The sequence below is a fragment of the Vibrio sp. YMD68 genome, assembly GCF_029958905.1.
Lineage (GTDB): Bacteria > Pseudomonadota > Gammaproteobacteria > Enterobacterales > Vibrionaceae > Vibrio.
This window is the reverse complement of record NZ_CP124614.1, coordinates 1553985-1611655: the sequence shown is the minus strand read 5'-3', so window position 1 is coordinate 1611655 and position 57671 is coordinate 1553985. Positions and strand designations below refer to the sequence as shown.

At 41.9% G+C, this 57671-nt stretch carries 51 protein-coding genes, 1 tRNA gene and 1 pseudogene (1 of these 53 only partly in view); 12 read left to right on the top strand and 41 right to left on the bottom strand.

All coding sequences use genetic code 11. The features are described from left to right. The 11 genes from QF117_RS13440 to QF117_RS13390 all read right to left on the bottom strand — a co-directional run. On the bottom strand, positions 1-310 hold the beginning of the coding sequence (locus tag QF117_RS13440; RefSeq protein WP_282389391.1) for a hypothetical protein. 428 nt of this gene lie to the left of the window's left edge; the window shows 310 of its 738 coding nt (coding positions 1-310); its start codon is at positions 308-310; its stop codon lies off the left edge, out of view. After that, positions 310-3306 (bottom strand): HsdR family type I site-specific deoxyribonuclease, encoded by a 2997-nt coding sequence (locus QF117_RS13435; RefSeq protein WP_282389390.1) that lies wholly within the window; start codon positions 3304-3306, stop codon positions 310-312. Before QF117_RS13435 ends, QF117_RS13440 begins: the two co-directional genes overlap by 1 nt. A 2-nt stretch (positions 3307-3308) precedes the next feature. Beyond that, positions 3309-4454 carry a restriction endonuclease subunit S gene (locus tag QF117_RS13430; RefSeq protein WP_282389389.1) on the bottom strand — a complete coding sequence of 382 codons (1146 nt, stop codon included), beginning with the start codon at positions 4452-4454 and terminating at the stop codon, positions 3309-3311. After that, entirely contained in the window at positions 4455-5918 is a 1464-nt protein-coding gene (locus tag QF117_RS13425; protein WP_282389388.1) for a class I SAM-dependent DNA methyltransferase, read from the bottom strand. Then, positions 5915-7228 carry a hypothetical protein gene (locus tag QF117_RS13420; RefSeq protein ID WP_282389387.1) on the bottom strand — a complete coding sequence of 438 codons (1314 nt, stop codon included), beginning with the start codon at positions 7226-7228 and terminating at the stop codon, positions 5915-5917. The genes QF117_RS13425 and QF117_RS13420 overlap by 4 nt, the downstream gene beginning before the upstream one ends. After that, positions 7229-8707: a class I SAM-dependent DNA methyltransferase gene (locus QF117_RS13415; RefSeq protein ID WP_282389386.1), complete on the bottom strand. Its 1479-nt coding sequence runs from the start codon at positions 8705-8707 to the stop codon at positions 7229-7231. Next, on the bottom strand, positions 8700-8873 hold the full coding sequence (locus QF117_RS13410; RefSeq protein ID WP_282389385.1) for a helix-turn-helix domain-containing protein: 174 nt from the start codon (positions 8871-8873) through the stop codon (positions 8700-8702). Before QF117_RS13410 ends, QF117_RS13415 begins: the two co-directional genes overlap by 8 nt. A 136-nt stretch (positions 8874-9009) precedes the next feature. Further along, entirely contained in the window at positions 9010-9909 is a 900-nt protein-coding gene (locus QF117_RS13405; protein ID WP_282389384.1) for a Wadjet anti-phage system protein JetD domain-containing protein, read from the bottom strand. Next, a complete protein-coding gene (locus QF117_RS13400) occupies positions 9906-12698 on the bottom strand; it encodes a hypothetical protein (RefSeq protein WP_282389383.1) in 2793 nt (930 codons plus the stop codon). The genes QF117_RS13405 and QF117_RS13400 overlap by 4 nt, the downstream gene beginning before the upstream one ends. Then, on the bottom strand, positions 12692-13261 hold the full coding sequence (locus QF117_RS13395; RefSeq protein ID WP_282389382.1) for a hypothetical protein: 570 nt from the start codon (positions 13259-13261) through the stop codon (positions 12692-12694). Before QF117_RS13395 ends, QF117_RS13400 begins: the two co-directional genes overlap by 7 nt. Beyond that, the gene (locus QF117_RS13390; protein ID WP_282389381.1) at positions 13251-14528 is read right to left on the bottom strand and encodes a hypothetical protein; all 1278 of its coding nucleotides are present in this window, start codon (positions 14526-14528) and stop codon (positions 13251-13253) included. The genes QF117_RS13395 and QF117_RS13390 overlap by 11 nt, the downstream gene beginning before the upstream one ends. Before the next feature lie 147 nt (positions 14529-14675). Between QF117_RS13390 and QF117_RS13385 the strand changes: the two genes are divergently transcribed. After that, positions 14676-15536 (top strand): WYL domain-containing protein, encoded by an 861-nt coding sequence (locus QF117_RS13385; protein WP_282389380.1) that lies wholly within the window; start codon positions 14676-14678, stop codon positions 15534-15536. A 27-nt stretch (positions 15537-15563) separates the two neighbouring features. Here QF117_RS13385 and QF117_RS13380 read toward each other — a convergent pair. The 7 genes and pseudogenes from QF117_RS13380 to QF117_RS13350 all read right to left on the bottom strand — a co-directional run bounded on the left by QF117_RS13380 (position 15564) and on the right by QF117_RS13350 (position 21815). Beyond that, positions 15564-16690: pseudogene (locus tag QF117_RS13380) on the bottom strand (HNH endonuclease). Between the two features lie 3 nt (positions 16691-16693). Then, complete coding sequence (locus QF117_RS13375; RefSeq protein WP_282389379.1) at positions 16694-17308, bottom strand: methyltransferase domain-containing protein; 615 nt, start codon at positions 17306-17308, stop codon at positions 16694-16696. 193 nt (positions 17309-17501) lie between these two features. Beyond that, a complete protein-coding gene (gene mobH, locus QF117_RS13370) occupies positions 17502-19115 on the bottom strand; it encodes a MobH family relaxase (protein ID WP_282389378.1) in 1614 nt (537 codons plus the stop codon). A gap of 46 nt (positions 19116-19161) precedes the next feature. Further along, on the bottom strand, positions 19162-19659 hold the full coding sequence (gene mobI / locus QF117_RS13365; RefSeq protein ID WP_282389377.1) for a conjugative transfer protein MobI(A/C): 498 nt from the start codon (positions 19657-19659) through the stop codon (positions 19162-19164). A gap of 146 nt (positions 19660-19805) precedes the next feature. Continuing rightward, entirely contained in the window at positions 19806-19997 is a 192-nt protein-coding gene (locus QF117_RS13360) for an AlpA family phage regulatory protein (protein ID WP_282389376.1), read from the bottom strand. A 60-nt stretch (positions 19998-20057) separates the two neighbouring features. Then, a complete protein-coding gene (locus QF117_RS13355) occupies positions 20058-20411 on the bottom strand; it encodes a hypothetical protein (RefSeq protein WP_282389375.1) in 354 nt (117 codons plus the stop codon). A 171-nt stretch (positions 20412-20582) separates the two neighbouring features. Further along, positions 20583-21815, bottom strand: a complete 1233-nt coding sequence (locus tag QF117_RS13350) for a tyrosine-type recombinase/integrase (RefSeq protein WP_282389374.1) — start codon at positions 21813-21815, stop codon at positions 20583-20585. 1332 nt (positions 21816-23147) lie between these two features. On the opposite strand from QF117_RS13350, the gene QF117_RS13345 reads away from it, so the two are divergent. From QF117_RS13345 to QF117_RS13335, 3 genes are read left to right on the top strand one after another with little or no spacing between them, the layout of a single operon-like run. Further along, positions 23148-24353 carry a hypothetical protein gene (locus QF117_RS13345; RefSeq protein ID WP_282389373.1) on the top strand — a complete coding sequence of 402 codons (1206 nt, stop codon included), beginning with the start codon at positions 23148-23150 and terminating at the stop codon, positions 24351-24353. Then, complete coding sequence (locus tag QF117_RS13340) at positions 24350-24709, top strand: hypothetical protein (RefSeq protein WP_282389372.1); 360 nt, start codon at positions 24350-24352, stop codon at positions 24707-24709. The genes QF117_RS13345 and QF117_RS13340 overlap by 4 nt, the downstream gene beginning before the upstream one ends. An 11-nt stretch (positions 24710-24720) precedes the next feature. Then, entirely contained in the window at positions 24721-25347 is a 627-nt protein-coding gene (locus tag QF117_RS13335) for a hypothetical protein (protein ID WP_282389371.1), read from the top strand. An 84-nt stretch (positions 25348-25431) separates the two neighbouring features. Here the strand turns inward: QF117_RS13335 and QF117_RS13330 are convergent, their stop codons facing one another. The 3 genes from QF117_RS13330 to QF117_RS13320 form a co-directional block, all read right to left on the bottom strand. Continuing rightward, on the bottom strand, positions 25432-26058 hold the full coding sequence (locus QF117_RS13330) for a hypothetical protein (RefSeq protein WP_282389370.1): 627 nt from the start codon (positions 26056-26058) through the stop codon (positions 25432-25434). A 228-nt stretch (positions 26059-26286) separates the two neighbouring features. Continuing rightward, positions 26287-27543, bottom strand: coding sequence for an integrase domain-containing protein (locus QF117_RS13325; protein ID WP_282389369.1), 1257 nt, complete (start codon positions 27541-27543; stop codon positions 26287-26289). Positions 27544-27715: 172 nt separating this feature from the next. Continuing rightward, positions 27716-27792, bottom strand: a tRNA-Val gene (locus QF117_RS13320). Positions 27793-28291: 499 nt separating this feature from the next. Here QF117_RS13320 and QF117_RS13315 point away from each other — a divergent pair. Next, a complete protein-coding gene (locus QF117_RS13315) occupies positions 28292-29353 on the top strand; it encodes a GGDEF domain-containing protein (protein ID WP_282389368.1) in 1062 nt (353 codons plus the stop codon). Here QF117_RS13315 and QF117_RS13310 read toward each other — a convergent pair. Continuing rightward, complete coding sequence (locus QF117_RS13310) at positions 29350-30000, bottom strand: DUF2726 domain-containing protein (RefSeq protein ID WP_282389367.1); 651 nt, start codon at positions 29998-30000, stop codon at positions 29350-29352. The two genes, QF117_RS13315 and QF117_RS13310, sit on opposite strands and share 4 nt — an antisense overlap. Positions 30001-30214: 214 nt before the next feature. Between QF117_RS13310 and QF117_RS13305 the strand changes: the two genes are divergently transcribed. Further along, complete coding sequence (locus QF117_RS13305) at positions 30215-30400, top strand: hypothetical protein (RefSeq protein ID WP_282389366.1); 186 nt, start codon at positions 30215-30217, stop codon at positions 30398-30400. Between the two features lie 232 nt (positions 30401-30632). Here QF117_RS13305 and QF117_RS13300 read toward each other — a convergent pair whose 3' ends face one another. The 3 genes from QF117_RS13300 to QF117_RS13290 all read right to left on the bottom strand — a co-directional run bounded on the left by QF117_RS13300 (position 30633) and on the right by QF117_RS13290 (position 34326). Further along, positions 30633-31607 carry a chemotaxis protein gene (locus QF117_RS13300; RefSeq protein WP_282389365.1) on the bottom strand — a complete coding sequence of 325 codons (975 nt, stop codon included), beginning with the start codon at positions 31605-31607 and terminating at the stop codon, positions 30633-30635. Positions 31608-32023: 416 nt separating this feature from the next. Beyond that, the gene (locus QF117_RS13295; protein WP_282389364.1) at positions 32024-32710 is read right to left on the bottom strand and encodes a response regulator; all 687 of its coding nucleotides are present in this window, start codon (positions 32708-32710) and stop codon (positions 32024-32026) included. Then, a complete protein-coding gene (locus tag QF117_RS13290; RefSeq protein ID WP_282389363.1) occupies positions 32707-34326 on the bottom strand; it encodes a sensor histidine kinase in 1620 nt (539 codons plus the stop codon). Before QF117_RS13290 ends, QF117_RS13295 begins: the two co-directional genes overlap by 4 nt. Before the next feature lie 398 nt (positions 34327-34724). On the opposite strand from QF117_RS13290, the gene QF117_RS13285 reads away from it, so the two are divergent. Continuing rightward, positions 34725-34949, top strand: coding sequence for a hypothetical protein (locus tag QF117_RS13285; RefSeq protein WP_282389362.1), 225 nt, complete (start codon positions 34725-34727; stop codon positions 34947-34949). Between the two features lie 91 nt (positions 34950-35040). On the opposite strand, the gene QF117_RS13280 is transcribed toward QF117_RS13285, so the two are convergent. From QF117_RS13280 to QF117_RS13255, 6 genes are read right to left on the bottom strand one after another with little or no spacing between them, the layout of a single operon-like run. Next, a complete protein-coding gene (locus tag QF117_RS13280) occupies positions 35041-36249 on the bottom strand; it encodes a hypothetical protein (protein WP_282389361.1) in 1209 nt (402 codons plus the stop codon). A gap of 53 nt (positions 36250-36302) precedes the next feature. Continuing rightward, on the bottom strand, positions 36303-36947 hold the full coding sequence (locus QF117_RS13275; protein WP_282389360.1) for an energy transducer TonB: 645 nt from the start codon (positions 36945-36947) through the stop codon (positions 36303-36305). A 53-nt stretch (positions 36948-37000) separates the two neighbouring features. Next, positions 37001-37405 carry a biopolymer transporter ExbD gene (locus tag QF117_RS13270; RefSeq protein ID WP_282389359.1) on the bottom strand — a complete coding sequence of 135 codons (405 nt, stop codon included), beginning with the start codon at positions 37403-37405 and terminating at the stop codon, positions 37001-37003. Between the two features lie 10 nt (positions 37406-37415). Continuing rightward, a complete protein-coding gene (locus QF117_RS13265) occupies positions 37416-37952 on the bottom strand; it encodes a MotA/TolQ/ExbB proton channel family protein (RefSeq protein ID WP_282389358.1) in 537 nt (178 codons plus the stop codon). Beyond that, positions 37949-39346 carry a MotA/TolQ/ExbB proton channel family protein gene (locus tag QF117_RS13260; RefSeq protein ID WP_282389357.1) on the bottom strand — a complete coding sequence of 466 codons (1398 nt, stop codon included), beginning with the start codon at positions 39344-39346 and terminating at the stop codon, positions 37949-37951. The genes QF117_RS13265 and QF117_RS13260 overlap by 4 nt, the downstream gene beginning before the upstream one ends. Then, complete coding sequence (locus QF117_RS13255; RefSeq protein WP_282389356.1) at positions 39343-40212, bottom strand: DUF3450 domain-containing protein; 870 nt, start codon at positions 40210-40212, stop codon at positions 39343-39345. The genes QF117_RS13260 and QF117_RS13255 overlap by 4 nt, the downstream gene beginning before the upstream one ends. Before the next feature lie 613 nt (positions 40213-40825). Here QF117_RS13255 and raiA point away from each other — a divergent pair. The 3 genes from raiA (at position 40826) to QF117_RS13240 (ending at position 42297) form a co-directional block, all read left to right on the top strand. Continuing rightward, positions 40826-41182 (top strand): ribosome-associated translation inhibitor RaiA, encoded by a 357-nt coding sequence (raiA, locus tag QF117_RS13250; RefSeq protein ID WP_017034206.1) that lies wholly within the window; start codon positions 40826-40828, stop codon positions 41180-41182. 159 nt (positions 41183-41341) lie between these two features. Further along, entirely contained in the window at positions 41342-41761 is a 420-nt protein-coding gene (locus tag QF117_RS13245; protein ID WP_282389355.1) for a DUF1801 domain-containing protein, read from the top strand. Positions 41762-41787: 26 nt separating this feature from the next. Beyond that, positions 41788-42297: a DUF2867 domain-containing protein gene (locus tag QF117_RS13240; RefSeq protein WP_282389354.1), complete on the top strand. Its 510-nt coding sequence runs from the start codon at positions 41788-41790 to the stop codon at positions 42295-42297. Between the two features lie 180 nt (positions 42298-42477). Here QF117_RS13240 and cobA read toward each other — a convergent pair whose 3' ends face one another. The 4 genes from cobA to nirB form a co-directional block, all read right to left on the bottom strand. Further along, a complete protein-coding gene (gene cobA, locus QF117_RS13235; RefSeq protein ID WP_282389480.1) occupies positions 42478-43230 on the bottom strand; it encodes a uroporphyrinogen-III C-methyltransferase in 753 nt (250 codons plus the stop codon). Between the two features lie 369 nt (positions 43231-43599). Next, positions 43600-44463, bottom strand: coding sequence for a formate/nitrite transporter family protein (locus QF117_RS13230; protein ID WP_282389353.1), 864 nt, complete (start codon positions 44461-44463; stop codon positions 43600-43602). Positions 44464-44600: 137 nt separating this feature from the next. Further along, positions 44601-44939, bottom strand: coding sequence for a nitrite reductase small subunit NirD (gene nirD, locus QF117_RS13225; protein WP_282389352.1), 339 nt, complete (start codon positions 44937-44939; stop codon positions 44601-44603). A 39-nt stretch (positions 44940-44978) separates the two neighbouring features. Then, a complete protein-coding gene (gene nirB, locus QF117_RS13220) occupies positions 44979-47543 on the bottom strand; it encodes a nitrite reductase large subunit NirB (RefSeq protein WP_282389351.1) in 2565 nt (854 codons plus the stop codon). A gap of 429 nt (positions 47544-47972) precedes the next feature. On the opposite strand from nirB, the gene QF117_RS13215 reads away from it, so the two are divergent. Next, positions 47973-48497, top strand: a complete 525-nt coding sequence (locus QF117_RS13215) for a lipocalin family protein (RefSeq protein ID WP_282389350.1) — start codon at positions 47973-47975, stop codon at positions 48495-48497. Between the two features lie 125 nt (positions 48498-48622). On the opposite strand, the gene QF117_RS13210 is transcribed toward QF117_RS13215, so the two are convergent. The 5 genes from QF117_RS13210 to hppD all read right to left on the bottom strand — a co-directional run bounded on the left by QF117_RS13210 (position 48623) and on the right by hppD (position 54066). Then, positions 48623-49576, bottom strand: a complete 954-nt coding sequence (locus QF117_RS13210) for an L-lactate dehydrogenase (protein ID WP_282389349.1) — start codon at positions 49574-49576, stop codon at positions 48623-48625. A gap of 290 nt (positions 49577-49866) precedes the next feature. After that, positions 49867-50517, bottom strand: a complete 651-nt coding sequence (maiA, locus tag QF117_RS13205; protein WP_282389348.1) for a maleylacetoacetate isomerase — start codon at positions 50515-50517, stop codon at positions 49867-49869. Between the two features lie 169 nt (positions 50518-50686). Then, positions 50687-51706: a fumarylacetoacetate hydrolase family protein gene (locus QF117_RS13200; protein ID WP_282389347.1), complete on the bottom strand. Its 1020-nt coding sequence runs from the start codon at positions 51704-51706 to the stop codon at positions 50687-50689. A 132-nt stretch (positions 51707-51838) separates the two neighbouring features. Next, the gene (locus QF117_RS13195; RefSeq protein WP_282389346.1) at positions 51839-52972 is read right to left on the bottom strand and encodes a homogentisate 1,2-dioxygenase; all 1134 of its coding nucleotides are present in this window, start codon (positions 52970-52972) and stop codon (positions 51839-51841) included. An 8-nt stretch (positions 52973-52980) separates the two neighbouring features. Beyond that, on the bottom strand, positions 52981-54066 hold the full coding sequence (gene hppD, locus QF117_RS13190) for a 4-hydroxyphenylpyruvate dioxygenase (protein WP_282389345.1): 1086 nt from the start codon (positions 54064-54066) through the stop codon (positions 52981-52983). Between the two features lie 503 nt (positions 54067-54569). Between hppD and QF117_RS13185 the strand changes: the two genes are divergently transcribed. Then, positions 54570-55676 carry a M20/M25/M40 family metallo-hydrolase gene (locus tag QF117_RS13185; protein WP_282389344.1) on the top strand — a complete coding sequence of 369 codons (1107 nt, stop codon included), beginning with the start codon at positions 54570-54572 and terminating at the stop codon, positions 55674-55676. Between the two features lie 68 nt (positions 55677-55744). Here QF117_RS13185 and QF117_RS13180 read toward each other — a convergent pair whose 3' ends face one another. Continuing rightward, positions 55745-57508, bottom strand: a complete 1764-nt coding sequence (locus QF117_RS13180; protein WP_282389343.1) for a bifunctional diguanylate cyclase/phosphodiesterase — start codon at positions 57506-57508, stop codon at positions 55745-55747. Positions 57509-57671: the final 163 nt, after the last annotated feature.

Below are 57671 nucleotides of genomic sequence, written 5' to 3'. Positions count from 1 at the left end.
ATATTAGTAGCTTTGCCAGCGACTTGTCATAGTAGAAACAATCTAAGTTTAGTGCTCTTTTATCTTTACGTTCTGTATTTAAATAATGAGCAAAGCGCTCAGAATAACTTTCATTTTGACCAGACGAAAAACACACTACCTTAAATTCTTCGTATAACGAGCCCTTTAGTTTCTCGTCAAAGATAGACTTTAATATCGTTGATTTACCAGAGCCATTCCCGCCTATAAACGTAGCAATTTTGTCAAACTTTAGCTGCTGTGGTTGGCGATAAAGAACATTAGGTGGTAGAGGGAGTGAGACAGTTGCCATCAATAATATTCCTTAATGTACCCATAGGCCCTGTCAAACAGGATTTGGTCAGTGTGTAACTTGTATTTGAGTAATGCTTTACGTAGTGACTTTTGCACCTCACGTTCGCCGCCTGTGGTGTTTTGCCAGCCTGGGAAACGGACGATACGTACAATGGCATCGATGTCGGTGACGATGCGCTCTACAACTGCTGGTGTTTGGTCGTCTTTGAGCTCTAAGAAAAGATCGGTTAAAGCTGCTTTGGGTGTTTTCTCTTGAAGCTCATCGTCTAAGTCTTTTTCAGCCTGAACGGTTTCTTTCGCAATCTTACAAAGCTCTTTAACGAAATCAATTGAGGCAATTAGCCCCTTCTCTGCTTTGTCACGCAACTCTTCTAAACGCTCGCTAAGCGATTTGAATGCTGGTAGATCACCACGGTCTTTAAAGCGCTTAGCTAGGGCTTTTTCTAACTGCTTAGTTTTGCGTGGATCTGGGTTATTGAAGATATTTTCAATTACATCAGCATCGAGAACAAACTCTTCTAGGTTGTGTACATCACCGACATGTACGTTGTCGTGAATTAACTGTGTTGTTTGAGCCCCAAGGGTTAACCATAGAAGTTTACCGATATTGTCAGATGCAGGTTTCACTGACTCGTAGACTTGAGCTAACCATTTGTAGTCTTCATTATATTCATCAAGAACGCTGTCTGGTGAGAGCGATTCCCAAAGCTTAGATAGGTATTTAAAATCGAGTGCGAAAGCGTCTTTCTTATCGTTGTCCCCTATCGCGTTTTGCGCAGCCTCTAGCCCTTCAAAACCGTCTAAGGTTCTATCTACGCCAACAAAGTGAGCCAAGGTATCTTGCATCGCTTTTGGCAATTTACTACGAAGCTCAGCGAGGTTTGAAATTACTTGTTGTACGCTTTCTTCATCGAACTCTAGTGCTTTCGCTGCATCATCAAACACACCAAAGTAATCGACAATACAGCCGAAGGTTTTATTTGGGTACAAACGGTTAGTACGACAGATAGCTTGCAGTAGCGTATGGTCCTTGATGGATTTATCGAGATACATTGTTTGACAGATAGGTGCATCGAAACCAGTAAGCAGCTTGGCAGTTACAATCAGGAATTTTAGTTCTGATTTAGCGTCATTAAACTCGTCCACCAGCTTTTCTTGTTGGCTTTTGTCTACTGACCATTTTTGCTTAAATTCTAAATCATCGTTGGCACTGGTGGATATCACGACCTTACTTGCAGCCTCATCAAAGTGCTTATCAAGCTCTTCTTTGTATTGAACACAAGCATAACGGTCTGGTGTGACTATCATGGCTTTAAAACCATGTGGATCGACTTTATCCATAAAGTGAATAGCGATGTCTTCAACGATCTTTTCTACACGTTCTGGTGATTTTAAGAAGGCTGACATCTTGGCTGACTTTTGATTAAGCGCATCGGCTTCTTCATCACTCAGCGCTGCACTTTCTTTAAAGTCTTTAAATGCCTTGTCTAACGCTTCCTTGTCTACGTGAACATCAACTAGGCGTGGTTCAAAGTGAAGTGGCAGCGTTGCTTCGTCACGAATAGAGTCATGGAAGGTATAACGCGACATATAGCCACCTTGATCTTCCTCTGCACCAAATGCCCAAAACGTGTTTTTATCTGCTTTATTTACTGGCGTACCGGTTAAACCAAATAGAAAGGCGTTAGGTAAGGCAGCTCTCATTTGACGGCCTAAATCACCTTCTTGGGTTCGGTGCGCTTCATCCACCAGTACAATAATATTTTCACGGGTATTCATGTTGGGTTTAGCATCGCGGAACTTGTGGATCATTGAGATAATGATCTTACGGCTATCCCGTTCTAGCATTCGTTGTAATTCTTTAATGCTATCGGTTGATTCCACATTAGCGACATCAGCGGCATTAAATGTCCCGCTAATTTGGGTATCTAAATCGGTTCTATCTACCAGTACAATAACGGTTGGGCTTTTAAGCTGTGCAGCACGGCGAAGTTTTTGTGCCGCAAACACCATTAACAAAGACTTACCTGAACCTTGGAAGTGCCAAATCAAGCCCTTCTTGATCTTGCCCTCAATGACACGCTCAACAATTTTATTGGCACCTTCATACTGCTGAAAGCGAGGGATAACCTTAATACGCTGCTTCTTTTTATTAGTGGTAAACAATGAGAAGTTACGCATGATATCGAGTAAGCGCACAGGGCTTAATAAATCAATGAGTTCTTTACCAATTTCGGTTAGCCCAAGGGCTTTTGATACTTGGCCGATGCCTTTTGAATCATCGTCTTCTTCAGTGCGCCAAGGGGCCCAGAACTCTAATGGACAACGGATTGCGCCATAGAACAACTCTTTGCCTTCAGTAGCAAAAGATAAGATATTGGGCACAAATAATTGAGGTACAGCATTTTCATAAATGCTGTGTACTTCATGAGCACCATCTAACCAACTAACTGAGGGTCGAATGGGTGTTTTCGCTTCACCCACCACTACCGGAATACCGTTAATCATTAATACCACATCAGGTATTTTGGTTTCCCTGTGATGAATACGGAACTGGTTAGTTACCACATAGTCGTTACGGGTTAAATCTTCAAAGTCGATTAATTTAACCGGTACATGGCGATTGTTTTCGCCAAACGGCATGGTTTTTTCGCCTGTCATCCAAGCGAAAAACTCTTCATTGGCTTTTACTAAGCCAACTTGATTTACCGAAATTAAAATAGCACGGAGTTTATGTATTACTTCATCAGCCAAATTGGGGTTAGCTTCAATCTCTGGATTAAGGCGAATTAACGCCTTAACTAATTCAGATTCAACTAAAACCTCGTTAACACCACGACCTAGTTGCTCTGGTGATTGAAATTGCCAATGCACTCCAAACGTTTTTGGCTTTGGCTCTGAAACTTCATTCTTACCATGAGGGTCGTTTAAGTTAACGCCTGTCATTTGATGGATGATGTAGTGTTCCACACTATTCAATTCGGTAAATCCCATACCTAAAACACCTTATTTAAAATACTTATATGTAGTTGTTCACTATTCTTTATATTTAATGTTGAGTTTTGAATACAGTTGTCAAAATATTCAGTTTCTTTTAATAACTGCTTTCTTAAATCAGGTTTAAGAATTGGTATTTTTATTAATCCAAAATCACCTTTGTTTAAAATTGGTACAACTGACTTTGCTGCTTTAGATGTAATTAACTCGTTGAAAAGTTCTAATACCTCGTACAAATATTTAACCTCTATTCCATCATTAGGAATAATTGTGTTGATTTGTTGATTTGTTCCACACTTTTCTTGTGATATTGCTAATTTACCAATAGATGCAATGCAAACTACCATTAAACTATCGGCAGGAATTTCTCTCGAAACAGATAAGCCTTGGCCAGTAATCTTCCTTTCTGTATCTAGCACATAAAAAGTATCATCTGAAATGTCTGCGGGTGTTACAAATTGAAAATCCTCCCCCCAATACTCTTCTTTTTTAGTTGAAGGCGTTGAACCTGTGACAATTTCACCAATATCTCTAATTTGTTTATATTCTATTTCATTTGAAAAATATGATTTTAACTTTGATTTCTTTGCAGTTTTCAATGCCGAAATAGTATTTTTATGTTTTTGAATAGCGCAGTCCATCGTAGATAATAACTTTATGAAGTTTGCTTGGATTTCCTTTGGTGGAACAAGAAATTCTTGATGCTTTAACGTTCCCCAATTAATGGTTGGCGATAACGAGCCCACAGAAATATCAATCGCCCGATTCATGAACAAATCAGAGTGTAAAAAAAATGGGAATAATTCTGGGTCTATTACATCGGGATTAGCCCTAAGCACCAAAGCATGGGCTGAACAAAAGCCATCCCAAGTAGCAATACCTGCTTTGCGCTGATAAGCACGACGGCGACCAAAGATTATGTCACCTTTGTAGAACTTTAATTTAGTACCGTTTACATCATCAGGTGTACCATGACGCTTGATATGCAGTGATTCAGAATCAATATGTTCAAGGCCAATATATACTTTTAAGTCGGTATTGTTCGGATCAACCCGCTCAGAAATATTTTTAGCAATTTCATCAAAACGATAAGTTTTCCAATTGGACTTATCCAAATTATTTAGATCAATTTTTACATCTGACATTTAACCTAATTCCTTAAATAACTGATCCATGCTGTTTAATAGCTTCTCTGATGATGTTTTCCAGTTAGTTAGTGCATCATCTAATGATATTTGTACTTTACTGCTATCAACATTACTGACATAAAGTGCCATATTTAAACTGGCTTTATGCTTAAGCACTTCGTCTATGGTAACGACTTTGCTAAAACCATCTTCATCAGCATAATTTTGATAAGCATTATAAATACGGTCAATATGACTCTGCTCTAGGTAGGCAATGTTCTTGTCTTGTCTTACTTCTTTCACGGCATTAATGATCAGTACTTTGCCTTTTTTACTTTCCTCTTTATTTGTTTTAGTTATTAACAAACAAGCTTCCATAGGCGAGTTATAAAAGAGGTTTGGACCAAGACCAATGACACATTCAACTTGGTCTTGCTCAATCATTTTTCTGCGCATTTCTGTTTCGGCATCTCGGAATAAAATACCGTGTGGCCAAAGCGAAATGGAACGACCATTATCTAAATCAAGACTCTTTTGAATATGTTGCTGAAAGGCGTAATCTGCACAGCCTTGTGGAGGTGTACCCCATACATTTCGACCATAAGGATCACTTTCAAAGGCTTTTCGGTCCCATGATTTTATTGAATATGGCGGGTTAGCGAGAATAACATTGAACTTTTTCAACTCGTCATTTTCAAGTAAACCTGGGTTACTTAAGGTATTACCACGAACAATATCGAACTCTTCAATGCCATGCATAAACATGTTCATACGGGCAATGGCTGAGGTTAATAGGTTAATCTCTTGGCCGTATAATTTAAGAGTGCGGTATTCTTTGCCTTCATCTTTAAGATGCAAAGCACAGTTAAGTAATAAACCACCCGAACCACAGGTAGGGTCGTACACTGACTCGCCTGGTTGTGGGTCCATTATCATGGTCATTAATTTAACCACGGTACGGTTGGTATAAAACTCTGCTGCGGTATGGCCGCTATCGTCAGCAAACTCTTTAATTAGGTACTCGTAAGCATTACCTAGCTTGTCGTCAGGTACATTTTTTAAATCAAGTGTGTGCTGTGAATAATGCTCAATTAAGTTGGTGAGCATGGCATCAGAAAGACGGTCTTTATTGGTCCAACTTGCATCACCAAAAATACCTTCTAAAGTATCTGGGTTAGCCTTCTCAATAGCGCGCATAGCGTTTTGTAGGGCTAAACCAATGTTAACGGTGGTTTCACGTACATCGTTCCAGTGAGCACCGTCTGGTACTTGGAAGTGGTGATTTTCGGCAAAGGCGGCATATTCTAAATCACCATCGCTTTCTGCTAGCGCGTTTTCAAACTCTTCGTCGTATACATCTGATATACGCTTAAAGAACATAAGCGGGAAGATGTACTGCTTGTAATCACCCGCATCGATTGTGCCACGTAACGTAGTCGCAGCGCCCCAGAGGTACTTTTCTAAATCTTGTTGGGTCATCATGCGTTAATTACCTCTTGTATTAGATTTGCTTCAAACGCTTTGTATATCTCATGTAAGAAGTTGCTTAGTGGCATTAAATCATTCTGAGACTTGTCAATAGAGGCTAAGTTCGCAAATGGGACTGTGATGGTAATGTGATAACCAAATGCCATATTAAACACTGTTCTATTTGAATCTATAATATTCTCTTGCCAATGAGCTTGAGTGCGCCAATCAATATTAAGATGTTGGTCTAGTAACTCTTCGACTACTGGCCATTGCTCTCTTTTAATTCGACCAGTGTGGTTGTAGAAGTTTTCACTGGTGTAAAGCTGCCCTTTGAAGGCATCACTATTTAGCCACAGCCCGGTAATGTATGACTGACCCATAAATTTGATATGGTAGTCTTCTGTGATTGAGTATGACTTACCTAAGATTTCTAACTGTTTGCTAAATGCAGTTGGCTTATGAAAAAGCGCGTAGCCTTGGCCTTTGGTATTACCTGGGTAAATGGACACCTCAATATCACCAGTCTTTGAGTCAACTTCAAAAAGCAGCTCATTGGCCCAGCTTTGTGAAAAGTCAGTGCCAAGACGATCACCGTATGAAAGCACCTTAATATTTTCTTCTTTCTTAGTTAATTCGACTAGTGCTGACTCTAAACGCCTATAGATTGCTTTTTCATTTGGTGACTTTAGTGACGCTAACGGTGTTTCTGGAAGCCAAGTATGGTTATGGCCTCTTACAAGCTTGATAAAATCTATTAAGAAACGGTTACTATTGCTGGTCGTTTTTTGGAAACTGGCAATTTTGATGGCTATTGCCATTAGTTTTTTCCAGTTCAAATCAAATGGCTTAACGGACGATTTATATTCTTCGAGGTTTTTCTCTTGGCTATTGAAGATATTGAGCACTTGGTTATAAAGCTGAGCAGTACAATCAATATTGTCTCTTTTAGCTTCGATAACAATCAGCACGTCATTATTTATAGTTATTACAAGGTCACAGATAGGGTCGTACTTTTCAGTATGTGTTTGTGCCCAGAAATCTGACATCTCGCTTTCGCTTAATGTTACGGCAAATACATTAGAAAACTCATCAATTTTGCTGGTTTGCTTTTGGATCTCAATGTTGATAGTCATTTCGCCATCAAGGTCTTCAAATAACTGATTGTATAAGTTGGTGTCAGCAATAATGGTTTTGAGGACTTCATGAAAGAACAAAGGATCTTCCTGAAAGCAGATAGCTAACGCTCTCGTTAGATCATTCTCCAGCTGATAACTTCTATTGGTATCAGTGTAAGTTTTGAAGATATTAAGGTGCTTATTCATTTATAAGAAACTCTTCAATACTTGTTTAAACTTCTCTTCTGCATCAAGGCTCTCTTGCCAAGCTTGCTTCAGATCTGCCATTGCCTCTTCAACTGATGGTAGGTTGTCTTCAATGATCTTCTCGACATACAACGGAATGTTGAGGTTGTAGTCGTTTTCAGCCAGCTCATCCATTGAAGCGACTTTGACGTAGTTCTCTACGTCTTGATAATTGTGATACCAATCGTAAATCTGCTGTACGTGATTAGGCTCTAGGAAGTTTTGAGCACGACCTACTCTAATTTGGTCTGATGCATCAATAAACATCACCTTACCTTTTTTATCGGCTGGTTTATTTTGTTTGAATACCATGACACAGGCAGCAAGCTGGGTACCGTAGAACACGTTAGGGCCTAAGCCTATAACGGCTTCTAACATGTCTTGCTCTAATAATTGCTTGCGAATCTTACCTTCGGCTGCTTTTCTAAATAGTGCGCCATGAGGAAGTACAACTGTCATACGGCCAGTGCTATTCATGGACTTAACCATGTGCTGCACCCATGCCATGTCACCATTGCCTTTTGGTGGCACGCCAGCAATATTTCGACCGTAAGGATCATTAGCCCAGTTTTCTGAGCCCCAGTCTTTTAGAGAGAACGGTGGGTTGGCAATCACACAGTCGAAGGTTTTAAGGCCGTCAGCTTCAAAGAATGCAGGGTGACGTAAGGTGTCGCCACGTAGGATTTCAAAGTCCTCAATGCCATGCAGGAACATGTTCATTCTTGCGATAGAGCTAGATGTTAGATTCTTCTCTTGTCCAAACAGTTTAAGTGTACGATAGTCTTCTTTGTTGTCTTTTAGGTGATCAACACACTCAAGCAACATACCGCCCGTTCCACAAGCCGGATCATAGATAGTTTCGCCCTCATGAGGGTCCAAGATCATACCTAATAGATGAACGACCGAACGAGGGGTATAGAACTCCCCTGCTTTCTTATTGGTTAAATCAGCAAAGTGCTTAATTAGATACTCGTAAGCATTACCCAGCATATCTGGTGCAACATTTTGATTGCCCAACGTATGTTGAGAGAAATGCTCTACTAAGTTGATGAGCAGTTCATCAGAAAGCTTGTTTTTATTACTCCATTGGGCATCGCCAAAAATACCATATAGGTACTCTTGGTTTGCTTGCTCGATACCGCGCAGTGCATCTTCAATCGTGATACCAACATTGGTTGTTGTTTCACGCACATCGCGCCAGTGGCAACCCGTTGGAATCTCAAAACGGTGCATTTCCGGCATTGATGCGTACTCTTCATCGCCGCCAGACTCTTCTAGCGCAACGCGGTACTCTTCATCGTAAACGTCTGAGATACGTTTAAAGAACAACAATGGGAAAATGTATACTTTGAAATCTGATGCATCAACAGGGCCTTTTAAGATCCATGCTGCTTTTGATAGGTACTGCTCTAATTGGGAGAGCGTTAGTTTTTCAGTCATTTTTACTCTCTTCTATCCAAGCTTCTAAGTCTTCACGCTTAAAACGCCAAGAGCCACCGACTTTAAAGCCGGGTAACTTTCCTTCGCTTGCTAATCTATATGCTGTTTTTTCGGCCAGCTTTAGGTAAGCGGCCACCTCTTTCAAGGTTAATATTTGGTCTACCATTCAGAGTGTTATCTCGTATTGGTTTAATTCATCAGAATTGATGGAGAGAGAATATGGGAAAATTGGGGAATGAACAATGATCTAGGGAGGGTTATGAGATTGGACGCTTACTATCTACCCAAGTGCCCTGCTTTTTTTACGTTTTTGACGCTAGATACTCATCACCCAACCAAACAACCTCTTGCTCCAAAGCTAACCCCTGTTTCTTCATTTCCGTCACGAGCTCTCGTAGCAGTGAGGACTGTTCTAACAGTTTGGGGCTGTTTCGCTCGAAAGATTGAAACTCTCTAGATGTATCGACCCAAAGCTGGTTTTGACCATAACGCACTAAAAGCTCCTTCCAGTTTGGCATAATCCAAAACTCTGTTCTTTGTTCTAGCCGCATCTTAAGGCGACTGTAGTTATTTAACCCTACGCCATCATAGTCAGCAAAAAAGTAGACCATGGGTGCCCTTTCGGAAACTGATAGCCATTCAATCAGTTTGTTGTGTAGTTGCCCTCGGTACCAGATTACGGTAGTAGGTTCGTTATTTGGTAACCAATCTAGTCGGTCAAACAACGCTTGGTTCTCCACCAGCCAAATAGAATGACGAGTGTGAAGGTTTCTATTTCTCTCACCACCAACTTCAAACGCCAGAACACCATATTCTTCTGTAACCACATGTAGTTGCTTAGTTGCTACCCCCGCGACTTCCCATTGTGGACTTGCGACTGTTTTTGCCAGCACATACGTAACATCATGAGCGGCCCGTCCTTGTTTGCTGCTGCGAGTGGTTGCTATGTTCACCGCCCTTTGTGGCATAGCTGGCGACAATTCTTGGTTTGGTACTAATTGTTCCAGAGTAACTTTAACGACATCCATGTCTTGAATACGATAAGCGACACCACGGCCTTTCGGGGCAACCCGTACACACTGGGTTTTATGGATGAACTCTTCAAGCTTCTTCTTCTGGGAAGGCGTCATTGTGCTTCCGGCGACAGAATCAGGGTGTACTTCGACTAATCGCGTTAATGCCTTAACTAATGCCTGGCTCATAGTGATGGCTCCACTTGCGGCTGCGGCAGTTCTCGGCTCTCAATTGGCTCGAAAATCTGCCAGCTATTACGGCTGATGTGGTTCTTGCCATTCGTTTGATGGATTGGCACACAATAACGAGCGGTTGTTAACGGCGCCGGGGAAGCAAACATCAAAGCAAAGCCAAACTGATCTGCAATCTCTATCAAGTTAGCTTGGTTCTTCGTATCCAATGCCAACGCCTCGTCTAAATAACATACGGCTTTCATTTGGTGGCGTTTATCTTGCATTAAGTGCAGCATTGCAAGGCCAGTGACTAGCTTTGCCATCAGCACCGTGCCGTTAGAAGCGGCGCTATCAATATCCTCAAACGACTCTTGCTGCTCCCCTTGCTTAGCCACGACAAACTCAAGCCTGAACAAGTCAGCGACTCTCAATCCTTGGCGAGCATTACCTTCTTCAATTAGCAAGTTTTTGGCTCGGTCCAACTCAGCATCATCGAGAATGCTGGCTTGATCAAACAGCTCGAAGCTCTTGCCACTTTCAGTTTGCTCTGCTTGCTGTATCAGTACGTTCATTGCATCAACAAGCAGGTTCTCTTCTACCGGGTCAATTTTGAAGGTTTTAAGATCCGACAACTGTCTGTGACTGATTAATCGGTTGAACTCTTTCATTTTACTTTGCAGTGCATAAAGTCCACTACGTAGTTCTCTTAAGCTTGCCGTTACGTTGATAACCGCCGAGCGAGCACGCTTTTCCAACGCTTTCTTCTCATTGTCTAAATTATGGCTAAATTGAATGATGCCCTTTAGCTCGTCATCTTGAGTTGGAGCCATCTGAAACTTAGTGAGCCCTTTCTGGCTTAGCTCGCTTTTAATTTGGCGTAACTCTTTAGACAGCTTATCGAGCTCTTTGCAATCCTCGATGTACTGTTCAAGACGGACTGGTAGATTCTCTAAAGACCACTCATCGACGACTATCCATGGTATATGCGGTTTGTCCGAAAGTGAGGTAAATAGAGCTTGGTCATCAACTCTTTGATTTTTTAGCTTTTCAACACGGCTATCGTTCGAAGCTAACTCACTTAGCTTATTCGCAATCTCATTGATTTGGTTCGCAAGCTCGGTGTGCTTCTCACCTGCGTTCTCAAGGGCGGCATTGATCGCTACCCGCTGATTCTCAAATGTTTGTCTTTGTTCGGTTCTCTGTACTCGGCTTTTGGTTAATTGTTGAAGCTGTTGGTAATCCTTAAGATCCTGCTCACACTGCCTTACTGCTAGATTTAATTCGTTCTTTCTTCTCTCAGCAGCCTCACTTTCTCTACTTGCTTCTAGCAGTTCTTTAAGTTCATTTATTTGCTTATTAACATCCTCAATTTCCTCCACCAGCTCTTGCTCTGTTTTTTGAACGTGTTGAGGAATAAGCTTATCAATGGATAACGTTAGACCAGAAAGTGTGAGTTGGTCGACTGATTGACCTTTTAGCACTTCTTGAAGCTGACTGATATCGAAAGAATACTGTGAAGGTGACAGTTGCATCACTTGCTGGCTAAGCACTTTGTTCAGCTTTTCTAACTCATGAGTACTGAGCAACTTAGAAAGGTGAAGGTATAAGTTGTCACCCAGTGTTTGGTGTTGAGACTGCAACCTTTGTATCTGCCCTTCTCTTTCTTTTAGCTGCTTACTAATCGCTGCAGAAGAAGAGCGTTGTGATTGAACACACAATGCAGCCTGAGCATCATATTTTTGTTCGGCGGATTTTAACTGACTCTCTAAAAACGATTGTTCCGGTATCAAGGTAAATCGCTCTTCTAGTTCTTGATGTTGCTCTTCAGTACGTTTTAATTCTGTGAGTTTATTGGTTAATTCAGTGCGTTCTCCTGCACGTACTATATCCTGGCCTCGTAGCTCACTTTGTATTTCTTCAAGCTTCACCTTCTGCATTGATAAGTTTTCGGTCGTCGTCTCAACGTGGCCATGCCAATCTTGCAAGAACTCATTCACTTTGGGCTGACATGCTGCGATTTTGCCTCTTAGCGACAAAGTGCGTTCAAACTTTCGATCCAGCTCCTCAATCGCAGATATATTATTTACTGCTGCTAGGTACTGCTCTCGTTCTAGATTGATATCATGAAATGCTTTTTCCCATTCCTGTTTAAAATCGATGCTGGCATTGGGTAGCTCTCGACTAAATATCTTCAACAAGTACTCTTTAACATCGCTGGAGTTAAGCTTATCGAGCCTGAGTGTCTTGGTAAGCACTTGCTGAAACGAACGGGCATCACTCACGTGCTCAAGTTTAAATACCGTAAAATCGATGTCGCTGCTTTTCTTGCCTTTCGCACCACCATAAATCAAATGGCGAAAGTCTTTATCGTTGTATCGATAGACTCTATGCTTCTTAGTCGCTAAGTGATTGACCAACTTTGATTGGGTTACGATATTGCCATCAGTCAAACGAAAATCACCTAGGTTCAATTCACCTTTATAAGCGAAGTACTCGTAGTCATAGCCTACCCCTTTACCAACACATCCAAAAACAACGGTACCGGTTTGCGGTAGGACCACTTCAAGTAGGATGTAAGCGCTGTTATTCGGAAAGTAAAACCGACGGGCTTTATCCAGTGTATGAGAGCCAAAATCCATTCTTCTCTGGTCGATGATCAATAGGAATTGAAGGGCATTGATTAGGCTTGTTTTGCCGTGGTTATTTGGCGCAATTAACGACACAGAATCATCAAGAGGAAGTTCTGCGCGCTGGTACCCTGCACTGCCAATTAACGCCATACGTTGAAAGCCGTAACTTAACATGATTCATCTTCCTCATAAGTCGCTACATCACTGCCAGATCCTTGTTCAGTAATGGCTTCAAAGTGGTCAAGATAGCGATATACGGAGGGTAGTAAACGCCAGTGATTGTTTTCTTGAGTTGCAAAGCCTTTTCGCACGGCGTTGTCGAGTATCTTTACTAATGCATCTTGGTCGAGTTCTTCTGCCTCTAGCAGCCCTTGATGCTTTTCGTAGATCTCTTCTAATAAAGCATTATCAATCGACCATTGATAAAACTGGCCGAGAGAGCGGCCAATATCAGCGTGGTGGTCAAAAGTCACCATTAGCAATAACGCCAACTGACGCGATTGTTTGTTGATGTTTTGGTTAGCGTCTTCATCATGAAACCAAGCAAAACCACGACCATCAATACGCAAGTCAAAACCTAAGCTAGCAAATAGGTGCTGATATTGTTCTGCCTGCTGCTCTAATTCATGCCATAGAGCAGCATCCGTCGAACGGTTAAGGTGTCGACCTGAATTAAATAGGTTAAATAGATCGGTCAGATGTGCCAGCTCATTTAAATCGATTTTGCTATTTTGCATTATCAAGATCCTTTACATTTGTTGAGCCTGTCAACATCGTTATTTCATGAGGGTGGTAGGTTACGGCTACTGTGTTCAACGCCGTGGTATTTGAATTCGGTCCTAAGGTAACCTCCCATTGAGGATCTCGAACAAGCTCGTGATAAAGGCGCAACAGCTCGGCATCTGGTAAATGCTGATAGTTTCCTCGGAGCCATGTCATGAGGTTCTCCAGTGGAAGCGCATCGGCAAGTTGTTCTCGGAGGCGTTCTTCATCAACCCAGTTAATCAATGAACTCGCCGGTGCTTCCTCTTCATCTGGAAACGGAAGAGAGCTAGGTTCAAAGTCCATGAACTCTGCCATCAATTCACGCACCTCGTTACCCAATTGAATTTTGGTGACGCGGCTACTTTTCCACATTGGTAAACCGTTCGCATTCAGTCCTCGTACTAAGCCCTTTTTTCGAATTAGGCTAACTTGCTTGCTGATAACGGCTGACAGCTGGTTATGCTGTCTCGCTTCTTCTCTTAAGGGCAACAAAGTATCGGCACATTGCTGAGCGATGATTCGCCCTTGATATCGAAGATCTTTTACTTGATAGGCTATCTGGCGCATTGCCAACCTTTGCTGATACAAAGACCCTCGCATGGAAAGTATATCAACAGCTTCATCTAGTGCTTCTTCCGCTTTTTCCAATAAAGGGTAGAAACTCCCGCCAAGGCCGCTATCCATCATTTCATTCATGGGTTCTACATATTGGTCATACACTTCTAAAACTTCACGATAGCGACGTTCAATTGGCACACTGGTGTCTGCTGATTTCGCTTGTTCTGCTATTTCAAAGATCGCTTGCTTGTCTTGCGTTAACTGCTGAGTAATCTGTCTTATTAGTTCTGACAGCTGGTGAGCCCCAGTACGAAGTAAATCATTATCCGATTCATCAAGCCCTTTCAGCACTTGGCTGGTAGCATCTTTAATAGCATCCACTCGAGCTTTTAGTACTGCAGATAGACCCAACTCATGTTCCTGTGTCAGTCCTCTCACAAAGTCCACTACCAACGTGTTGATCTGATAATCACTACTTCGATTGATAGGCTGTAATATGTCGGCATTAACAAGACTCGTGAGTACGGTATTGCTATCTGTGTCTTTGCTTTTGTACTGGTTGATCACCTGTTCAAGGGCTCTAAGCTCAAACGCTGGAAACTCTCGCGAAAGCCGAGTTAACTGTTCAACCACCTCCCAATGCCGGTGTAATTGAAAAATGAGACTTTTAGGTGCAACCATATGTTTAACCTTATTACTCCAATTAAAAAATCTAACAAATCTTGTTCTGTATTGACTATCGGATCCCACACAAATAATATGACGTCACTGGCGACAGGTAAATACTGAATACATACACACGTCGCATAACTAGACAGGAATTAAAAAATGAATAAGTGGCCAATACGCTGGGACCTACTATTCCGGTATCGAATGATAGAAGTTATTGCCTTGTGGGAAGGTCGATTAACAACAAACCACTTAATACAAAGTTTTGGTATTGGTCGCCAACAAGCCTCGAAAGATATCAACACTTATCTAACTGAAGTAGCACCAGGTAACCTCGTTTATGATAAGTCTCTAAAAGGCTATAAACCTAGTGATAGCTTCAGCCCTGAACTGACGAGTGGTCATGCTGATGAATATTTGCACATTCTCTCTCGAACTGAAGATATGGCGGTCACATTTAAAGAACTCGATATGGGATTTGAGAATACGACGATGGTTACGCCAATAACACGTAATATTGCGCCAGAGGTACTGCGCCCTCTAGTTCAAGCGATCAGAGAGAAAAAACGTGTCGATTTAAGCTACACATCATTAAAAAATGGTGAGGAAGTAGAACGGATTATTTCTCCACACACACTCGTTTGTACGCCTTTGCGCTGGCATGTCCGTGCTTATTGTGAGCATTCTAAGGGCTATAGAGATTTTGTGCTCAGCCGTATTCGAGGTATTCCTGATATCAATGACAAAATGGTTATGGGAAAAGGCAAAGATGAAATTTGGAACAAGCAGCTTTCTATTGAGTTGAAGCCCGACCCTCGATTAACAGAAGCTCAGGCTGAAATCATTGCCAATGACTATGGTATGGAAGGTAACACGCTGTGCTTAGGTACCAACGCCGCCTTAATTCGCTACGTGCTAGACGCGTACAATATCGATATCAACGTACTAGATTCGAACCCTAAAGGTCAGCAGATCATAGTAGGGAATTTTGACGAGCTTAAGCCTTATTTGATTTTCTAAATTAGTTTCTAAACAACGGGTTCTGACTTAGAGCCCTTTGAATAGCTCACCACGATGATAACGAAGGTAAGGTTTATGCTCAGCTACGATATTAAATGCCATATCTTCTTTAAACCAATCACGTCTGGCGACTCCAAATGGCTAGAAATGAGTACTTTGCCATGATCATCAAAAGAGATAAAACCAAGGTCGAACGCCTTATCGAGATTCGCCAATAGTAACAGTCCATTAAATTTATCCAGACGCTCCTCGTTGTTAGAGTCACGCCAAGGCTTGATGTGGGATGCCAGCAACAATTGAGTATTACGATACCCTGTTAGCGCACAGCCGCCCCACATTTGAACCAGTTTTGCTCTGAAGCGTCCTTGTCCTACTCTTGTATTAACCAAGATGGTCTTCTCTGTCTCAGAGAGTGTCTTATCAGTCATGACCTGCTTGATGTCAGCGTTAATATCAATTTTTGCTAGGTCTGAAAGAAACTTATGGTAATGAGATAGTGCAGCGCTATACATCCCCTTCCCCCTAGAATCACGAATTTGAAACTCTTCTAGCTTCCTTGCCTTTTCTTCATAATTAACAAATTGACGATATGAATTGATGTTAGTTAACGGCTCATCCAGCTCACCTGCGTCCATCAACCAGTTAGATATTGAGCCTCTTACAGCTCCAAGATAATTACTCGCTGTTTTTTCAGACTTACCGATATCAATCAACCATTGGTGATATAACGTCGCTAAGTCAGATAGGTTTGAGACTAGCGCTTCTTTTAGCTCGTTAGATACGATAGAGCTCTTCATGAAGTAAAACAGCTCATCATCGATAAATACATAATCTACAGCCTTAGCTGAGTATCGACTGGTTGACTCTTTGTCATAACCATCTTTATAGGAAAGATGCCAAAAGCCTTCGCTCCTTAAATGGAAGAACGGATTCTCTGGGGTATTTTTATCTTTACCTTGCGCCAAGCCATCAAAGTGAAGGGTAAACTGGTCTTTAAGAATTTGATTCAAGTAAATCTGGTTGGAAGCAATATAGCCTGCTTGAATTAGGTCCATAACGGCCAGCAAAATACACACTTTATGCGGGCTTTTTTTACCACTAGCACTGTTCATCTTTAGATTCTGGAACCGATCCAAATAATACTCTAATGCCATCTACTATTCCCCATTGGTATCAGAATCAGATTTTACTAACACGACTGTTTGCCAAAATACCTCGTCCCTATTTAACGTGTCTGTACTGTCAACGACGCTACAAATAGTTAATTCTGAGGTCCGAGTTAATTGCTCGATTTCTTCTACTGAAACCGCATTTTCCTCACGGTCATCTTTAAAACATCCATGACGTAATGTAATCACCAATATTCCATTCACACATAGAAGCTTCGATAACGTAATAAGTGATTCTGCTCGTTGGGCACTATCTAAATGCATCCATACCGCTGACACCAATATCAGGTCAAATGGGCCTGACAATTTTCTAGTTTGAGTTAAGGCTGGTAAGGAGTCATCTAGCCATACAACTTGCGGTGAGCTATTTAAGATACCTAATTGACGAAGCTCTTTTGCTGGCTCAACAGCAACTACCGAACAGCCTTGTTGAGCGAACCATCGAACATCACGTCCTGAGCCTGCACCGACATCAAGAACTCGCCCACCAGATGAAGGCCAATACACCTGCCAAGATTGATGAACTGATTCAAATTCAATTGAGTCGTATTGCTTTGCTAATTGAAAAGCATTTTCATTGTAAAAAGTGATATTTACGGACATAAGCCAAACCTGATAACAGCTACAGCCAGGATATATGGCTCTATTAAAAATGGCGATAGAATAGGAAAAAAGTATGATTTATTGTGAGTTAAGTCTGGTTCAGCTTCCAAAAATAACGCTTGAATATAAAAAGTCAGGACAGTATCAAAAGACTGCTGGGTAATAGAACAAAACCCAGCATCTCTTAAAGTCTCTAGCCTTGAACTTTTACGTACTTACACCCTTTCAGCATCGAATATGCATTGAACTCTGAGATTTCTGGTAAGCCTGAGCTTTCAAGAAGTTGAGTAGCAGTCTCAATATCAGATTTGGGTATCAGCACATTGCCATCTCTAGATGCCTTATAGCCACTTTCAATCAGAAAGCTCGGTATTGGTGAGTCATAATTTGCTTCTTTGCGATCTGACTTTTTTGTCTCGAGCACAGTGGCGGTTTCAGCTGCCAACTCATCTTCTGGATTGTGAGACGCAAACATACACTCGCTTGGGTTTTCCTCTCTTTCATTAATTGCACACTGAGTAGAGCTAGTAACTTCAGGGGATTGTTCGTTTCCAAAGACTTGCTCTTTGGTTGCAATAGATTTCTGCTTCATTTTGAGCGTATGTTGTTTAATCGGATACATTTTTTCTGGCTCTGGAATAACTAATGCTACATGACTAATCTTTAAACACTTAAGCTTTACTGGCTTATTATTGCTGCCAAGTATTTCTGGATATATATCAAAATACAATTCATCTCCATTTGCCAAAGCAAGCCCCTCGTCAACTAAGGCTCTAGCTAGTGTGTCAGGATTCAATGGTATAGAGTATTCAAAATCACCCAAGTACTCAGCCAACTCAGTTGCTGCTTTAGCCCAGGAAATGTAAAGAACGTCATCAACGAACCATATCACTGCGCATTTTCGGTTAATCTCCCATACATTATTGGAAATCAAGTACTTTATCTGGATACTAATTAGATCACTTATTGGACGCCTAATCGGTTCCAAGCTCCAGTTTTTATACTGAAACGACAAATCAAACTTCACCGAATCGATATCCGCTTGTGCCACAACTCTTTTGATAGGATTATCGCCACCTGTACCTGAAATTGCGCTCCATAGTTCAACACAAATATCCTGACCCTCAACACAATCAGTTAACCAGTGCCATGTTCGTTCTGGTATCAGTTTGGTCGAAATGGCTACAGACCCTAGCTTATGATCATTATGACGCTTTGACTTCCAATCCACATAAACTATACCGTTACTCTTTTCAGCTCCCCATTGTTCTAACGGCAATCCACTCAATGGAGACCATTGCAATCGCTCTTCTCCTTTCTGACCATTGGTAACAATCATATCTGTAATTACTTTTCCCACATCATGAACGATTGCCGCTAAGCTACAGGCTACTTCTCGTTGGGTTACGCATCTTTGTCCAGACTGTAAATTCCCAATCGACGACCCCATGTGAGACATTCTAGACGCCTGACTCGACCTTTTAGAAACGTCAAATAAATGATAGAGAAGCCCGCCAGGTGCACTATGGTGATGATACTGAGATGCCGGGAGTAAATTAACCAAGTTCAATACATTTTTTATCACTGGTTTGATATACAATTCGAAATGCTTATCTCCTATCCCCATATGCTCTTTAAGATCACGAATGTCCGTTTCAAACATATCCGCCAATTTATTAGAAGAGTAAAGTCTAATACCCTCTTTTTCCGGCGGATAATTATCCTCAGTATTAAACTCACAAATAGGTGACTCTTTTTTAATACCAGAAGAACTAAGAAACGAAATTAATTGTCTAAATACATTCATATAAACCCCATTAAAAACTTTATAATACTTGCCCACAAAGAAAAACTTATAAGTACCTTTTTTTGTACTTAGATATATTATTTGATGTAGGGACAACTCTTTCCTTTGATGACGAGTAATTACAACTAGATCCAACCAGGTTATTAGCTCTAAGTAATGTTTGATGAGCTTTCATCAGGGCTAATTTTTTTACTCTAATTGGATAAAGAACCTCTTCTATTTTACAAATCAAGTCCAACTCCCATGGTTCAGCGTGCTTAAATTTACTCTTTGAATAACAGTGATTTTTTGGTATAGCTAATGGTTTTGCAATTCTAATTATTCGTTCTCCATTTTTTACAAATCGAACATATATCCATCTGATTCGAAATGATGAACCATGAAACTCAAATGACAGTTGATAGTTCGTTCTTTCCTTTTTGTCACCGCGTTGTGATCGTCTTACCTCTTTCTCTGCAATATTCCGCATCCATGATTCGAAAATAAACTTCGTCTCTTCATATAAATCATCTAGATCTCTGTAAATTGTTTGTATTGTTTCCATAAATCTTCACCTTTAATTGATAGGTAAACTGTCTTTCAACAATTTACCTATAACTAATGTAGTAACCGATTGTATGCACTTTGGGTGCTATATAGGCTAGCTCCCAAACCCACAACAAAGGGATAGATTTCATTGTCGAAAGAACACTATGAGTCCACTCTCCCTGAGCGTTGTTTGATCCAATTTGAAATATCCGAGTTTAACCAACCAACAGATTTACGGCCTAATACAATATTTTTTGGAAAGTTACCTTCTTGCATCCAGACATAAATAGTACTCCTACTCACCCCAACTCTATTTATTACTTCATTTAACCTTAGGATCCTTAATTCATTCATAATTACCTCTCTGTATTGTCTTAGTCGATAATCGACAATACAGAGAGTAACTAAATGGTATTATAATGTGTTGGTACTACCGATCTTTGTTGAAGTGTTATTTTCATTAATCAACTCGTTTAGCAATGCCACACCATCAGATATATCCTTGTCCAGATTTGACACTGACATTCCTGGTAGGTACTTAGCTTTGGAAAAGTTATCTAATCTATTCCTCACAAGTCTCTTAATTGCTTCTGCATTAACCTTATCTCCCCATTTATATGTTCCATTTGTTTCAGATATATAACAGGCAAGAATTGCTATGCTTAGTGTGATATTCTTATCACTAGTGTGCTTCGAAGTTCTATGATTACTGATACTCTTTATTTCATTCTTAATCTCGATTAGTTCCAACATGATTGAATTTTCCATAATTTATCTCATTACGAACTATATGACTCTTGGACATTGGGTTACTACCAGTAAGACATTAGTTCTCGTTGTGTGAATATATGATTATTTGCGGTAACCACTCGCCGATATCCACACTTTATAATTATGGAACTCACTACTACTTCTGAATATATAGCATTATCATTCGTATTATTTATCATTTACACCCCCGGTAAAAAGTGAACCATATGACTGCTTATCAATATGATTACTCCACCATTTCATGATCTCCCTTCGCTTATAAAAATACGTAGTTTGATTGTAGGCTGATCGAATTTTGTTACTTTGTTGGTGTGCAAGCGCTGCTTCAATCACATCGAGATCAAATCCCTGTTCATTTAATGTTGTAGATGCAAGAGATCGCAGTCCATGGGAGGTTATACGCCCCTTAAAGCCCATCTTTACTAATGCTCTATTTATTGTTTCGGAGTTAGTGTGGTGCTTTGGATCACGGGTTGACGGGAATATATAGTCACTGTGACCACTAATCGGTTTGATCGCGTCGAGTATCGCTAGAGTTTGTTCGGTTAGCGGGACTTCATGCTGGTGTATCATATTCATACGAGAAGGTGGAATTACCCATACCATATGCTCAAAATCAATTTCGTCCCACTGAGCGCCAGCAGATTCACCAGGCCTAGTCATCGTATGTAACTGCCACATAATCAAGCAACGCGTTGTCACCTGAATATTTGCAATCGCTACTTTATGGATTAGTTCAGCTATTTCCTCTGGCTTAATAGCTTTCATATGTGTGACTACTGGCTTCTGGAATACATCACGAATGGCAACTAGCGGATTAGCTTTAACAAGGCCATAATTAACTGCATAGTTCATAATTTCATTCATCAACTGAGCAGTACGTTTGACTGTCTCTAAACGACCTAAGCTTTCCAGTGAACGGAGTGGAGCAATCGCTTCTGGCGCCGTCAACTTTGTTACCGGCACTTGGCCTATTGCTGGAAAGGCATACAGTTCTAGCTTTCTCCAATTACCGTGAACTGTTTTAGGATTCAGTCTTTTCTCTTTGGATCTCCTCCATAAATTTGCAACTGAATAGAACGTCATTTCATTTTCTTTGTCTCGTAAATACTTCTTCTCTGTCTTTAGTGATTGAAGATCTCCACCATTTCTCACCTGTTTATTCAGCTCTAGTGCTTTCGCTCTAGCTTTAGCTAGGGTTACAAGCCTTAAACTCCCAAGTCCCATATACGTAGGTTTTCCGGTTCGGGCACTTACATACCTAAGTTCCCAAGTTTTATGCCCTCCTGGTTTAATGTGTAGATATAACCCTCCGCCATCAGCAACTCTATATCCTTTTACTTTTGGCTTAAGGTTCTTAATTAACAATGCATTCAGTCGGTTTAATGTTCTAGATACCATATCGAGATCGACTCCTTGTTCAGTACTCGAATTGATCATACGGCACGTTTTAAAAGTCCAAAATCGAAGGTTTTAAGAATGAAATTAATAGGGATCAATATATAAGTCGTTGTTTTAAAATAACTATATAAATTATATATAATTATGGATTATCGAAATCAGATAGAAATCAGAAAATTTACATAAGGAAAAACCTAGGAATATAGAATTAATGCGAGTTGAATCACATATTTAGAGGAACCATATGTAACAACAATATCATCGCATGCCCTAGCCCCACTGGGCCAAAGCTACTTAGAATGTAATATCAAACGTAATACTATGGCTAAACAAATCTTAAAAGTTGAGTTTTGGAACTGAAAAACAGGTGATATAATTTTAGTGCACTTAGTGTGTTCAATCGTTTGGGCTTAATTTGTATACACACAAAATGAAAAGAAAGAGCTATGATTAGAGTTAGATACATTTAAAGATGAACTACTTTGATCAATCAAGTTGATAACAAATTTATAGGGAGGCTTACTAATGTTTGCTAGTATGATAAAAATAATTATACCATTTTCAGTAATGGCAATCGTGCTATCTGCTTCATCGCCTGCTTGGTTAAACTCATTTGCCTATATCTACTTATTCAGTTTATTTTCCCTAACAGTTTTAATAATCAAAGCAGATTCAATCATCAGTTGGACCGATAAGAAAATGAAATCATTGGAAGTTAAGATTTGCAAAAAGTAAACCGAGATTTCTACTATAAAGCGCTTAACTTAATCTTATAACGCCGAACCAATCGCACACTAAATAAGTGTTTTAACGAGAGCTCCCTCGAGGGGCCACAACTTGACCCAATCTTCAACTCTTAAGCCCCACCATTCGATTTAATATCAGAACCAAGAGCTTTCCCTAGATTTGAAGTATATACCGCTAATTCAGCATGGTGTTCAAACAAAACTACAAATATCATCAAATGAAAGACCGATTTATTTGTTCAGTTAAAAGTCAGTAACACCACATCTCAGTGAGCACACCACTTTAAAGTCAGCAACACCACATCTCAGTGAGTACACCAGTTTAAAGTCAACAACACCATATCTCAGTGAGCACACCGCTTTAAAGTCAGGGTTACCAAACCACAACCCAGACTAACCTATAACTTCGCACCGCCATCAAAGCACTATTTAACAAGAGGTTACCGCTAGTATATCAAAGAGAATCTTCGTGATTTTGGAAAAACAAATGCAGTGTTAGCTTGGTATACACACAGACAGAAAGTAATGTTTTTCAACATAGTTTATGTTTTCTGGCAAAGCTGAAGGAACAAAAAGGGAAATTGAAATGAGAACTCTCGGACTACCTATTCTTCTAGTATTTATGCTAACTAGCAGGGTGCACGCATCGGTTTCGTTAATCGATGAAACAGCGACACACTACATATTTAACGTCAACGAACGCTACACACTAGGCGACAACGATACAATATCTAGTGCCAAGTCTCTTTCTCTCGAGTCAATTAAACGATCAGCAGCCGACTTTGCCGGAACTAGAGTTGAAAGTGAACTGAAGCTAACCAATAGGATAATCTCTGAATCTAAGATCCGGATAGTTGCTGCAGCTTTTGTCGAAGTTCTTAGTGTTGAGTTTCAGCGTGTAATCATCGATAGCGCAATCGTGATCATTTCAAGAGCAAAAGTGACCATCTCAAAACAATCGATAAATGATGGACTCAACAAACTCAAAACCGACCCTGAACGCCAAGCGCTAATTGCTTCTCTTGAACGCAAGAACAATGAGTTACAAGCTAAGCTTGTTTCCCTCACTATGAACATCAATCAAAATGATCGCCTAGATTTACTAGACGCAAGAGAGTTGGTTCTTTCAAACCTAGATAGCAATCGTAATGCAACAAAACAAGTGTTTACGCGAGGTACATTGTTCCAGCTTGCGCAACTGGACAACTCCGTCTTTGAGCTAGCCAGACAGGATATTGATGAAAATGTTTTTGGATACCTCGTCCATCAAACAAAGATCAAGATGGGAACACCTTCATTTATACAATCAATTCATGGTAAATACGACGTTAAATTAAAGCTAGAGTGGCACGCTGAAATGCTCCCCGTCAAACAGGTACTAGCCCGTTACTTTAAGCTCGATGACAAACCTAGAAATAGTCATGTTGGTAGTGTAATACCACAGGGTATAGGTATTCGTAACCATCAAAACAGTGGTAATAATTCTTTATTAGATCATACCGAAAAGCTTAAGACCTACCTTAGAAATCATATTGTCGCCATTGAGGTGGATTCCGTTTATAAGCGAAGTTACTTGCCCATCGGAACGCTTACGGGTGGGTTTGGCAACGACACCTATGCCATTCAATTTTCCAATGATTCGAAAAAAAACATAATGGTAAAAAGTACGGCCAAAAACCCAATAGTTATAAAAGGGCTAACAAAGGCTCAGCTAGAAAATATAAATTCACTCTCTGCAAAGGTGGTGATCATTGACCGTAGAACCTGGCGTGGGAGCTTTGTTGGCCTGTGATTATCAAAATATTAATTATCATAGGATTTGGGATAGCTTCATATGCAATAAAAGCTGAATCTAGGATAAGTGTTGAAGGTTGTGCTACAGCTACAAGCGACTCAACGGTAGATCACATAACAGCGAAAGCAATAGCGCTTGGTAACCTATCGCAAGAGATGGGTAACCAAATATCAACCACTTTCCAATTAATAAAGATCACCGTCGAAAATGAACAAAGTGTTAATCAAACAGACACGCTAACGGAAACAATCACAATTGAAAGTCAGCACGATATTTCGAGAATCAATGTTATTTCGTCTGGCTACAAGGTTATTAATGACAAACCACATTATTGCGTTCAACTATTACATTAAGGAAGATTTCGATGAACAAGTTAATTATTAGCATCACCACTGTTACGTTTCTAATCGGTTGCTCTACTCAACCAAACTCTGCTGATATTGCTCTAGAACAACTTGAAGCCCAGCAAAGAAAGAATCAAGCAGCTCAAGAGAAAACCGAGATATTCATAGAACAAGTTCCGCGCTGGGTATTGAATCCTCCGGCAAGTGACGAAACTGGTATATATGGTGTGGGTATAGGCCAAAGTAAACAACTAAATTTCGCACTACAGAAAGCAAACCTATCAGCACAGTATGAGCTTGCTAAGTCGATTGCTCAGCAGCTGTCCGGTAGTGAACAAAGCTATGCACAAGATCGCCTTGTTGATTCCACCGAGCAATATACTCAGCTTATCGATTCGTTGGTTGCTGAAGTACCTTTACAAGGCTTCGAAACCATAGATCAAAAGGTAGCTGTTCTTGAAGGGGAGATTACTTTCTACAAACTACTAAAATTACCCCATGAGCAGATGATTAAAGTTCTAAGTTCAAAATCGACCACAAACGATAAACAAAAAGAGATTAATAAAGCCTTTGAGATGTTGCAACATCGCTTGTCTGAGGAGAATATACAAGAAGCGCAAGCATCTATTGGTGTAGAGGCCTGGTAACCAGATACGACAGAATTGCTTGGTACGGATCACACTGATCACACACTTAAAAGTTGCGATTAGATCCATCGTCGTTTGTCATGTTTATTTTTTGTGGATCCTGAGCATTACTGTCGTCGTTTCTTCAACAGGAAAAGCGTCATAGTAATAATGATACGTTTGCCATTTACGATTATCTGAGTTCAAAGCTGAAGCAAATTCCTCCGATGTTGCAATAAAACGGCTTACTCCATCGAGAGGAACACATAAAGCACAGCCTAGACTCTTTAAATCACTCTTTTCTTTGCCGTTTTGTCCAGCTTTATTTGACGCGACATCACAGACTTCTATGCGAACTCTAACTTCTCCATCATTACCAACCAATACGATATCATTACCATCAGGATCATCACTAGTTGAAGGATGACATTGATCAACCCTTAGATTCGGGTATTCGTTAGCGCACCACTTTAGTGTGTCGATAGTCCGCTCTACTGTGGCAAGGATATTTATCAACTCAACAAATTTCTCTGATTTCTTTGTAATCAATGAGTTCTTGATCGAAGAAAGGTCAACAGCTAGCCTTTTAGTTTCAAGACCCCAGTGTAGACTCGGATTAGTAAATGTTTTAGATTTAGAAATTGCTGAAACTAAATCAAAATGAGCTTTCGACAATTGCTCAATGGACTCATTTGTAGTCTGGTTTCTAATTGTATCTATTATGTGCGCCAATTTTCTCTCCCTGAAAGGTTAACTCTTTTAACCATTGTTTACCTCCATGAACAGGCCTTTCAGAAAGTATTGTCAGCGTCGGTTAAAAACTTGCGCCTGCGGTAACAGTACTTCGATCTCTATTCGGCGGACTAGTTATGGCTACTTCTGATTACTATAGGTAATAGAAATTTATGCTATCTAGACGAATGTTGCTTTTACTCTAAACAATTTAGTTGCATAACCTCGTTAGCATGAGTAAGTCTGCCCAACAACTTTTAGACCCTTTTTGCCCGACATAGACAAACTACCCGTTGCAGCCTCTTCAATATGATCGCTCCACCATGCCATTAATACTTTACGACGTTCAAGATAATCAGTGCGGTTGTATGCGCTTCTTACCTTATCTCTATCGACATGAGAAAGTGCAGCTTCAATAATGTCTGGGTCAAAGTTCTGTTCATTTAGAGTGGTGCTGGCTAATGCGCGTAAACCGTGAGAAGTTTGCCTTCCCTTCATGCCCATTCGTACCAATGCTTTATTTGCTGTCTCTTTGTTGATGTGGTTTTTGTTACTTTTGTCTGCTGGGAAAAGGTATTCACTTTCACCTGTGATGTAATCAATAGTTTCTAATAGATCTAGAGTCTGTTTTGTTAGAGGAACCGTATGTACTCTTCCCTTTTTCATTCGCTCAGCAGGAATGATCCAAAGCATCTTATCTCGATCAATCTCATCCCAGCGTGCCCCAGCCGTTTCGGCAGGTCTTGTCATTGTATGAAGTTGCCATTCTAGCAAGCAGCGAGTGATGGGCTTTATCGATGCGTAATTAATGGTTTTTAGTAACTCAGGTAATTCGTCCGGACCCAAAGATGCCTGGTTAGTGACTTTTGCCGTTTCGAATGCTTTACCAATACCGGCCAACTTGTTGTGTTCAATAACCCCGGTATTAACAGCAAAGGTCATTATTTCATTCAAATTACGGCACAGGCGCCCTACCGTTTCCAACTTACCTTGGTTCGCAATTGGTTTAATCGTTTTGATCGCTTGAGGGGCTGTAATATCCCCAAGGGGGAACTTGCCAAGAGTTGGTAATAGGTACTTCTCAATTCGTTGTTTTAATTTTTTGGCGGTCTGTTCTTTAATACTTGTTTTCTTCACTTCAAGCCAATCATCAAACACCACTTGCAAGGTATTTGATAGCTCTAATTGCTTCTCTCGAAGAGTGTCATCACGATGTTCTTTTGGGTCGATGCCATCAGCTAATAGCTCTCTCGCTTCAATGGCTTTGGTTCTAGCTTTAGCTAGGGATATGGTTGGATACTTACCTATGCTGAGATTAGCTCGCTTACGCGTGATTGGGCGATAATAGTTAAAAATCCATAACTTAGATCCACTAGGTTTTACTCTCAGTCCAAGCCCATCACCATCAAGTAGGTTGTATTCCTTCTCTTTTGGCTTAGCTTGCAAGACTTGAGTTGCTGTTAGTGGGTTTGTTTTTCTCGCCATAGTAACATCACCAATCGTCATTTTTCTCAGTGTTACTAACAGTGTTACTTTAAACGATGGATTTTACAAGAAGACATGAAACTTCAGTGGACTCAAGAATGGCTAAGTGATTAATAAACTGAGGAATTTCAGGCATAAAAAAGCCCACACTAGGTGGGCTTTCTTTTGAATTTGGTGCCCGCTACTGGACTCGAACCAGTGACACCTTGCATGTCATGCAAGTACTCTAACCAACTGAGCTAAGCGGGCATGTTTCACAAATCAAAGCTAATCAAGATGTTACTTGAATTAACCTTTGCCTTGAGAACGAGGAAGATATTAACTATTCATGTCGCATGCGTCAACTGTGATATCGCATTTTTTATCGCAAATATGTTCGTTTGCCTACTTACTCAGCAAGTTGATTAACATCTCATCAATCTTATACCGTCGGCCTTAGTTATCGTTAATGAATCTGAAGCTTAAATTGTTCCAAATTGGCAAAACAATCGCGGACTTAGTCATGGAAAAGAAATATCAGGATTCGTGATACACAGTATTTCGACTCACTTTTGTTCATTTTTAGTGTTATTTTTCTTACGCATAGTTAAAAATCCAATTGCAAATCACCCTTTCTGCCTAGCAGAATGAATGCATTTCAATACACATCACAAAAATGTGATATACATTCCAATACTGATTGCATATACCTTTAAAGTGACTATCATTCAAATTCCATCGTATAAAGATAAAACTGCTAGGAACCTTCATGGACGTGGATGCTTTAAGCAACTCACATAAGCTTCGCGCTGTTGTACTCACTTGGCTTAGCTTGGTACTGGCGTTTGGGTCTTTGATCTTTGGCGCTTATAACTTTTTCATTTATAATGAAACTCTTCTCGCTAGCTGCCACTTAGTTTTTTCTTTTTACTCATTTTACCTCTATTTCTTAGCAAAGCAGTTTCGTCACTCTTATCGTTCAATTATTGTTTTCACCTCTATGCTAGCCTTCATCATTAGCTTAGCCACTTCCATATTACCCTTTGAGAACGCGATTTTTGTGTGGGGCAGCTTTGTTCCCGTTTTCTTTTATCTTCTATTGGGAACCAAGCAAGGTTGCATCAGTACCGTGGTGTTTTTTCTGATTCAAACCGCAATCATTACAACAAAAGCAAGTTTTGAGTCGGCATCCAGCAACAGTATGCTCGTACTGAATATTACAGCTTGCTATCTCGCCGTTTGGGTCACCGCTCATATCTTTGAATCCAATAGGAAAAAGGCAGAGACAAGCTTGTCCTTGCTCGCATCAAAGGACTCACTAACGAACACTTATAACCGCCTAGCTTTGACCCACCAGTTTCCTAGCCTGCAACGAACTGCCAATGCTCCATTGAGCTTACTCATACTCGACATCGACTTCTTTAAACAAGTTAACGACCGTTTCGGGCACTCTACTGGTGACAAGGTTCTCATTGAAGTCGCTAAGCTACTTAGGGATACGATTGGAGAAGATCAGGTGTTTAGAATTGGCGGAGAAGAGTTTTGCTTAACACTCCCCCACACTGACTTGGTTCAAGCAGAGCGTTATGCTGAAGCCATTAGAGAAAAAGTAGCGTCTCATTCGTTTACTGCTTTGGTTCCTTCAATTAATGTCACTGTGAGTATCGGTGTTTGTGAATGTAATCCAGTCGTCAAGTTAGAGGATGTCCTGATAAAAGCCGATGTAGAGTTATACCGTGCGAAGAAAAATGGCCGTAATCAGGTGATGGTGTGCTCCGAGCAAAAACACAGTGCGTTATCTTCTGTACCACTCGCGGCCAAGCTCGATTAATCCTCAAAAACCACATTATAGTTTTCAGTATAAGTACACTGAGGCTGACGGCTACACGTAAAAAAGCGGCGACCTTTAAATTCCCCTTGGTTAGCCACTTTCACGACCATTGGGCTTCCGCATTTTTTGCAAAAACGGATTTCCTTGTCTGGTTCAATCAAATCGATGTGCGCAGCAAGCAAACGTCTTAATCGACCGACCTGATAGCTGTGTTTAATCGAAGTTCCTATCAATGGAATGCTCGCAGACTTACAAACGTGCATAAGTAGCTTCTGACGGTCAACTTTCCCTTTATCAAGTTCTCGGCCATTATCCAGTTCAATCGCGACTCGAACCTCCAGAGAACGCGGATCACAGATAACAAAATCGAAGTAACTCTTTGCGATACGATTATTGGCGACAAACCAATTCTTTTTATCTGTCGCGACAGGCGTGAGAACATTAGAAAGATTAACTTTGGCTAGAACGATACCATGATCACCGACGGCTGCTACCAATGCATTGTATATCGCACTTTCTTGCACGCTAAGTATTGCCCCTTTGCGCTTATAGGCACTGTCTTTTATGCTCTCATTTCTTACTAGTCGCTTTTGTACAAAAACAAAAAACACAACCAAAAGTACGACAACTATGAAAATATTTTCCATTGCTACTTAAACTCTCAAATACGGTTAACTTATTAATTAATAAACGAAGCTGGCTGAAAGTGCCATTAATGTTGCTCATAATGGGAGATCAGCAATACTTCTTATTTTCATGAAAATCATTGAATGTATTGCTTATTTGATCTGTATCATTTCCCGCTCAATTGTGATCAATTATCGTGGTAATTGTTACGCAAATGTAAAGGCTGAATTAATTATGGAATTGAAACAAGATCCTCGTTGCTACACTGATCTCTGTGTCGATGGTTACTGGTATCACTACGATCACTGCACCACAAGAGCTTACGTATTAAAAGGCGGAAGTTCACCTGAACTCATCTTGTCGAAAGAACCCAAGACCGAAGCTGAACTGATCTCTTTGCTAAAGGCCATCGGAACATAAACCCACATAACAAAGCCCTATGCATAAAATGTATAGGGCTCTTTCAAGTAATGCCAATCACACTTACTTAGTCGATCGGTATAATTTCCGACAACGAGCTTTACTTAGACCGATAGGTGTAACACAGATTCATTGTACTCGGTTTACGTTCTCTACAATGAAATCCATTTAGAGCAACAACCCTTGTGACTGTTACACTAATACACTGTTATCCTGTTACCCTATTGCACTGTTAAGAAAATACGTACTTATCCATCATAGAGACCATTTTGCCAATCTCTGGTTTGGTGATGGTATCATTAGCGCCTAATGCCAGGGCTTTAGCACGGTTATCTTCGCTCATTAGAGAGGAAAACATGACAATAGGTGTTGCCTCATAAGCCGGTGTTTCTCTCAAACGTTTAACTAAATGCATGCCATCCATTCTTGGCATTTCTACATCAGTAACCACCGCATTAATAAGCTCATCGACGGAGATATTTTCACTCGCCGCAACTTTCGCTATCTCCATCAATTTTTCGTGGGCTTCTCCGCCATCTTTACACGCAATAATATTGTACCCAGACGACCCAAGGGTATCTTGAATAAGACTGCGAATAAACGCTGAGTCATCAACGACCATGATAGTCTTAGCGTTGCGTTTAGTGACAATTTTCTGGTTCAAATCGACTGAGCGGTCAACCGTCACATCGTATTTTTCCATACTAAGTTCAGGGTTAATGTCAGCGATAATTTTTTCAAAATCCAAAATCATGATCAGATTGCCGTCTTTTCTGACCACAGCCACCACACAATCTTGCTCGCCAGCTTCAAGGAACTGACTCGGAGACTCAACATCATTCCATGAAATACGATGAATACGGCTGATACTGTCAATAAGGAAGCCATTGGTCATTCGATTAAAGTCAGTCACTATGACAAACTTTTTCTCTAATTCTGCTTTCGTGGGTACACCTAACCAGCCGGCTAGATCAACCAAGGGCGTCAATATATCACGGGAAGAAAAAACACCAACCATATGAGGCTGGGCGTTAGGGTAGTCTGTGGTATCGGGCACTTGAATTACTTCACGTACTTTCGCAACGTTTATCCCGTAGTAACACGTTTTAGTGCTCCCATCAGGCAACTGCTTTTCCAAATGAAACTCAATAATTTCAAGTTCATTGGTACCACTCTCAGTTAAAATTGTACTGCTGCTCTGGCTCATGCTGTCACATCTGTCTTCAAAGTAGAATTATTGGTATTTATTAATAATAGCATCGTATTGGTTAATACCACTGTCATTAATAGTAGTTTTAACCTTATCAATAGCTTGTTGCAACTCATCAATAAGGTTTGTATCGACATCTTTGTTGAAAGCACAATAAAGCTCACCTTCTTTCGATACGCAAATTGCAATACACCGCAGGAAAGATACTGATTAAAAGGCACAGACGATGTCGAAATCATCGACTTTGACCCTGCTTATGACATCCACCCTTTCGCCATGTTCTCTATCATCGGCTTCTCTACTATCGGCTTCATATCGGCTTCTTATTGTCGGCTAAAAAGAGAACGTTGCTAATACTATACTGCTACTCTAACATCGTTTGATCGCCAGATATCTAAGGTGAACAAAGTTGATTATCGCATGAGTTTTCTATAGCAACGTTCTGGCCTTCCCACTGTTCCATAGTTTAGGTCTGCTTCTAATTCTCCGGAACTGATCAAGTATTCAAGATAGCGTCTAGCTGTGGTTCGACTTGCTCCGATACTTTCTCCGGCTTCATCCGCCGTTAAACTGGCAGGGTGCAAAAACAAATTTCTAATTTTGTCTAACGTGACACTATCGATACCTTTTGGTAGTCGTTGGGCACTATTTTCCGTTGTGCTTGAAGATTGCAGCATTTTATCGACTAAGTTTTGATTCAAATCATCGGCGTTACTGAGTTCGCTTTTCTGTACATGATATTTTTTAAGTGCGGCTTCGAGACGAGGAAACATAACCGGCTTGAGTAAGTAATCGACCACGCCTCCGCGCATTGCTTGTTGCAACGTATCTACATCTCGAGCAGCCGTGATTAAAATTACATCACAACCTTGATTACTGCCTCGAACACTGTTCAGAATATCTAGGCCAGTCCCATCGGGTAAATACACATCAAGCAGCACCAAATCAGGCTTCAATAACCCTAGCTGAAGTTCCGCTTCAGCTTGAGAGGTCGCAATACCGACCACTTCAAATCCATCCATTTGTGAGAGATATCGATGATGAAGTTCAGCAATCGCTATATCATCTTCAATGATCATAACTCGGGTTTGCTCGTTCATCTCTTTTCATCCTTCGGCAGATAAACCGTCATTCTTGTTCCAAAATCTGTATTTTCCATCATTTCCAATTGACCGAAATATTTTAGCGTCAGTTGATTCACTAAATGCAGGCCAACCCCTCTATTTTGACTCGCCTTCGTAGAGACCCCTTTTTTTAGTAATTCATTTCTTGTGACATGGTTGGGGAACCCTATGCCTTGGTCTGTCACTTCCAATATGATCTCACTACCATAATCACTCACCGAGACCTCGATGCTACGTCTGTCATTTTGGTCCTGTAATTCAAACTCTCCCAGAGCAGACATAGTGGCATCAAACGCATTATCGATGAGGTTACCTAATATTGTGACCACGTCACTGGCGTTAACTCGATGAGGAAGCGCTTCAAGCCTCGATCCCTCTTCGACGACAAGCTCTAATCCAAGCTCTCTTGCTCGCTCTGTTTTTCCCAATAACATACCGGCGATCAATGGATCTCGAATGGTTTCTCGTAAAAACTCGATCAAACTTTGATAGTGTGCGGTTTCTTGCCCAATCAGTTTTTGAACCGAGTCGAGTTCACCCATTTGGACCATCCCACTGATCGTATTCAGTTTATTGCGGTGCTCATGAGTCTGTGAACGCAGCATTTCAGCGTACGCTTTGGTTTGAGACAGTTGTTCACTCAGTTCATTGATTTCATCACGTAGTCGAAAACTTGACACTGCCCCTACAACAACGCCATCCACAATAATAGGGCTACGGTTTGCAATTAATCTCTGGTTATTGAGAAAAATATCGATATCGTGATCGCTTTCTCCCGTTTCCAGTACAATCGCAAGGTCACTGTCGGGCAACACTAAAGCCAACGGTTTATTCAGCGACCGCTCTTTATTGATACCGAGGATGTCGCAAGCGCTTTTATTGATTGATCTTAGGTTTCCTTTCGCATCTATGCCTAAAATGCCTTCTTTAAGGGTACTCATTGTCACATCAAGCTCAACGTACAAACGTCCAATTTCTTCCGGTTCAAAACCAAGAATCGCTCGTTGGAAGCGGCGAGAGATGTAACTTGAAATAATGGCATTAGCAATGACGACTAAAAGCGCCATGAGTAACAAGAAAGCTAAAAATGGCTCGATACGATCTTCCAACCTATCAATAAGATAGCCGACCGAAACGACCCCAATGACATTCCCCTGATCATCGAGAACGGCAGATTTACCTCGTACAGAATAGCCCAGCGAGCCTTGTGCAAATGAAATATAGGACTCGCCACTTTGTAAAGCTCGATCGTTGTCTCCCCCTTTCATAGGTAAGCCAATACGCTCGTCTACCGGGTGAACCAACCGAATGCCATTTCTATCGCCAATGACAATGAACGCCGCACCTATCATGGTGGTCAGGTCACGAAATCGAGATTGGTTATCAATGTCTTGTTCAGAGATAACCTCAATGACATAAGGAGACTGAGCCAAAAACGAGGCAACACCCAATGCTTTTAGCCCCATCTCCTCTTCTTGGGAATGCTTTATATAGACAAACCCCGCTGCAACAAGAATAAGGAGCTCCAGCAACCCCGATAATGTCATGATAATTAGCATTCTTTTTCGAAAACTAATTCTGCTCCACTGCATGATGGTACTCCCTTCTATTATCGATAAAAATAACACTAACTTAACAATAGTGATGGAATACTCTCTAGATATGTGAAGATGGCAGTTAGAAAAACCACGGATGAGTTAGAACGAATAGGCGAGGAAGCCAGTCTCTGAGCTAAAAACTCCATACTCAGTCATTGATATCAATAGATATAAAACTAAATGCACTTAAAATGTTGATCTAAATCAAGTTGAATTTAGGTTATTTTTTGTACAAAACTTATTAGTGCGAGTATAATTTATTGAGGTTTATAAGATGCAGTGGACCTGAAAAAGTGCAATGTGAACATGACATCGAAAGCTTACAATAACTCTTACTCTGCTTTCGATGACAAAAACGTTATCCGGCTAGGATAAGTTCAGAGGAAAGAGTGATGAAAAAGGATGTTTTTGGGATTTGTCTTTCAAAATCCATGCTGTCAAATAATTTAAATACCACTTTTACCCATGTTAGAGCGTATCAATCGCTAGAACCAGACAGGGATGTAAAAGTAATGCAAGCCTATCCTCAACTATCAGGTGAGGAAGTTCTGAGTACGATGAGGGAATCTAAAGAGCTGCTATGGAGAGCGGAATTTAGCTGTCACGCCATGAAATGACCGACATACTAGTTTCGATTATTGATATCCAGCGGTGACTGGAGCGACACTTAAGCTGGCCTTCCTCTTCTTGGGGAAGGCCTTTGTTTTTCTAATTGGACTTTGGGTGTATGCGATTGTTAAGATAATTCACCCACTGACGATGCTCTTTTGTTGGCTCTTGCTTCTCGGCCTGAATAGCAAACGTCAATGCTAGATCAAATTCCGATAGTTGATAGGCCGATTGAGTCATTGCCGACAGCATCGATGTACTTAGATCAGCGTTTGGAATATGACTCAGCTCATCTAATACTCGCTGAAATTCTCGTTGGCTCAATAACAACTGCGCAGCATTCCAGTGGTACTGATTTTGAATTTCTGCGGCTAACTGCCAATACCGAACGGATTTTTCCCAGTGTTTCGCTTGCTGTAAAAACTGTGCTTGCCTAACAATGTGATCCACATTCGTTAAAGCATCATCTAAAAGCGCAAGGCTTTCAGCCGCTTTAGCCGGCATGTTTTGATTGGCGTAAAGTTGAGCAAGTAGCGTTAGCTGTTGCGAATTTGGTTCAATACCCTGTAGTTTAGACAGTGTTAGAATAGTTAACGCGTTATCAGGCCGCTCTTTTCGCAGTTCCACACTCACCCACTGCTGCCACCAGCGACGATTATTAGGGTCTATTTCCACTAATCTTTCTAAGGTTTCAGAAGCGTTATCCCACCGCTCACGTTGCAATTGTGCACCTAAGCGAAGAGAAAGGGCTGGCACGTCGAGAATCCCACCGCTTCGCTGATAATTTGCAACAGAAGATAGCACGTTTTCCCAACGCTCTAACTGGTAATAGGATTGGCTTATTCGAAGCCAAATAACTGCTCGTTCTGGTGAGTTCGTCTGCTCTGCTTCCACGAGAGTATAGTAGTAATGGATTGCTTTTTTGTATTGCCCCTCAGACAAATACAAGTCAGCCAGCATCCGAACGCCACTTACGTGTTGCTCTGCACTGAGCACGCCACTATCTACAGAAAATTTAAGTGAATCAATCGCATTATCTGGCTGGTCATTTTGCCAATAAAAAGCCCCCAACATACGCGCAACGAACGCTTGGTCGTACTCTCGTGAGGTTGAGATAGATTCCAAACGTGAAATAGCTTCATCAAGCTTCCCATCTAAGGAATCAGCATGCGCCTGCTGAATGCGCTGTGCTGTGTGCTGACTTAATTGATTGGCAGAAGCTGGCTGAATTGCTGTCAGTCCAACCAGTATCAAAAAGCGCACCAGTACTTGGGTTATTCGCCTGGATATCTTCGTCTTAAACATCATTATCTGTCTTACACATCATTTCCTGTCTTACGCATCTTTTTCTATCTTACAAATCACTGAGAAAGCCTAAATTCCAATTTGACGGATTGTCCATGCTGAATAACACTCGCCTGGTTCACTACTTTCGGTTGATACTTCCACCGTTTGAGCGCCTGAACCGCTTCTCGTTCAAATTGCCTTGGAGGCTTAGCCTCGACCACGACAATATCAAAGGGTTTCCCTAATTCATCTATCGAAAAGTTCATGATGACGTGCCCTTCCACGCCTCTTCGCAATGCTCTTGATGGATAGTTGGGTTCAACCCGATGCAACGGCATCGCCTTTTGATCCATAGTTGACTCTCCCGCCGTGGGAGAAGGAAGTGATATTTCAATGCCTTTAACCGATGATGCCAAATCGAGAGAAGGCATCTCAATCGAGAGACTGGTTGCTTCGAATGAAGATACCGCGGCCGCCTGCGGAATGGCTTTGGATGAAGCCGTTGAAGGGGGCGGCTCTATAGGTTCTGGTGGTTTCGGTACGGTTCTCTTTCTTCGCTCTGTGGTTGACTCACTCTCCACCATGATCATATCAAAACGTAATGGGGAGACTTGCTTAGTATCTGGTGTGTGTTTTGGGGCAACCATCCACGCCATAAAACTGAATAGCCCAACAGTCGCGACCAACGCGATCGGGGTCGCCATCATAAGACGTAACATTAACGTTTCTCCATTAACATCTATCCATTACCGTAATCCATTAACGTAATCCATTAATGCTTCTCCGCTGCCAATGCGATGCTTTGAATTCCAGCCCCTTTAGCCGCATCCATCACTTTCACAACGGTGCCATTGTATGCTCTCTCGTCAGCTTGGATAACCAATGACGCGTCGGGCTTATCGATCAGAAGATGCTCTAAAGTCGCTTGTACACGTTCTATATCGACAAGACGTTTGTCGATGAAAATATCATTGGCTGATGTAATCGCAATGAACACACCCGCGTTATTCTGGCTCACCGCACTGGAGGCTTGAGGGCGATTCACTTCAACACCAGATTCTCGAACAAACGAACTGGTTACGATAAAGAAAATTAACATGATGAAAACAATATCCAGCATCGATGTCATGTCAATATGAGCATCTTCTTGTTTTGCATGGCGTCTGCCTAATCTCATCGATAGATCCTCATCGATAGCTCCTTAATGACTTTTCCAATTTAAGTAACGCATAGTGACTTCTTTTTGTTAAACGGGAATGTATGAATACTCCAGCTAGAGCGGCGACCATTCCTGCCATCGTCGGTAAGGTCGCAAGAGAAATACCGGACGCCATCAGTTTGGGGTCGCTACTCCCTTGATTCGCCATAACATCAAACACCGAAATCATTCCCGTGACCGTACCTAACAAACCGAGCATTGGGCATATCGCAACCAGTACTTTAATAAAATTGATGTACTTAAACAGCGATATTCTCGCTTGAGAGATCCAACCATCACGCATCGCCAATGCATACCAGGAAGCGTGATCATTTCGCTGTTGCCAAGCTTGTATCCATTTCTGTTTTTCTTTAGGAAAAACCCACAACAAAAAATAGAACCGTTCAACGACAAATAACCAGGTCAGAACTACGACCACAGCAAGCCACCAAAGGACCTGCCCGCCTCGGTTCATAAAGTCCCAGATAGAATCAAGATCCAACGTCGCGAGCAGACCGGTCATCATGCTGCGCTCTTAGCCACAAGGTTCACGCAACCGCCATCTTGTTCGGCCTGCTCAGCCACAAGTCCAATGCCTTGTTTCTCCAGAATGTTACGGATATTTTCCGCTTGAGTACTCAAGATATTGTGGGCAAGTAACAAGGGCATGGCCGCAACAAGTCCTAGAACTGTGGTTACAAGTGCCATAGAGATCCCACCCGCCATGACTTTCGGATCACTGTTCCCAAAGTGTGTAATGACCTGGAACGTTTCAATCATCCCTGTGACCGTGCCTAATAAACCTAACATCGGGGCCAACGCAGCAAATAACTTTAAGGTGGAAAGACCCTTTTCGAGGTGAGTCTGCTCATCGACAACGGCCTCCAGTAAACGCAATTCTAGGGCTTCAACTGTCCGATTACCGTCTTTTTGATACACAGAAAGAACCCGCCCTAAAGGGTTGTTACTGATTTGATTTGGGTTTCGCAGCTGCTTACGTATTTTGTACTGTGTGCTCGCTAGAATAACTCCGCGATAAAGAGCTATCACAAGACCAATCAATAGAAGCCCTAGAATGATTTTGCCAACCACACCACCCGCTTCAAGACGATCTCGCAGTGATGGCTCTAACTCTTTCTGTGCCAAAATAACACCCCGTGATGGATCTATCGACCAGATGCTAACATCACTCTCAATACTCTTAGTCCCCACACTTTCCTGCATAAGGCTCTCAAGAGCCGAAACGCTTGGTATTGATTCGGGTTGGTTGGAATAATAGGAAGCATGCTGGCGGGCGCTGTTCCAGTTCAAATACCCTTGTTCACCGACAAGCGCAAAGGATCCCATTCTAAACACATCTTCTGTATTCACCTGTCCTTCCATTGTCAATACAGGCACTGTGACCCGGGTAAGTTGAGCGCTCGCACGAATTTGTTCATCCATGCTTAGCCACAAGCCTCTTAGCTCTGCCATTGATGGTAACGCTTGTGCATCAATAATCGCATCGATCGCTGGCGAATGCTGGTTAGCATCAATAGCCGTCACCGAGTGATTAACCTCCGGTTCCACTTGCTTTGTTACCTGGCGAACGACACCAAATAATTCACCTAAGCTTCCTGCTTCTAAACGAAGTTGTTCTTCTAATCGAGAAAGTCTCTCTTCATTGCGGCTAAACGTCTGCGCAAGCTCATCGGTTAGCTTTTGTATGTCCGCTATCTTGGCTTCCAGATCTTTTTTTGACGCCACCAACTTCGCTTCTGTTTGAATAAATTGACGCTGACGAGCTTCTTCTTCGCGCTTTTGCTTCAAGTTATCAGCCTTCGCTTGCTCGACCAATTGTGGTGTAGCCTTTGCTGATGCTGACATAAAGGCAAATGACAGCCCTAGAGCGAGTGAAATCGTTAAAACGAGCGTTTTCATTGGGCCACCTCATCTGCTTGTGGTTTGTCGGCCGGTGCATATGTTGCAGATGAATATGTTGTCGATGAATAGTTAGCCGATAACGGGTTCAACGCCACATGTTTAAAACCAGTAGTATCAAAAGTGAATGGCAATAATAAAAGACTCGGCGGAGATTGATTGTTCGCTACTCGATACGCGTCATCAAATTGGGCGTTGTTGGACGTATCAAGTGCCTGCCAGCTATTCGTTGCTCGATTCCATGACCAATATTCAGATCCGGAACGATTTCTGGCCATGAGCGATATTCGACCTAAATAAAGCAGTTCAGCTTCTATACGCTGCGTATCGGAAATCGATATTTGATCGTTATAAACACCAAGCTTTGTGCCGTAGTCTAGTTCAATTTGATAGGCCTCTAGAATCCGGCGATATTTTTCAGCGTCGCTGACATTGGACTCGCTCATCATTGACGTCAGCGATGCCACTCGCTCAAGTCTCGCATTTTGGCGAAGCGGGATGTCCTCTTCAACGATCTGATTGAGGCCGTCTAACATTTGATACATGAGCGGGATGATACCTTGTCGAGTATCTTGTATTTGTTCAATTTGAGATTCAAGGCTGGCCGCTTCTTTCTGCTGATTGTCGACCATGCTAGATAGATGATTTCGATACACTCTGAGGTTCTCGAACTCTTTTTGTAGGATTGCGATGTCGGCTTTTAAAGCCTGTGAAGATGCGTAACTTTTATCAATGAGCGTTTGGCTATCGCTCAAGTGTTGATGGGTCTCGCTTTGAATGGCTTTTGCATCAGACAAACCTGTCGCAAAGGCTGAGGATGACAACAGTAATGTCACTGTACATGCACACACTTTAAGAAATTTCATAACCTAATTCACTTTGTTCCATCTGAGTTGTTTCTTCGTTGTCGTTTTCACTAAGCCCACTATTTTCACTACGCCCACATCTTTAATGGCTATCTGTTTCTTACTAAGTAGCTGACTATGGAGAACTGACTATGTGTTGTGAAAAACAATCATAAGCCACTGATTCTATGAAGCTTAAAAACATCCAGCGCAAAAAAGATCAACCAGCCTAGACTGTTTATAAATACATGTAAAAAAGCACATTATTGATAAGGCTAAGGATACAGCGCTTGCTGTAGCGAAACAATCATCTAACGATTAGGCATTATACCCTCAATCATGCGAATGACAATTATTATCATATGTATAATTACGACAAATTTGAAAGATTATTCATCGTCCAATCAAACAAGGGAGAACCGTTGTTGTAACTTCTGACAATATTAAAACAAACAATAAACCGCTGGTTTTATTGATCTTTAACACCCCCTTTCATTGAATCCATATTCAAGGTCTACCTACTAAATTAGTTGAGAACACAGAAGCCCATCACACATGTATCAATATACGTTTGGCTTATCTGCTCAGAATTTGCTAGGTTTAAAGTACATAGTGATTGGAAAGGTATAAATATATGAAAGTAAATGTTCAAACACATCATGTATCCATTAATGAAGACTCACGTAAAGAAATTGAAAGTAAATTCGATAAGATAACAGCTCACTTTCCTCACCTGATAAGCTGTGACATCATCATCACTAAAGAGCACGGTACGCACGAAGTCGAGATTTTCACCAATTATGAGGGTGTAAGAATTTCAGCCAAATCCACAAACGACGTCATGTACCCTGCTATCTCTGCGACCTTAAAAAAACTCGAGACTGGGCTGCGTAACCGTAAAGGGCAATTGAAAGCGGATCTGCACGAAAAACCAACCAGTACCAAACCTGAAATCGCGTCAGATATAATCCAAGAAATGAAGCTTGTTTAACCATAAATAAGTCACCTGTTTCCATAAAGCCAGCAATACACTGCTGGCTTTTTCAGTTTTATACTCGTATGAACTTCGATGCGACTATGTTTACCCATACATATCGTAATAATGAACAACTACCAGTAATGAACATGTAACCATAATTAACGAGGTACTATGGATAAAAACGTCAAAGATAAGTGGGACAGTTACCCAGCCAATATAGCCCCTGTCATTCGCCACCTCAGAGAGCTCATCCTACTAGTCGCTAAAGAAGAAGACTTAGGTACGGTTGAAGAAACATTAAAATGGAATGAACTCAGCTATAGCGTCAAATCAGGTAGCCCGATTCGCCTAGACTGGAAGTTGAAAACGCCTCACCATTGTTATATGTATTTCCATTGCCAAACAAAACTGGTTGATACGTTTCGCGAGCTATATGACGGTGTGTTGCAATTTCAAGGCAACAGAGCCATGGTAATCGCGATCGAAGAATTATATATTGAGGACTCTTTACCTGAGGCTCAAATCAAACACTGTCTAAAATTGGCGCTGACTTATCAAAAAGTCAAACATCTCCCCTTGCTTGGGGCTTGATAACACTCATTAAATAGGATGTCTTCATGAATTACCCCAGCAACACGATACTTAGTGAATCCTTGGAAACTGCCTATTTTTGGGATAGTCATTCAACCAAAGTTAAATATGAAGGGCAAACAGCGTTAGAAGTGTATCTAACCGTTGCCAAAAACACCCCAACCTGGGTGGCTAAACTGATGTCTTTACGCAATCAAATCGTGTCTAAATTGGGGTTAAAGCATCTCGGAAGTATGGATGAATTTGACCATAGCACTCCCAGTGAGCACTATAAAGTTGGCGATATGATTGGTATTTTCAAATTGGTTTCTAGCAGCGAACATGAAGTCGTATTAGAAGACTGTGACAAGCACCTAGATGTCCGTATTTCCTTCTTAATAGATCCCAATGGTAATGGGGGAAATGGTGATGAAGCCGTTGTCCATGCAACGACTGTCGTGCACATCAATAACGTTTTTGGCAAGATCTACATGTTCTTTGTTGCCCCTGTCCATAAACTCATTGTTCCTAGTTCATTAAAGCAACTAGCACGATAACCATTCTTTAAAGACATAATTGAGGTGGGGAGTGAGTCCCCAACACGTAATGTGCGGAGACTTAAAGGCCTAAGAAGTTTGAGTCTTAGATACATCTGAAAAACAACGGACTGCCATTGCGACTCACTGCAACTTACTGCAACTTACTGCAACTTACTGCAACTCAAGACAGTATATGAGCTATTGTTGAAACCAATGCAGTTTTTCATGCAATTGAGTCACGCTACCGACGACAATTAATGCCGGACTCTTTGCGTTCTTTGATAATTCAGCGAGCTCGTCCAGTGTTCCAGTCAGTACTTTCTGCTCTTTACGTGTACCATTCTCAATGATCGCGCAAGGTGTATCTGTCTGTAATCCATGTTCCATTAGATTCTTTGCAATATGAGGGCACTGTTTTAAGCCCATATAAAACACCAAGGTATTATTGGTTTGAGCAAGTGACGGCCAATGAATCTCTGTACCGTCTTTTTGAATATGACCCGTAATAAATTGCACGCTTTGAGCGTGATCTCTGTGGGTTAAAGGAATACCTGCATAGGCGGTTGCGCCAGCTGCTGCAGTAATACCCGGAATGACCTCGAATCGCACATCATTGTCAGCCAGCTTTTCAAGTTCCTCGCCACCTCGACCAAAAATAAATGAATCACCGCCCTTTAGTCGAACAACGTGCTTACCTTCTCGCGCCTTATCAACCAATATCTGATTAATTTGATCTTGAGGGACATAATGAAAATCAACTTTTTTACCCACATAGATCATTTCCGCATCGTCTTTGGCGATAGCGAGTATTTCAGGCGACACCAAGCGGTCATACACAACAACTTGAGCCTGAGCGATGGCGCGGTGCCCTTTTACTGTTAACAGGTCTGGATCACCAGGCCCTGCGCCTACTAATGAAACAAAACCGACATCATGTGACTGGGTAATCATGGGGTTAGGCTCTAGTAATGGTCGGCTCGGTTGAGATACTTCTGACATGCTGTGCTCCGATCTTCGATCCGTCTCGTCGAATCGCTTTTATTAATATGAGACTTCGTTCCTTAAGTCCCTACAACTTATGTGAATAAGACTATCAGGTGTCTTAGCAATTTCTCACTGCTAAAGATGAAATAGATAGAACAAAATCGCATATAAAAATAATATACAAGCTCGTATTGATATAAAAAAGCCTCTCGCTCTGATCTTAATGATCCGAAACATGAGGCTTAATATCGTTGACTTTTATCAACACATAGCGTTTACAAACTCAACGCTAAACATTCTTAAAACTATACAAGCCGAAATCCGTCAAACCAACAGTTATACCGTCTTAGCTGTTGTTAAGTTTGCTTGTGTTGTTGGTGTGTTTGATGATGTACTACCTAGCGCAGGTGCCGTCTTAGCATGCGTTAGATACAAAGGAATACAGGTAAACAGCAATCCACCCACAAGGTTACCAAGAATAGTTGGGATTAGGTTGTAATTAAGCCAAGTTACAATACCAAAATCTGCTCCTAGCATCATACCCAATGGGAACAAGAACATATTGACAACCGCGTGTTCAAAAACAAGAGCGAAGAAGATAAAGATTGGCAGCCACATTGCAGCAATTTTCCCAGCAACAGTACGCGCTGTCATGTTGCCAATGACACCCAGACACACCATTAGGTTACAAAGAATACCGCGGACAAAACAGGTGATCCAACCGTTCACGCCAAGGTCTTCAAAGCCCACGGTTCGAGCGGTTGCCGCTTTAATAAATGTTTGCCCGACTGCGCCAGGTTCAACGCTGAAGTTCATCGTGAATGATAAAGCAATGAGAAAGGCAACAAGCAAAGAGCCCATCAAGTTACCAAAGCCAACAAGCCCCCAACAACGTAACACTCGTCCCCATGTAATGCCTGGACGATTATCAAACTTTGCTAGTGGTGCAAGACCAAAAACCCCGGTTACAAGGTCGTAGCCCATTAAGCTAAGAATACAAAATCCTACTGGGAATACGAGCGCCCCAACAATGCCGATACCTGTCTGAGTGATGGTTGTGATTGCCACCACCACTGCCAGCGAAAGTATAATGCCGGCCATGACACCGCGTAAAATCAGATCACGAGTGCTCGTTTTCACCTTGGCCTCGCCAACATCGATCATGGTTTGAACGAATTCAGCTGGTTTTAGATCATTCATGTTTATGTCCCTAAGTATTAAATTAAAGTAAAAATTGGATAGGAAAAGGCTTCCGCTCTGTACATTAAGTCACAAGCCTGAAGCCCTTGAACTATCAAATTTCTATGTTGTATAACCTAGCTCAGCAAAGTAACCGTTTATGCTGAAAGCTCTACTGCGCCATTGTCTACTCGGGCTTTGTACGCTTTCACATTGAAGCTTTCGTCTTCCAAGCAAACGCCTGTTGTTAGGTTGAAACGCTGTTTTTTCAATGGGCTTGCTACCCACAGTTCATCTTGATGCTGACAAATTAGGCCGCGCGACAATACATTGGCACAGGCAAAAGGGTCGTGGTTACTGATTGCCAGGACTTTTAGAGCGTCAGTAGGTCGAAAAACAGCGACCTGCTCACCGTTAAACAAGGCACACACACCCGTTCCAGGAATGATATCGGTAATCTCACACACTTTTTGAAATGTTGCTTTGTTGATTGCCATGATTATTTCTCCGCTATGATTTCGGTAAGTGAGTTTCAATTAGTGAGTTTCAGTCAGCGCCACATGTAAGATGTCGCCTTTTAATTCTGGATACTTCTCAGTAAATGTTGCAGGACGGTGCTGCTCACGCGCTTCAACAAACACAACGTTATCATCACGTAAATCCGAATTGATAAAGTGAGAAAAACGTTTTAACTGAGATTCATCATTGATGGTATCTGTCCACTCACAGCGGAAATTTCCGACTAAAGATGCAACATCCGCTTCCAATTGATCATTGATACCGAGCTTATTGTCGACAATAACATCACGTAGGTAATCTACCCCACCCTCTAGATTTTCCATCCATACCGATGTGCGTTGCAGTGGCGCAGCGGTGCGAATGTAGAACATCATGAATCGGTCGATGTACTTGATTAATGTTTCTTGGTCCAAGTCGCTTGCCAGTAAGTCAGCATGACGTGGTTTCATCCCACCGTTACCGCACACATACATGTTCCAACCCGCATCTGTCGCAATGATACCTAAGTCTTTACCCTGAGCTTCTGCACATTCACGAGTACAACCAGAGACGCCAAACTTCATTTTATGCGGCGTACGGATCCCTTTATAACGATTTTCAATCATCACACCTAGGCCAACAGAATCTTGAACGCCATAGCGACACCAAGTTGAGCCGACACATGTTTTCGCCATACGCAGGGCTTTCGCATACGCTTGACCGGTTTCGTAGCCTGCCGCGATTAACTTCTTCCAGATTGCCGGTAAGTCATCTTTCTGCGCCCCAAACAGGCCGATACGCTGAGCGCCTGTAATCTTGGTGTATAAGTTGTATTCAGCAGCGACCTCAGCAAGAACAGACAAAGCTTTAGGTGTGACTTCGCCACCAGCCATTCGAGGAATGACCGAGTATGTTCCGTCTTTTTGAATGTTACCGAGAAAGTTGTCATTGGTATCATGAAGCTTCACGAGTTCAGGCTTAAGAATGTGCTCACCCCAGCATGACGCAAGGATAGAGCCAGCAAGAGGTTTACACACTTCACAGCCGTAACCTTTACCGTACTTCTCTAGTAGTTCATCGAATGTTTTGATTTCTTCAATGCGAATAAGGTGGAATAGCTCTTGACGAGAATACGCAAAGTGCTCACACACATCGTTCTTAACTTCCACTCCTGCCTTTGCAAGCTCAGCATTGAGCACCGACGTGACAAGTGGAATACAACCACCACAACCAGTGCCTGCGCCCGTCACCGCCTTAATATCACCAATCGTATGGTGACCATCAGCAACCGCTTGTGAAATCTTTCCCTTGGTCACATCGAAACAAGAGCAGATAACCGCTGACTCGGGTAGAGAATCTGCACCAAGTGTGGGTTTTTCTGCTCCAGCATGCGCGGGTAAAATAAGCGCGTCTGGATGTTCTGGTAGGTCAATTTCATTGAGCATCAGTTGAAGAAGGTCGCCGTAATCCGATGTATCCCCAACCATTACCGCGCCAATAAGTTTCTTGTTGTCTTCAGAAACAATCAAACGTTTGTAAACTTCTTGCTCTTCATTTTGGTAAACGTAGCTCTTACAGCCAGGCGTACGACCATTCGCATCACCAATGGACCCGACTTTTACGCCTAGAAGTTTCAGCTTCGCAGACATATCAGCCCCTTCAAAGGTACTCTCGTTACCCAGGATGTGGTCGACAGCAACGGTCGCCATTTTATAGCCCGGAGCCACTAGGCCATAGAACGTCTGATTCCAAGATGCACACTCACCAATCGCGTAGATATCTTGGTCTGTCGTCTGACAGTGATCGTTAATCTCGATACCGCCACGAGGTGCAATGCCTAGGCCCATTTGACGAGCCAGTTTGTCTTGTGGGCGAATGCCGGCTGAAAAGACGATGAAATCAGTTTCGAGCTCCGTACCATCAGAAAAGCGCATCACATTACGTGCTTCTTTGCCTTCAGGCGCTATCTCTAGTGTGTTCTTGCTCGTATGGACATTGACGCCCATGCGCTCGATTTTTTGGCGAAGTTGATCGCCACCCGCTTGATCAAGCTGCTCAGCCATTAACTTAGGAGCAAACTCAACCACGTGCGTGGTAACACCGAGTGCTTTCAGTGCGCCTGCTGCTTCAAGGCCAAGTAAGCCACCACCAATAACAACACCAGATTTAGAGTTCTTTGCCGTCGCTTCAATGGCTTTTAAGTCTTCAATCGTACGATAAACAAAGCAGTCTTTGCTCTCGTTACCTTTGATTTGCGGAACAAATGGGTATGAGCCTGTTGCAAGAATCAGTTTGTCGTATTGAATTTCACGACCAGTGCTTGAATAAACCGTCTTTTTCTCTCGGTTTACGTTGATAGCACGTTCGCCGATCAGCATATTAATGCCGTGCTTCTCATAGAAGCCTTCTTTCACTAAAGAAAGTTCGTCTGCAGTGTGGTGTGAAAAATAAGAAGAAAGGTGGACACGGTCATAGGCGACGCGGGGCTCTTCACAAAAAACCGTGATATCCATATTAGACACATCAGTTTTCTCGACCAAATCTTCGATATAGCGATGGCCGACCATCCCATTACCGATTACGACTAGCTTCATCTTGCTCATAACAATTCCTGGCGGTTAATTTTTTCGCGCCCAAGTCAATTCATGCCTGGCTGCTTAACTGAGTGCATTGTCATTTGTGAAAGAAAATTAACATATGATGTAAATCAATTACGAATTTAAACTACCCTAAAGGGGTAGAGATTCAGGTCGGTAAATATACAGATCTTGCAACTGATTATGCATTCACTAGCATTACTGCTCTTTCACTTGCTTGTACCCTTAACACGCTAACACTCTACCGGCTCAGTGTTACTGACACTCAACGACTAACTTGATTACATATCTGTAATATCCTTTCACACAGTAGGCATCTAGGTCTTTTATTGTGTTCAAATCCTAATTTCGTCCTTAACGAACTGGCCCATCGGACTGGCGCTAATAATGCATAGACATTGATATACACACCATCAAGCAGGCGAGGAACGGGTTATGAAACATCATATAATTGCTCTAGTCATCGGTTTATCAAGCACTTTACTTGTTGGGTGCGGCAGTATTTCTCGATACTTATTGCCAGTAGAAGAATTCGATATTGCCGCTTATTTAGGGACGTGGTATGAAGTTGCCAGATTAGATCATCGCTTTGATCAGGGATTAACCCACAGTCGAACGCAATATACGATTGATGATGATGGAAGCATCAAAGTGGTCAACAGTGGCTGGAGCGAAGAAGATCACCAATGGAAAGAAGCCATCGGCAAGGCCAAACTGGCCGACGACAACACCGGTCATCTGCATGTTTCTTTCTCTGGCCCATTTTATGGAAGCTACGTGGTCTTCTATCTTGAAGACGACTACTCAACGGCCATGGTAGCCAGTGGCGCAAATGAATTCTGGTTACTGTCGAGAACCAACGCGCTACCTGAGTACAAAATGAACAAATATTTACGCATTGCTGAAAAAGCTGGATTTAGTACGGAACAGCTCGTTTTTCCCTTTGAACAAACGTACTAACAGACTCGGTGAAGTGTTTTCTACCGCATAAAAATAAAAGGGACCAAACTGGCCCCATTATACTCATCCATTATGCCGTAGAATGTGTGAAACGGTGCAAAACAGAGCTATCAAACCAGCAGCCGTTAGTGCTTCAAACCCGTCGCTTTTGCCACGACCGCCACATCGTTCGAGATGTTAGCAGCAATACTGTGTAACTCTTCAAGCTCTGGTTTTGTGAATGGGTGAATCAAAATGGACTCCGCGCCATTTTTACCCACGATGGTAGGCAGACTCATTACGACATCTTTCAGCCCATACTCACCGTTAATTAACGTCGCAATGGGCAGTACCGAACGCTCATCAATTTTAATCGCTTGAATGATTCGAAACACACTCGCAGCGATGCCGTGAGTGGTGTTTTGCTTTCGCTTAAAGATCTCATAACCCGCTTGCTTTACCGAGTCGAGTAGCTCATCGGCATCAATACGAGCAAGATGATTGGTGTCGCAGTAATAGTCCGCAGGTTGCCCCGCAATGCTAATTAAGCTTTTTGGCGTAAAACAATTGCTGCCGTGCTCGCCAAGTACATAGCCAAATACATTCTTTGGGTCTAAGTTAACTCGATTTGCCACGATAGACATCAATCGCGCTGTATCAATAACACAACCACTACTGATGACTTTATGGGCTGGGAAATCGGTATTTTTAACAATACAATGTGTGACAATGTCACATGGATTGCTGACAACAATCAACGTTGCTTTGGGCGCGACTCGACTGACTTTTAAAGCGATATCAACACCAATTTTGGCATTAATTTCTGCCAAATCCATCCGTGTTTGTCCCTGCTTAATTTGCGCCCCTGCGGTAATAACGACGATATCTGCGCCAATAAGAGACAAATAGTCGTCGCTTGCCAAAATATGGGTATTTTTAGAAAAGGTCAGCGCTGCTGTGTGTCGAAAGTCCAGCACTTCACCTTCTGCTCGTTCTAGGTTTTGATCGAGTACCACGAGTTCACTCACGCTTCCCAGTGTGAGTAAATAATTACAAATTCCAACACCCACTGAGCCAGCACCTATCACGCCGATTTTCATGTTCATTCCTTGAGAAAGAGTTTTATCACTATCATTAGTCTACTAACACCAATGCCATAAACGCCATGTTTATTTCAATACTTGATGACATTACAGAATTTAACACTGGTTTTCATCTCTAACCTGAAGCTAACCAAACTGTATCAGAAGAATCCACTGACATGAGGAAATCGAATGGCTGATGAGATAAGGGTGATAGCGCATTCAAGCTAAACACCCGAACTGGTACAGAGAAAAGGTTAAGAAAGAAAAGAGAAAGAGAAGAGAAAGGAATATGAAGGAAAACTCATTCAGCCTTCTGCATCTGGTTGATTTTCAGGCAATGATGCGATAAAAGCAGGGTGATAAGACAGTGCTTTGTCGATGGCACTGATTTTAGGAAACACCGTCATGTCCACATCAAACCGACGCGCGTTATAGACTTGAGGAACCAAGCAGACGTCCGCCAAGCTGATGGTATTGCCAACACAATATTCTTTGGCACTTTTCTTCAATTTTTGCTCAAACGCAGAAAAGCCAACACTCACCCAATGGCGATACCAATGCTTTTTTTGTTCCGCATCGGCATCCAACTCGTGCTCTAAATATTGCAAAACTCGTAAGTTGTTGATCGGATGAATATCCATAGCAATATCTTGAGCCAATGCCATCACTTGATAACGCTCGATTCCTGAGCTAGGCACAAGCTTGGGGCCTGAATAACAGTTATCAAGGTAGTCAATAATGGTGAGTGATTGTGACAAAATCACTTCTCCGTCTTTGAGTACCGGGACCAATTCACTTGAGTTTAGCGATTGAAACTCAGGCTGATGTTGCTCTCCACCTTGATTAAGCAGATGGATCGATTGATGCTGATACGTTAACTGTTTTAGGTTCAAAGCAATACGAACACGATACGCAGCGGACGAACGCCAGTATCCGTACAAAGTCATAGAAGTCATCGGCCTTTCCTTTTCATTTATTTCATTATCAACCGGAATGCTTTACAGAGTTAAGGTATCTCATAGATCTAGATACGTTAAACAGCTAGATACGTTAAACATCTAGGTACGTTAAATAGCTAGAAGTTAAACAGCTAGGTGCGTTAAATAACCAGAGTATCTTGTGTCGTCAGAGCGCCTTATAGGGCACCACTTTTTGTTCGATTGCACCAAATATGCTGTCGCCTTGTCGGTTTTTCATTTCTATTTTTATGGTGTCTTGAAACTTCATAAAGGAAGTACTGGGCTGACCATCGCGGATCGTTTCAATCATTCTCACTTCAGCAATGCAGGAATACCCCACTCCACCTTCCGTAATGGCACTACCATGATCGGTTCCTTGTTTATTTGAAACCGTCCCAGAACCTATTATCGTTCCAGCGCAAAGAGGCCGTGTTTTTGCCGCATGAGCGATAAGCTGTCCAAAATCAAATGTCATATCAACACCTGCATTCGGGCAACCAAAAAGCGAGTTATTGTAGTGAGATTCAAGAGGTAAATGGACTTTCGCTCCCTCCCACTCGGCTTCCAACTCATCTGGTGTGACGGCAACCGGAGAAAAAGCCGAAGATGGCTTAGACTGATAGAAACCAAATCCTTTGCCTAATTCAGCGGGGATTAACCCTCGTAAAGAGACATCGTTGACCAACATTAATAAACAAATTGAGTTCGCCGCTTGTTTCGCATTCATCCCCATAGGAACATCTGTCGTAATAACCGCGACTTCCGCTTCAAAATCAATCCCCCAAGCTTCACTTTCAACAGGAATATCGTCCCTTGGGCCTAAGAACGCATCGGAACCCCCTTGATACATCAATGGATCACTCCAAAAGCTATCTGGGATTTCCGCTCCTCTTGCTTGGCGAACCAATTCAACGTGGTTGACGTACGCCGATCCGTCCGCCCAATGATAAGCACGAGGCAATGGCGATTCACATTGTTTGGAATCAAAGGCGAGTGTGTCGGTCACTTCCCCTTGGTTTAGCAAGTCGTATCTCGCTTTTAAAGGCGTCACGACATTTTGCCAATTATCCAAGGCACTTTGCAAAGTCGGCGCGATATCGGGAACAGAAATACATTGAGTAAGATCTTTACTCACGACAACTAATGTCCCGTCTCTCATTCCATTTCTTAGTGTGGCTAACTTCATTATGTTTCCCTCATCCCTGCTGGTTTTTATTAATGCTGTCGTGTTGATTTTAAGAGCCTTGATATTCTTACCGATTATCTTGTTATGGTTTCTTGTTATCTCTTGTTATCTTGGACGGTACACAACCGACGTTTATTGAGTTGAGCGCCAGCTGTACACGTAGTCCTTGTTTTCAACGTCACCCACCGCTGATGTAAAGTGTAGAGCATGACGCGTGTCAATCATCACCGCCACTTCATCAGTAAACGTCTTCTTATGTTCTAACCCGGCTTTAAACGCTTTGGGATGCGGTCCGTGAGTAAATCCAGCTGGATGGAAGGTCATCATGCCCGCTTCGATATTATCGCGGCTAAAGAAGTCCCCTTGGTGATAGAACAACACTTCATCGTAATCGTCATTGTTATGATAAAAAGGCACTTTCAATGCACCCGGGTCACTTTCGATTGGCCTTGGCACAAAGGTACAAACAACAAAACCGTCGCCAACAAACGTGGTATGGGCCGAAGGGGGAAGATGATAACGGTGTGACATCAAAGGCCGGATATCGCGCCAGTTAAGCTTAACCACGCTGAGATCACCATGCCAACCGATAGCATCAAGTGGATTAAATGGGTACGTAATCACACTCAGGCTATCGTGCCTTTTTACGACCACTTTCGTGGTTTCCTCTGAGTATTGTTCTTTAAATGCCTCATCGATTGAGGGGATTTGTAGAACCGCAGGGTCAAACAAAGCATGGTTTCCTACAATCCCTTTTTCAGGGAATGAATACGCCCCATCACTGTTTTCAATCATCAAAAAAAACAACGGCTCCTCGACTTCAATTCGCCACATCGTCGAGCGAGGAATCATGACATAATCCCCTTCCGCAATGTCTAGGTGGCCATAATCACAAAAGAATTTCCCTTTGCCGCCGTGGACAAACAAGAGCTCATCCCCATCGGCGTTTCGGACTAACTCAGACATTGATTGCTCTAGCCGCCATACTCGGATTTTACACTGAGCATTGTGAAGTACATTTGGCACAGACCAAGGGCTATCTTGAACCGCTGACGTTAACTGCGTTAAATCGAAAGCTCTGGGTTTAAGATCGCCTTGCCACTCCTGCCAATCGGTTGGGGCATGTTGGTGGTGAAAGTGCGTCGCAGGGCCAAAAAAACCACTGCGGCCCGCTTCTCGTTCATAGATGCCTTGTTCAGGGAAATCCGCGTGTGCCTGCTTAGAGCTGATCCCTTCTTTGTGAGGGAACGTAATCCACTTATTCATAGTCACCCCTATGATTTCACATCTTCTTTGTTAAGCACGCCTCGACGAATTTGGTCTTCTTCAATCGATTCAAATAACGCCTTAAAATTACCTTCACCAAACCCTTCGTTGCCTTTACGTTGAATGATTTCAAAAAAGACTGGGCCTATTACCGTTTGGGTAAAGATCTGCAACAAAATACCGTCTTTTTCCGGTGCGCCGTCTATCAGTATTCTCAACTCTTTAAGTTGTTTAAGATCTTCACTATGGCCTGAAACACGTTGGTTGACTTTATCGTAATAGGTATCGAGAGTCGGCATGAAATCCATTCCTCGTGAACGCAAAGTCCGCACCGTTTCGTAGATATCTTCTGTGCTGAGGGCAATGTGCTGAATACCTTCACCGTTATATTCTTTGAGGTACTCTTCAATCTGTGATTTGTCGTCGGATGATTGGTTAATGGGAATTCGAATTTTTCCGCAAGGCGCGGTCATGGCTCTGCTGGTTAAGCCAGTGAGTTTTCCTTCAATGTCAAAGTATCGAATCTCTTTGAAGTTTCCAATGCCTTCGTAGAAACTTGACCAAACATCCATTTGTCCTTGCATCACGTTATGCGTCAGGTGATCAATCTCAAAAAGACCGACATCTTTTTGAGCCAGTCTTTCTTCCATGTCTGGATAAAAGTTGAAGTCAACGTCATAGATACTCTGACTGCCATAGCGATCCACGAAATAGAGTAGGCTTTTGCCAATACCATAGATAGCAGGAATACTGAGTTCCATCGGGCCGATTTCAGTTTTATATTCCTCTCCTCCATTTTTAAGGGCGTACGCCATGGCTTGTGATGCGTCCTTCACTCGAAAAGCCATACCACACACTGATGGCCCATGAAGTTTAGCAAAGGCTTCTGCGGGGCTATTAGGCTCGGCATTCACGATGAAGTTCACATCTCCCTGACGATACAGCCACGCCTCTTTTGAACGGTGCTTGGCAACTTCTGCAAACCCTAATGAACTGAATAACTGCTTTAGATCATCGATCCCTTTGCTACTGGCGGCTGTGTATTCAACAAACTCAAACCCATCGGTTCCTAGCGGGTTACTTTTATCCAACATGGTCATTCCTTTTATTGGCTGTTTTGCTCAAGATGATTGGTACTCACTTAGATGCCTGTTCATTAACGCATATGCTTGTTTGGCAACTGAGTGCTTGTTCACTAACTTAAGCCAATAACCCGGTACATTTGAACTTTACGGCCAAAATACTTAACCTCAATGGCTCAACTTAAATATGTAATCAAAATGTTACACCAGGTGGCACCCATATTTATCACAACAATAGGTGGAATAAAAAAATTATTATAAATCAATAATAAATACTCAAACCACTCAAGAAAAAGTCCCCTACCCAGTGTTAAAACTCAAGTTCCCATACCTATAAATCGCAACATAATTTTTACATTTAGTGTAATAACGAAAAGACATTAACCAAACCTTTCCTGTACTGCTCACTTACTACTCACTTGCTGGGGAAGAGGACAATTCATTGATTTATCGCAGGGTAATAAGACGTGCATCAAAGATAAGGTAACCGCTCCTGTTTCCAACGAGGTATTACAATGACTCAAATAAACCAAGAAAGACTGGTTGAACACTTTTGCCAATTGATCAAAATCGACAGCGAATCTCGCTACGAACTCGACATATCGAAAGCATTGGCCGAACAGCTGGGGGAGCTCGGTTTTACGGTTCATAAATTGCCAGTCGCCGAAGAAATTTCTAATGGCTTCAATATTTATGCTCGTCTAGACGGAGAGTTGGATGACAGCGTTGTGCTGAGTTGTCACATGGATACAGTGGCGCCTGGTAACAATATCGAACCCATTATTGAAGACGGCATCATTCGTTCTAAAGGCAACACTATTTTAGGTGGCGATGATAAATCGGGTATTGCGGCCATTATGGAAGCGGTTCGCTGTATTCAATCTGAAAACATCGCTCATAAAACGATTGAACTGGCTTTTACTGTCCATGAAGAAGGTGGGCTGCAAGGCTCTAAACACTTTGATATGTCGTTCATTCAGTCCGATAAAGCCGTGGTTCTAGATTCTGGCGGCCCTATAGGCACCATCATCAACCGTGCACCGGGTCAACAATCAATGACATTCACCATCAAAGGTCGCCCAGCACACGCTGGCTTAGCTCCAGAAGAAGGGATCAGTGCCATTGGTGTTGCGGCAGAAGCCATTACTAACATGAACCTTTTGCGTATTGATGAAGAAACCACAGCAAACATCGGTATTGTAGAAGGGGGGCAAGCCACCAATATCGTCATGCCAGAACTGCGTATCGTCGCCGAGGCACGTTCACTGAATGCAGACAAGTTATCCAACCAAGTGGATCATATGGTCGCTACGTTTAAGGCAGCGGCAGACAAGCATGGTGCTGACATAGAACTGGAGTCTCATCGTGCTTATGAAGCTTACGTCATTGCTGAGGACCACCCTCATCTTATTTCCGTCAAACACTCTTTCGAAGCTCTAGGTATTGAGCCACAAACACAGCCGACAGGTGGTGGTAGTGACGCGAATAATTTCAATGAAAAAGGCCTGACAACCGTTAACCTTTCCACGGGTATGGCAAAAGTACATACCACGGAAGAGTATATTGCTGTTGAAGATCTGGTTAATATCACTAAGTTCATGAAGCACTATTTAACGGCTTAACCATGAAAAATCCGGCCATTATTGGTCGGATTTTTTATCTCTGTACAAAGCCTTACCGTAATAGAAGCTTATAAAAACTGCTTCTCAAACTCATCAACATACAAAGGTTTTGAGAAGAGATAGCCCTGATATTTATTGCAGTGCTCATTTTTCAGCAAATCGAGCTGATCTTGTGTTTCTACTCCTTCAGCGACCACAATTTTTCCTAAGTTATGCCCCATTTGAATGATTGTTCTTACTAACATATGGTCAGTGTGTAACGTGACGCATTCGTCGATAAATGACTTATCGATTTTTAAGATGTCGATCGGGAGCTTTTTCAAATAGTTCAACGAGGAATAAGCCACGCCAAAATCATCAATGGCCACCTTAACACCGAGTTTTCGTAGCTTTTCACACGTAGAAATCACTTGATCAGGCTGAGTCATCAACGTTGTTTCTGTTATTTCTATTTCTAATAATTCGGGAGGCAACTGATTTGATGCCAACGCCGATGAAACAACGTTGTAAATATCATCGTGGACAAACTGAACCGTTGATACGTTGACTGAAATGCACAAGCTATGCCCGTCATTTAGCCACTCTTTGGCTTGGAAGCACGCTGTCTCTATCACCCATCGACCAATGGGAATAATTTGAGTACTTTTTTCTGCAATAGAGATAAAGGTGTTAGGTGGGATCATGCCTAATTCTGGGTGTATCCAACGTATTAGAGCTTCAGCACCGACAATTTTATTCTCGCTGCAACTCACTTTAGGCTGGTACGCTAAACAAAACTCATCATTATTTAACGCCTGATTCAACTCTCTTTCAATCTGATGCTCTCGGATTGTTTCATCAAGCAACTCGGCGTCATACCACTGAATAACATTCTTACCTTTCAGCTTGGCTTTGTTTACGGCTATATCGGCATTCTTACACCACAACTCGGTATCTCGTTGGGTATCTTCAAGCAATGCCACACCGATGCTATAGCCCAATTTATAAGGGACATTGCCAATCGCAAAGACTGGCTGATAAACGTGTTTGATCTGATATTCAACATTACTGATATTATCACCAAGGTCACCTTGGCCTTTAATGACGATAGCAAACTCATCGCCCCCTAACCGGTAGAGTTGGGTGTAGTCAAACAACAGCGAGTCTAATCTTTTGGCAAATGCGGTTAACAGTTTGTCACCCTGTGCATGCCCCAAACTATCATTGGCCGATTTGAATCCATCTAAATCAATATGGAATAACGCATAGTCATGTTCTTCATCTTCTTTTATGGTTTTTAACGCCATAAAGAATGAATTCCTATTTGGTAGCCCTGTAAGCAGATCCATCATGCTGTCACGCTTATAAAGCAACATTTGATCACGAAGTTTAACTTGGTAATACGTCATCACAGTGGCAAACGAGGTAATCAGCAACACCTCAATAGCGTCTTCAACAAACTCATCGAAATCACTGCTTGGAAGATGAACAAGATAGCTCAAAACCAATAGCATCGCTGTTGCAATTGGCCAGAGAGAGCCAGGAAAGATAATAATGTAGCAGATGGGTAAGAGTATAAAGCTCTCTTCGATGGCATCTAATTCTAACGGCTCAATATAACCACCAACAAAGATCAATAATAACGAGCTATTGGCTGCAATGATTTTTATGTTGTCATTTTTTGCAAAGTACGCAAGAAGCATCAAAGCAGGGAAAAGGAGGTATAACAAACGAGCGATTTGGTGCTCAGTGACGAGTGTATGCGTGATGAGTAGTATAGAAAAAACAAAGACAACTTGAACGAGTCGATGAATATTAAAAACCTGTGACAAAATATGAGCCAATTTACGCAAATTACCGCCTCTACTATTATGAAACCATTTATCTCGTCAATACATACTGATCTTGAAAACTGTCATGACTGAAGTGCTAACTAAAGTATAGATAGATTTTTCGTATCAATGAGGATAATCAATAATTAAATGAGAAAGTTAGAGACAATACACATTATTGTAA

Coding starts and splice junctions, on each gene's coding strand:
- QF117_RS13435 (WP_282389390.1), bottom strand. CDS start 3,306: ATGGGATTTACCGAATTGAATAGTGTGGAACACTACATCATCCATCAA.
- QF117_RS13430 (WP_282389389.1), bottom strand. CDS start 4,454: ATGTCAGATGTAAAAATTGATCTAAATAATTTGGATAAGTCCAATTGG.
- QF117_RS13425 (WP_282389388.1), bottom strand. CDS start 5,918: ATGATGACCCAACAAGATTTAGAAAAGTACCTCTGGGGCGCTGCGACT.
- QF117_RS13420 (WP_282389387.1), bottom strand. CDS start 7,228: ATGAATAAGCACCTTAATATCTTCAAAACTTACACTGATACCAATAGA.
- QF117_RS13415 (WP_282389386.1), bottom strand. CDS start 8,707: ATGACTGAAAAACTAACGCTCTCCCAATTAGAGCAGTACCTATCAAAA.
- QF117_RS13410 (WP_282389385.1), bottom strand. CDS start 8,873: ATGGTAGACCAAATATTAACCTTGAAAGAGGTGGCCGCTTACCTAAAG.
- QF117_RS13405 (WP_282389384.1), bottom strand. CDS start 9,909: ATGAGCCAGGCATTAGTTAAGGCATTAACGCGATTAGTCGAAGTACAC.
- QF117_RS13400 (WP_282389383.1), bottom strand. CDS start 12,698: ATGTTAAGTTACGGCTTTCAACGTATGGCGTTAATTGGCAGTGCAGGG.
- QF117_RS13395 (WP_282389382.1), bottom strand. CDS start 13,261: ATGCAAAATAGCAAAATCGATTTAAATGAGCTGGCACATCTGACCGAT.
- QF117_RS13390 (WP_282389381.1), bottom strand. CDS start 14,528: ATGGTTGCACCTAAAAGTCTCATTTTTCAATTACACCGGCATTGGGAG.
- QF117_RS13385 (WP_282389380.1), top strand. CDS start 14,676: ATGAATAAGTGGCCAATACGCTGGGACCTACTATTCCGGTATCGAATG.
- QF117_RS13375 (WP_282389379.1), bottom strand. CDS start 17,308: ATGTCCGTAAATATCACTTTTTACAATGAAAATGCTTTTCAATTAGCA.
- mobH (WP_282389378.1), bottom strand. CDS start 19,115: ATGAATGTATTTAGACAATTAATTTCGTTTCTTAGTTCTTCTGGTATT.
- mobI (WP_282389377.1), bottom strand. CDS start 19,659: ATGGAAACAATACAAACAATTTACAGAGATCTAGATGATTTATATGAA.
- QF117_RS13360 (WP_282389376.1), bottom strand. CDS start 19,997: ATGAATGAATTAAGGATCCTAAGGTTAAATGAAGTAATAAATAGAGTT.
- QF117_RS13355 (WP_282389375.1), bottom strand. CDS start 20,411: ATGGAAAATTCAATCATGTTGGAACTAATCGAGATTAAGAATGAAATA.
- QF117_RS13350 (WP_282389374.1), bottom strand. CDS start 21,815: ATGGTATCTAGAACATTAAACCGACTGAATGCATTGTTAATTAAGAAC.
- QF117_RS13345 (WP_282389373.1), top strand. CDS start 23,148: ATGAGAACTCTCGGACTACCTATTCTTCTAGTATTTATGCTAACTAGC.
- QF117_RS13335 (WP_282389371.1), top strand. CDS start 24,721: ATGAACAAGTTAATTATTAGCATCACCACTGTTACGTTTCTAATCGGT.
- QF117_RS13325 (WP_282389369.1), bottom strand. CDS start 27,543: ATGGCGAGAAAAACAAACCCACTAACAGCAACTCAAGTCTTGCAAGCT.
- QF117_RS13315 (WP_282389368.1), top strand. CDS start 28,292: ATGGACGTGGATGCTTTAAGCAACTCACATAAGCTTCGCGCTGTTGTA.
- QF117_RS13310 (WP_282389367.1), bottom strand. CDS start 30,000: ATGGAAAATATTTTCATAGTTGTCGTACTTTTGGTTGTGTTTTTTGTT.
- QF117_RS13305 (WP_282389366.1), top strand. CDS start 30,215: ATGGAATTGAAACAAGATCCTCGTTGCTACACTGATCTCTGTGTCGAT.
- QF117_RS13300 (WP_282389365.1), bottom strand. CDS start 31,607: ATGAGCCAGAGCAGCAGTACAATTTTAACTGAGAGTGGTACCAATGAA.
- QF117_RS13295 (WP_282389364.1), bottom strand. CDS start 32,710: ATGAACGAGCAAACCCGAGTTATGATCATTGAAGATGATATAGCGATT.
- QF117_RS13290 (WP_282389363.1), bottom strand. CDS start 34,326: ATGCAGTGGAGCAGAATTAGTTTTCGAAAAAGAATGCTAATTATCATG.
- QF117_RS13285 (WP_282389362.1), top strand. CDS start 34,725: ATGAAAAAGGATGTTTTTGGGATTTGTCTTTCAAAATCCATGCTGTCA.
- QF117_RS13280 (WP_282389361.1), bottom strand. CDS start 36,249: ATGATGTTTAAGACGAAGATATCCAGGCGAATAACCCAAGTACTGGTG.
- QF117_RS13275 (WP_282389360.1), bottom strand. CDS start 36,947: ATGTTACGTCTTATGATGGCGACCCCGATCGCGTTGGTCGCGACTGTT.
- QF117_RS13270 (WP_282389359.1), bottom strand. CDS start 37,405: ATGAGATTAGGCAGACGCCATGCAAAACAAGAAGATGCTCATATTGAC.
- QF117_RS13265 (WP_282389358.1), bottom strand. CDS start 37,952: ATGATGACCGGTCTGCTCGCGACGTTGGATCTTGATTCTATCTGGGAC.
- QF117_RS13260 (WP_282389357.1), bottom strand. CDS start 39,346: ATGAAAACGCTCGTTTTAACGATTTCACTCGCTCTAGGGCTGTCATTT.
- QF117_RS13255 (WP_282389356.1), bottom strand. CDS start 40,212: ATGAAATTTCTTAAAGTGTGTGCATGTACAGTGACATTACTGTTGTCA.
- raiA (WP_017034206.1), top strand. CDS start 40,826: ATGAAAGTAAATGTTCAAACACATCATGTATCCATTAATGAAGACTCA.
- QF117_RS13245 (WP_282389355.1), top strand. CDS start 41,342: ATGGATAAAAACGTCAAAGATAAGTGGGACAGTTACCCAGCCAATATA.
- QF117_RS13240 (WP_282389354.1), top strand. CDS start 41,788: ATGAATTACCCCAGCAACACGATACTTAGTGAATCCTTGGAAACTGCC.
- cobA (WP_282389480.1), bottom strand. CDS start 43,230: ATGATTACCCAGTCACATGATGTCGGTTTTGTTTCATTAGTAGGCGCA.
- QF117_RS13230 (WP_282389353.1), bottom strand. CDS start 44,463: ATGAATGATCTAAAACCAGCTGAATTCGTTCAAACCATGATCGATGTT.
- nirD (WP_282389352.1), bottom strand. CDS start 44,939: ATGGCAATCAACAAAGCAACATTTCAAAAAGTGTGTGAGATTACCGAT.
- nirB (WP_282389351.1), bottom strand. CDS start 47,543: ATGAGCAAGATGAAGCTAGTCGTAATCGGTAATGGGATGGTCGGCCAT.
- QF117_RS13215 (WP_282389350.1), top strand. CDS start 47,973: ATGAAACATCATATAATTGCTCTAGTCATCGGTTTATCAAGCACTTTA.
- QF117_RS13210 (WP_282389349.1), bottom strand. CDS start 49,576: ATGAAAATCGGCGTGATAGGTGCTGGCTCAGTGGGTGTTGGAATTTGT.
- maiA (WP_282389348.1), bottom strand. CDS start 50,517: ATGACTTCTATGACTTTGTACGGATACTGGCGTTCGTCCGCTGCGTAT.
- QF117_RS13200 (WP_282389347.1), bottom strand. CDS start 51,706: ATGAAGTTAGCCACACTAAGAAATGGAATGAGAGACGGGACATTAGTT.
- QF117_RS13195 (WP_282389346.1), bottom strand. CDS start 52,972: ATGAATAAGTGGATTACGTTCCCTCACAAAGAAGGGATCAGCTCTAAG.
- hppD (WP_282389345.1), bottom strand. CDS start 54,066: ATGTTGGATAAAAGTAACCCGCTAGGAACCGATGGGTTTGAGTTTGTT.
- QF117_RS13185 (WP_282389344.1), top strand. CDS start 54,570: ATGACTCAAATAAACCAAGAAAGACTGGTTGAACACTTTTGCCAATTG.